The sequence below is a fragment of the Brevibacillus borstelensis genome, assembly GCF_037834415.1.
Taxonomy (GTDB): domain Bacteria; phylum Bacillota; class Bacilli; order Brevibacillales; family Brevibacillaceae; genus Brevibacillus; species Brevibacillus borstelensis_A.
Genome location: NZ_JAUMSJ010000037.1, coordinates 1 through 50,735, shown reverse-complemented (window position 1 = coordinate 50,735; position 50,735 = coordinate 1). Strand labels below are relative to the sequence as shown.

37 protein-coding genes are annotated in these 50,735 nt (G+C 55.6%); 33 read left to right on the top strand and 4 right to left on the bottom strand.

The features are described from left to right. Window positions 1-245 precede the first annotated feature (245 nt). Window positions 246-1,658 carry a helix-turn-helix domain-containing protein gene (locus tag Q3F21_RS21970; protein WP_340257862.1) on the top strand — a complete coding sequence of 471 codons (1,413 nt, stop codon included), beginning with the start codon at window positions 246-248 and terminating at the stop codon, window positions 1,656-1,658. Beyond that, window positions 1,609-1,743 (top strand): hypothetical protein, encoded by a 135-nt coding sequence (locus tag Q3F21_RS21965; protein WP_340257860.1) that lies wholly within the window; start codon window positions 1,609-1,611, stop codon window positions 1,741-1,743. Before Q3F21_RS21970 ends, Q3F21_RS21965 begins: the two co-directional genes overlap by 50 nt. 259 nt (window positions 1,744-2,002) lie before the next feature. Here the strand turns inward: Q3F21_RS21965 and Q3F21_RS21960 are convergent, their stop codons facing one another. Beyond that, window positions 2,003-2,728, bottom strand: coding sequence for an MOSC domain-containing protein (locus Q3F21_RS21960; protein ID WP_340257858.1), 726 nt, complete (start codon window positions 2,726-2,728; stop codon window positions 2,003-2,005). Window positions 2,729-3,089: 361 nt separating this feature from the next. Here Q3F21_RS21960 and Q3F21_RS21955 point away from each other — a divergent pair, with 361 nt between their 5' ends. The 9 genes from Q3F21_RS21955 (at window position 3,090) to Q3F21_RS21915 (ending at window position 16,728) form a co-directional block, all read left to right on the top strand. Continuing rightward, complete coding sequence (locus tag Q3F21_RS21955; RefSeq protein ID WP_340257856.1) at window positions 3,090-5,462, top strand: DUF7408 domain-containing protein; 2,373 nt, start codon at window positions 3,090-3,092, stop codon at window positions 5,460-5,462. Next, window positions 5,459-6,385 carry an ABC transporter ATP-binding protein gene (locus Q3F21_RS21950; RefSeq protein WP_340257854.1) on the top strand — a complete coding sequence of 309 codons (927 nt, stop codon included), beginning with the start codon at window positions 5,459-5,461 and terminating at the stop codon, window positions 6,383-6,385. Before Q3F21_RS21955 ends, Q3F21_RS21950 begins: the two co-directional genes overlap by 4 nt. Further along, entirely contained in the window at window positions 6,382-7,275 is an 894-nt protein-coding gene (locus Q3F21_RS21945; protein ID WP_340257852.1) for an ABC transporter permease, read from the top strand. The genes Q3F21_RS21950 and Q3F21_RS21945 overlap by 4 nt, the downstream gene beginning before the upstream one ends. Beyond that, window positions 7,275-9,080 carry a hypothetical protein gene (locus Q3F21_RS21940; RefSeq protein WP_340257850.1) on the top strand — a complete coding sequence of 602 codons (1,806 nt, stop codon included), beginning with the start codon at window positions 7,275-7,277 and terminating at the stop codon, window positions 9,078-9,080. Before Q3F21_RS21945 ends, Q3F21_RS21940 begins: the two co-directional genes overlap by 1 nt. 14 nt (window positions 9,081-9,094) lie before the next feature. After that, window positions 9,095-10,081, top strand: a complete 987-nt coding sequence (locus Q3F21_RS21935; protein WP_340257848.1) for an AAA family ATPase — start codon at window positions 9,095-9,097, stop codon at window positions 10,079-10,081. Continuing rightward, window positions 10,078-10,959 carry a DUF58 domain-containing protein gene (locus Q3F21_RS21930; RefSeq protein WP_340257846.1) on the top strand — a complete coding sequence of 294 codons (882 nt, stop codon included), beginning with the start codon at window positions 10,078-10,080 and terminating at the stop codon, window positions 10,957-10,959. The genes Q3F21_RS21935 and Q3F21_RS21930 overlap by 4 nt, the downstream gene beginning before the upstream one ends. Window positions 10,960-10,974: 15 nt before the next feature. Beyond that, the gene (locus Q3F21_RS21925; RefSeq protein WP_340257864.1) at window positions 10,975-12,891 is read left to right on the top strand and encodes a VWA domain-containing protein; all 1,917 of its coding nucleotides are present in this window, start codon (window positions 10,975-10,977) and stop codon (window positions 12,889-12,891) included. Next, window positions 12,881-15,892: a VWA domain-containing protein gene (locus tag Q3F21_RS21920; protein ID WP_340257844.1), complete on the top strand. Its 3,012-nt coding sequence runs from the start codon at window positions 12,881-12,883 to the stop codon at window positions 15,890-15,892. Before Q3F21_RS21925 ends, Q3F21_RS21920 begins: the two co-directional genes overlap by 11 nt. A 74-nt stretch (window positions 15,893-15,966) precedes the next feature. Beyond that, complete coding sequence (locus Q3F21_RS21915; RefSeq protein WP_340257842.1) at window positions 15,967-16,728, top strand: class I SAM-dependent methyltransferase; 762 nt, start codon at window positions 15,967-15,969, stop codon at window positions 16,726-16,728. Between the two features lie 185 nt (window positions 16,729-16,913). On the opposite strand, the gene Q3F21_RS21910 is transcribed toward Q3F21_RS21915, so the two are convergent. Beyond that, a complete protein-coding gene (locus Q3F21_RS21910) occupies window positions 16,914-17,912 on the bottom strand; it encodes a quinone oxidoreductase family protein (protein WP_340257840.1) in 999 nt (332 codons plus the stop codon). 158 nt (window positions 17,913-18,070) lie between these two features. Between Q3F21_RS21910 and Q3F21_RS21905 the strand changes: the two genes are divergently transcribed. The 7 genes from Q3F21_RS21905 (at window position 18,071) to Q3F21_RS21875 (ending at window position 24,244) form a co-directional block, all read left to right on the top strand. Further along, window positions 18,071-18,637, top strand: coding sequence for a MarR family transcriptional regulator (locus tag Q3F21_RS21905; RefSeq protein ID WP_340257838.1), 567 nt, complete (start codon window positions 18,071-18,073; stop codon window positions 18,635-18,637). 170 nt (window positions 18,638-18,807) lie between these two features. Next, a complete protein-coding gene (locus Q3F21_RS21900; protein ID WP_340257836.1) occupies window positions 18,808-19,671 on the top strand; it encodes a patatin-like phospholipase family protein in 864 nt (287 codons plus the stop codon). A gap of 168 nt (window positions 19,672-19,839) precedes the next feature. Further along, the gene (locus Q3F21_RS21895) at window positions 19,840-20,244 is read left to right on the top strand and encodes a hypothetical protein (protein WP_340257834.1); all 405 of its coding nucleotides are present in this window, start codon (window positions 19,840-19,842) and stop codon (window positions 20,242-20,244) included. Window positions 20,245-20,357: 113 nt separating this feature from the next. After that, complete coding sequence (locus tag Q3F21_RS21890; RefSeq protein ID WP_340257832.1) at window positions 20,358-21,074, top strand: SurA N-terminal domain-containing protein; 717 nt, start codon at window positions 20,358-20,360, stop codon at window positions 21,072-21,074. Window positions 21,075-21,241: 167 nt separating this feature from the next. After that, entirely contained in the window at window positions 21,242-22,699 is a 1,458-nt protein-coding gene (locus Q3F21_RS21885) for a DHA2 family efflux MFS transporter permease subunit (protein WP_340257830.1), read from the top strand. Window positions 22,700-22,835: 136 nt separating this feature from the next. Then, complete coding sequence (locus Q3F21_RS21880; protein ID WP_340257828.1) at window positions 22,836-23,186, top strand: DUF2512 family protein; 351 nt, start codon at window positions 22,836-22,838, stop codon at window positions 23,184-23,186. Window positions 23,187-23,302: 116 nt separating this feature from the next. Then, window positions 23,303-24,244, top strand: coding sequence for a DMT family transporter (locus Q3F21_RS21875; protein WP_340257825.1), 942 nt, complete (start codon window positions 23,303-23,305; stop codon window positions 24,242-24,244). Here Q3F21_RS21875 and Q3F21_RS21870 read toward each other — a convergent pair. Beyond that, window positions 24,239-25,108 (bottom strand): SDR family oxidoreductase, encoded by an 870-nt coding sequence (locus tag Q3F21_RS21870; protein ID WP_340257823.1) that lies wholly within the window; start codon window positions 25,106-25,108, stop codon window positions 24,239-24,241. The genes Q3F21_RS21875 and Q3F21_RS21870 overlap by 6 nt on opposite strands. 340 nt (window positions 25,109-25,448) lie before the next feature. Between Q3F21_RS21870 and coxB the strand changes: the two genes are divergently transcribed. The 8 genes from coxB (at window position 25,449) to Q3F21_RS21830 (ending at window position 33,333) form a co-directional block, all read left to right on the top strand. After that, the gene (gene coxB, locus Q3F21_RS21865) at window positions 25,449-26,480 is read left to right on the top strand and encodes a cytochrome c oxidase subunit II (RefSeq protein ID WP_340257821.1); all 1,032 of its coding nucleotides are present in this window, start codon (window positions 25,449-25,451) and stop codon (window positions 26,478-26,480) included. Between the two features lie 53 nt (window positions 26,481-26,533). Continuing rightward, complete coding sequence (ctaD, locus tag Q3F21_RS21860; protein WP_340257819.1) at window positions 26,534-28,378, top strand: cytochrome c oxidase subunit I; 1,845 nt, start codon at window positions 26,534-26,536, stop codon at window positions 28,376-28,378. After that, complete coding sequence (locus Q3F21_RS21855) at window positions 28,378-29,004, top strand: cytochrome c oxidase subunit 3 (RefSeq protein ID WP_340257817.1); 627 nt, start codon at window positions 28,378-28,380, stop codon at window positions 29,002-29,004. The genes ctaD and Q3F21_RS21855 overlap by 1 nt, the downstream gene beginning before the upstream one ends. Window positions 29,005-29,008: 4 nt before the next feature. Further along, the gene (locus Q3F21_RS21850) at window positions 29,009-29,323 is read left to right on the top strand and encodes a cytochrome C oxidase subunit IV family protein (RefSeq protein ID WP_340257815.1); all 315 of its coding nucleotides are present in this window, start codon (window positions 29,009-29,011) and stop codon (window positions 29,321-29,323) included. Between the two features lie 429 nt (window positions 29,324-29,752). Then, window positions 29,753-30,652, top strand: coding sequence for a cytochrome c oxidase assembly protein (locus Q3F21_RS21845; protein ID WP_340257813.1), 900 nt, complete (start codon window positions 29,753-29,755; stop codon window positions 30,650-30,652). Between the two features lie 38 nt (window positions 30,653-30,690). Continuing rightward, window positions 30,691-31,149, top strand: coding sequence for a DUF420 domain-containing protein (locus Q3F21_RS21840; protein WP_340257811.1), 459 nt, complete (start codon window positions 30,691-30,693; stop codon window positions 31,147-31,149). Window positions 31,150-31,302: 153 nt separating this feature from the next. Continuing rightward, window positions 31,303-32,244, top strand: coding sequence for a heme o synthase (gene cyoE / locus Q3F21_RS21835; RefSeq protein ID WP_340257809.1), 942 nt, complete (start codon window positions 31,303-31,305; stop codon window positions 32,242-32,244). A 177-nt stretch (window positions 32,245-32,421) separates the two neighbouring features. Continuing rightward, window positions 32,422-33,333 carry a COX15/CtaA family protein gene (locus Q3F21_RS21830; RefSeq protein WP_340257807.1) on the top strand — a complete coding sequence of 304 codons (912 nt, stop codon included), beginning with the start codon at window positions 32,422-32,424 and terminating at the stop codon, window positions 33,331-33,333. Between the two features lie 107 nt (window positions 33,334-33,440). On the opposite strand, the gene Q3F21_RS21825 is transcribed toward Q3F21_RS21830, so the two are convergent. Continuing rightward, window positions 33,441-34,388 carry a hypothetical protein gene (locus Q3F21_RS21825; RefSeq protein ID WP_340257805.1) on the bottom strand — a complete coding sequence of 316 codons (948 nt, stop codon included), beginning with the start codon at window positions 34,386-34,388 and terminating at the stop codon, window positions 33,441-33,443. Window positions 34,389-34,551: 163 nt separating this feature from the next. Between Q3F21_RS21825 and Q3F21_RS21820 the strand changes: the two genes are divergently transcribed. The 7 genes from Q3F21_RS21820 (at window position 34,552) to Q3F21_RS21790 (ending at window position 50,698) form a co-directional block, all read left to right on the top strand. Further along, window positions 34,552-35,799, top strand: coding sequence for an exonuclease SbcCD subunit D (locus Q3F21_RS21820; protein WP_340257803.1), 1,248 nt, complete (start codon window positions 34,552-34,554; stop codon window positions 35,797-35,799). Further along, the gene (locus Q3F21_RS21815; protein WP_340257801.1) at window positions 35,796-39,455 is read left to right on the top strand and encodes an AAA family ATPase; all 3,660 of its coding nucleotides are present in this window, start codon (window positions 35,796-35,798) and stop codon (window positions 39,453-39,455) included. The genes Q3F21_RS21820 and Q3F21_RS21815 overlap by 4 nt, the downstream gene beginning before the upstream one ends. Before the next feature lie 25 nt (window positions 39,456-39,480). Next, a complete protein-coding gene (gene addB / locus Q3F21_RS21810) occupies window positions 39,481-43,008 on the top strand; it encodes a helicase-exonuclease AddAB subunit AddB (protein ID WP_340257799.1) in 3,528 nt (1,175 codons plus the stop codon). Then, entirely contained in the window at window positions 42,971-46,894 is a 3,924-nt protein-coding gene (gene addA / locus Q3F21_RS21805; RefSeq protein ID WP_340257797.1) for a helicase-exonuclease AddAB subunit AddA, read from the top strand. The genes addB and addA overlap by 38 nt, the downstream gene beginning before the upstream one ends. 102 nt (window positions 46,895-46,996) lie before the next feature. Then, a complete protein-coding gene (locus Q3F21_RS21800) occupies window positions 46,997-48,469 on the top strand; it encodes a YcdB/YcdC domain-containing protein (protein WP_340257795.1) in 1,473 nt (490 codons plus the stop codon). A gap of 74 nt (window positions 48,470-48,543) precedes the next feature. After that, window positions 48,544-49,080, top strand: a complete 537-nt coding sequence (locus Q3F21_RS21795) for an RNA polymerase sigma factor (RefSeq protein ID WP_340257793.1) — start codon at window positions 48,544-48,546, stop codon at window positions 49,078-49,080. Continuing rightward, complete coding sequence (locus Q3F21_RS21790; RefSeq protein ID WP_340257791.1) at window positions 49,064-50,698, top strand: YcdB/YcdC domain-containing protein; 1,635 nt, start codon at window positions 49,064-49,066, stop codon at window positions 50,696-50,698. The genes Q3F21_RS21795 and Q3F21_RS21790 overlap by 17 nt, the downstream gene beginning before the upstream one ends. Window positions 50,699-50,735: the final 37 nt, after the last annotated feature.

Here is a 50,735-nt window from a genome sequence, read left to right as displayed (position 1 = left end):
AACGAAGCAGGACCCTTAGTCTTAGACTAGGGGCTCTAGTTTTAAGTGCGCCTCGAGGCACCACAGCTGGGCGCTATTTGTATAATTTTAGCAGCACTCTCTGGGAATATAGAAACGGTAAATTTGCCAAATCTTTACCTTTCCTTTATTTGGGCATCATGGTAAACTAAAGAAATATTTAAGGATATAAAATTTTCTATCAAGAGTGAAACTACTGGGGGAATTGTATTAGAGGAGTGTTTACTATGGGAATACAGGAGATGTTACGGCTGTCATTGCGAACAGAAATCGAAAGAAATCTAAGCCAGAATGGTTATACACTCAGTAAACTCAGTGAATTAACCGGTATTAATTCAGGTACTTTAAGCATGATGCTAAATGGCAATCCTCCCCGGCCCATGACTATATGCCAGTTGGATGCATTGGCGAATGCATTTGGCCACAAACCAGGATGGTTGTATGAATTGTATCCCGAAGAGTGTCTAAATGAAGGGAAATTTTCGCGTCCACGGGTAATCCCGTATCTGATTCGCTGTGCAGAAATCGGTCGGCAGGATTGTATTGCGATGACTGCTTCAAAGCTATTGGACAATCCCAAAAATGTTTCGATACTCTTTTCAGTAGCCGAGCAGCTCTTTGAAAACGGGAAACGAAAGGAGTCGATACCTTTTTATCAGTTTGTAGTTGATAGCGAAAAGGATAGCTACTCCAACCATTTTGTCATGGCTCAGTACCGGTTATTTCGGGCCGCTCTGGGAAAAAATTCCGAAGAAAACTGGAAGGCTGTCATACGTTTTGAACCCTACCGGAAAAGGCTCCCGGAAAATTACCAACTAGATGCGCTGCTTCATTTAGCGAACACATGCTTCGCGTTACACCAGTGGAGAGATGTAGAGAAATATGCCGACGAGTTACGCGAAATGGCCCTGATCATTTATGAGGACGAACTGCGTAAAAAGCAAAACAAAAAGACCTATGAGCCGGTAAACACAGAACGGCACCTCGTTGTATACTATGGACAAGGCTACCTATTAAAATCAGCAGCTTTGGAAAAACAGGGACTGTATGAACAGGCCAAGCAGTATGTTCAGGGGTACGCTGACCTTAGTTGGCTTGAGCTTTTAGATGAAACTGGCTATAGTGAAGTACGGAAGTTTCAGTTATGGGCAAAAGCGAATACGTACACCTTGGAAATCCTGATGGGGAATGTTGGGGTAATGGACGAATATCTCTACTTCCTTACCAAGAATCCCCCCGAAATATTACCAGCCTTGATAACGATTATTGAATCGGCAAACAAGCATGGATTTATGGTCGATCACATTATGGATCGCTTCTCCGAGGAGATAAAACATTTTACTCATTACCGGGATCCGCTCAATATAGATCGTAATTTCCGTTTCAGATACGGATTAGCTATTTACCGATTTCATAATGGTCAATATCTTACTGGAATTACCGAAACGCTTCAGGCTATGATTTTATCCATAGTCAAGAACAGCGAAAAGGATTTCTTGCGCTGTGTCACAACTTTTGAAGCCTATAGAAAGTATGCGACAGACGAGCAGAAGCAGGAGTATCACCAAATATTAGAGGAGGTACGAAATGATGAAAAGAGGATTGTTGCTCTCTCTGGCTCTGATCTTGGGACTGTTTAGTAATGTCATGGTGGGAGATGATCAGGTAGCCAAAATAAAGCCAAAGCCTGGGATCATCCAATACGAGCATGGTGTGGGCGGCTAATAAACGAAAGGGCATTCCCTTGTACGGGGATGCTTTTTTTATGCGATATTTCCCAAACGCCTCTACAGAATATCATATAGTTATAAATACCCAATTCTAGTTGATAACTGTAGATGCGAAAAAAATAAAAAAGGCTCTTCCGCAGCTTTTGAATTTTCAGGCGTGGCCCTGCCCAATTAAGCCAAGAGCGAATTGAAAGCCACGCCATGCCAAATATATTCAATTCCCCATCATGCCCTATACAGGCGGCTTCCAAACATCACCCCAACAAACACGCCACATCCCCAACCTGTACAACCCCTGTTTCAACCACAGCCGCATAAACCCCAAAACAAGCCTGCCGACTCGCCGCAAGCGTCTTCAACAGGGAAGAATCGATCGAGTAATCCCCGGGATCAATATTAACCATAGAACAACGTTTGCACTTTTTGTACACTTCCACAACAACTTCTCCCATCTGAATCCGCCGCCCGATCCAGTCCTCCTCGGCAAACGGGACTGCCTCAGCTTGCTCCAGCACGATATTGGGCCTGAACCGAAGGTAATCCACCGACTTTCCCCACATCTGCTCCAATGCCCGCACGGAAGCGTCCGTCACGATCAGCAGCTGCGCCTGATCGACGCCCATCAACTCGTCCTGCGGCGTAAAGGTAACTGGAGTCAAAGGCCTCCCGCTGAGCTGCTCCATTTCCGTATGCAATTCCTCATCCGTCCACGCATATACCCGCCCGTCCGGCGCAGTCACCCGAACCCCCGGAAAAGACGTCTCGTCTCCTTCACTGATGCACACAGCCTGATACTCAAGCAGTTTGGGGACATGCTTCGCCGTCAGGTGTCTGACAGAGCTTTTTTCGTCCAGAAAAGCGCGGCTGCGGTCGCCGTACAGGCCGAACCGGGACACGGCGGCTTCCTGCAGGCTTTCTCCGCGAAACGACTTGACCGGATAACGATGGATGGCACTGATTTTCCCAAGCGAATGTTCCATGTTGGAATCTCCTTTTCGGTTTCTCGGCATTATCTGTATTCTATCATCAGATCAAAATATACCTCTGACAAGTAACAAGTTACGGGACAGTCTCTCTCGCTTCTTCTCCGCTTACCGAAAGCAAGCAATGCCCTGTATAACAATATTTCCAGTGTTTATTTCCCGATCCAAATGTTAGGATAATTGTAACGGATTGAAACAGTGACATGATTTCTTCCAGGAGAAATGCCACAGATTCTTTTTTCAACCAGCACGCTAATTTTATACATTTATGAAACAACCTGTAGCTTTTCTGCCCTGTAATACGTCATAACAGTAGCACGTTATCTAATCAGACATGTCGTCGGTGGAGGTAGGAAAAATGAATCGAAAGAAGTCCAAGCAATGGCTCTTGGCCTTTTTGACGTGCCTGCTGGTATTGGCCGGAGTGCCGGGCGGATGGACGCCTGCCGTGCAGGCGGAAGTGCCGGTGCAGCTCGGCGTGACAGCCGGGATTGGCGGCGATTACAAAGAAACCGGAATGGTTCCGATCCAGGTGACGGTCAGCAATAGCGGCGCGGATATGGAAGGAAATCTGGTGGTCTCTGTCAGCGACAGAGGAGGGGATTCCTTTTCTGTGGCGTATTACCAGCCCGTTTCCGTCGCCAAGGGTGCGACGAAACAGGTGACTTTGTCCGTACCCGGAAACCAGATCGGCCCCAATACATACGTAGCCTTTATGCAAGGCGACAATATTGTGGCCAAAACCTCTATCGGAGGAAGACGCTACAGCGGAGACGCGCTGTTTGTGGGCGTGCTGGCCGCCAATCCGGATACGGCCAATTTCCTCGGGGCCATGCCGAAAGCTTCGTTTAACAACCAGGTTCGGGTCCTTCCGCTGAAAGCGGAGCAAATGCCCGTGGCAAGCACGGATTTGCAAATGATTGACGTTTTGCTTCTCAACAACTTCGCCCTCGACAGCCTGAACAGCCAGCAGGTGCAAGCGATCCGCGAATGGACGACTGCGGGAGGCATGCTGATGCTGGCAGGCGGGGCTCATTACGGAAAAACCGCAGGCGAGCTGAAGGAGCTCTCGCCTGTTGAAGTGACCGGCGTTACAAGCCTTTCATCCCTGCAAGCATTGACGGTGGAGAAGACCAATTCCCCTGCCCTGGAGCATCCATTTACCGTGAGCACGGGCACGCTCAAAAGCGGAACGGCCCTGTACACCGAGGCGGGCGTGCCGCTTCTTGCCACCCGTACGGTCGGGAACGGGAAGGTCATGTACATCGCCTATGACCTTGCCGAGGAGCCTGTAGCCAGCTGGAGCGGGAACAGCCGGTTGTGGGCCGATGCGCTGAAAAAGGGATTCGGCTCCAACCTGAACCGCGCTTACCGCGACCCGATGGATTCCGTGTGGCCGCTGGACAACGCGGCTGACCGGATTCCCGCGCTGAAAATGCCCGATATGAAATTGCTCGCCCTCTTTTTCGGCGTGTATGCGCTCGTGGCGGGGCCTATCCTGTTCTTCCTGCTCCGCCGCAAGCGGAAGCAAAGCCTGATGTGGGGGGCTGTACCCGTCCTCGCCGTAGTGACGGGTATCGGGATCTTCACGTTTGGGGCGCTGCAGCGGGGGACGACACCGCTGCTTCATCAGGTTGGTTTTGTCGAGATGCTCGGGGATGGAAAGGCGAGCGCAAAGGCGGTGGCAGCCATGTTCGTCCCGCGCAGCAGCGATTATGAAATTGTCGTGAAAGGAAACGGCAGAACGTGGCCGATCCTGCCGTATAGGTCAGGTCAGGAGGAGCCGAAGGCGTGGGTGTCGACCCAGCCGGACCAGGCCCAGGTGCAGTTTAAAGACGTAGAATTCTGGTCGATGCGCAAGATCGGGACGGATCAGTACCTCTCCGATGTCGGAACATTCGAGTCTGATCTGGTCTTTACGGACGGCGCCCTGAAAGGGACCGTCACCAATAAATCGCCCTATTCGCTCAGAAATGTCGTGGTCGCGGCGGATACCCAAACACAGAGCTTCCCGGAGCTGGCTCCAGGCCAATCGATTCAGGTCGATCTGAAATTCGACCCGTCGACGCAGACCGTGTCGGGACGGAACCGGAGCAGCAACCGCCTTTTCCTGCCATCGCCATACCAGGGCAATTACGGTCCGGAGCCGGGCAGGGAAGAGATGATGGTGGATATTCTGGAGGATAGACCGAGATTTCAAAGGAACGCGCCCGTCAGACTGGTCGGCTGGATGGACACTCCGGTCGTGGAAATGGACATGAAAGGCAGCGCGTTCAAGCCGTACAGCATCTCCCTGGTGACGGCGCCTCTTTCCATCAAGCCTTCGCTTGACGGCTACGTCTACTACCCAACTAGCGAGTTTGACGCCGTGAAAACAGGGAGCTCCACAGAGGTGGACGATGTCGGCGACGGCTATATGATGCGCGCCGGAGACATCACGCTTGAATTTGAAACGAAAGCGCACAACAAGAATCTGCAGGTCGAAAAAATCAACCTGTACACCTGGTCGGACGACAACACCCAGTTCGACAAGCAGGTCTACAACTGGAAAACGCAAACGTTCGATTCTTTTGACAAGGCGTTTGAGAAGAACACGATGACCCGGGACAAGACGGCTGTCTACCTCTCTCCGGAGGGAACGCTGCGAATCAAGTTCTCGCACAGCTTTGAAGATCACCGCCATCTCGGCACGCCGGTGATCAGCGTGGAAGGAAAGGTGATCCGTCCGTGATCAAAATCGATAAACTGCGCAAACGATACGGAAAAATGGAAGCGCTGAAAGGACTGTCGCTGGAAATCGACAAGGGAACGGTTTTCGGCTTTGTGGGGCCGAACGGAGCGGGCAAATCGACGTCCATGTCCATTCTCGCCACGTTATTGGAGCCGACCAGCGGCAAAGCGTACGTAGGCGGCTATGAAGTGACCAGCCACCCGCGCGAGGTCCGCAAGCTGATCGGGTACATGCCTGACTTTTTCGGCGTGTACGACAATTTGACCGCGGAGGAATATCTCGACTTTTACGGCGCCAATTACGACATACCTGTCCAGGAGCGGCGGCAGATCATCCCGCAGCTGCTGGAGCTGGTCAACCTGAGCCACAAGCGGGATGCCTACGTCGACTCTCTGTCGCGGGGGATGAAGCAGCGACTCGGTTTGGCCCGCTGCCTGGTGCACAATCCCGAGGTGCTGATTCTCGACGAGCCGGCCTCCGGTCTCGACCCGCGCGCGCGGATCGAGCTGCGCGAGATTTTGAAGGAACTGCGCGATATGGGCAAAACGATCATCATCAGCTCGCACATCCTGCCGGAGCTTGCGGAAATGTGCGATGTGATCGGCGTGATCGAAGAAGGAAACCTGATCGCTTTTGGCAAAGTGGAAGAAATCTACGCCAAAATGCAGGAAAAGCGCGTCCTCCGCATCCGTCTGGTGGATCAGTTCGAAGAAGCGATGACCCACTTGAAGCAGCAGCCGCATGTCTCGCATGTAACGAGAGAAGGAAACTGGGCGGTTGTCGGGTTTGCCGGCGATGACCAGCAGCAGGTCGAGCTGCTGCGCAGCCTCGCTCTGGCGGGACTTCCGGTAGCCGCGTTTAACGAGGCGGAAGGAAATCTGGAAGAAATCTTTTTGGAAATCACCAAGGGGGTGGGCTCATGAACGTCTTGCGGCGATTTCGCAATCCCGTGCTGATGAACGAACTGAAATTGCGCATGCGGACCAAGCGCTCCCCGTGGATCATTACGCTGTATTTGCTGGTGCTTGGCACCGTGGCGCTGACCTTCGTCTTTTTGATGACCGGGGCGGGCAGCTACTACAACCCCAACCAGACCCGGGAGCTGTTCATGATGCTTTCGCTCATGCAGCTGGCGATGATTTGCTTCGTCGTCCCGGGACTGACGGCGGGCGTCATCTCTGGAGAGCGGGAGCGGCAGACGCTCAGCATCCTCTTGACGACCAACGTGAGCGCGACCAAGCTCGTGCTCGGCAAGTGGCTCGCTTCGCTCAGCTTTATGAGCTTTCTCGTGTTTGCCACGATTCCGTTGTACGCCATCATCTTTTTGTACGGAGGCGTCTCTCCGGTCCAACTGCTGCAGGTGTTCGCCTTTTACGTGGTGACCATGCTCGGCCTTGGAAGCGTAGGGGTGCTGTTGTCCACGCTGATCAAGCGGACCGGTATTGCGACTGTCCTCAGCTACGCGCTCGTGTTTGGATACGGAGTCGGGACCAGCGTGCTGGCGGAAGTGATCCGGGAGATTATCCGTTTCCAGCGCAATGCGAACAACATTACCGGGACGCCGTTTCCGGTCTGGCCCGATTTTTTTCACAGCCTGAATCCGCTGTTTGCCATGCTGAGCATTTTTGAAGAAGGGCCATTTCGCGGTCTTCGCCGGATGGTCAGCAATAAGTACGCCGCGCTGGCGCTTGAGCCGTATGTGATCTACTGCCTGTTCTTTGCCGTTGTCACGATCATTTGTCTGGCGCTGTCCATCTATCTGATCAAGCCGGTGAAACCGCGCTGGCGCAGGAAAGCCGCCGCCAAGGAGTGATGAGCGTGTTTGGTCCTGAAAACAAGGATAATCTGCTGACGCTGCTCGCGCCGATCAAAAAGCGCGTTCTATACCGGGAGTGTGCCCGCTGGCTCGTGGCGGGCGCCTTGTGGGGGCTGGGAGGAAGCTTTGCGCTTCTCCTCCTGGCTCGTCTTTTTCCCATTCCTTTCTACAGGTGGCTGGTGTTTGCCGCGGTCCTGGCTGGGGCTGCGGCAGGAGCGGTTCGCCTCTGGAGGGCGCGGCCGACTGAGCGGGATTGCGCAAAGCTGGCGGACAGCCACGGATTGGAGGAGCGGGTCGCGACGGCCTTGGAGTATCGGGAAAACCGCTCGCCGTTTGCCGCGGCGCAGCGGGAGGATGCTGTCAATCGGCTTCGGCAGTCTTTGCCGCATATCCTGGAGAGCGTTGAGGTCTGGCCCGTCATCCGCAAGCAGGTGTACGCGGCCGCAGGGGCGTTGGCCGTCTGTTTGCTGCTTCTGATCTGGCCCAATGCCCAGGACGAGCGCCTGGCTCAAATGGCGGAGCAAAAGCAGGCCCAGGCAGCAGCAGCAGAGACACTGAAAAAGCTCCAGGAGGAAGCGAAAGCCCAGGAAGGCTTGAGCGAAACACAAAAGAAGCAGCTCGAAGAAATGATTGAACAGGCGAAAAAAGCGGTAGCGGAGGCCAAAAATCCGGCGGAGCGGCTGAATGCGCTGAAGGCGGCTGAGAAGCAGCTGGACAAGTGGAAGCAGTCCCAGGAGCGGAAAATGGCCGGGCTGCAAAAGCTTCAGGAGACCATTGGCGGACAGCCAGGGATGCAAAAGGTCGGAGCCGCGATGAACAGCGGGGACCGCCAAGCGATGGTCGATGCCCTGAAGGAGTCGGCGAAAGCCGTCGAAGCGTTGAAGGGCGAAGAGCGGAAGGCGCTCGCCGAAGCGTTGGGCAAGGCGGCCGAGAAACTGGCAAAAGACGGGCAGGCAACAGGTGATCAGGACGCGGCCAAGGCGGCCGAACAGCTTCAGGAAGCGTCGAAACAGCTAGCCCAAGGAAACGTGCAGCAAGCGTTTGCTCCGCTTGAGACCGGGCTTATGCAGGCTATGCAGCAGATGGGAGAGGCGCGCGCGGCGGCGCTTCTGGCAGCCCAGTCGATGGCTGCGATGCAACAGTCCCAGATGATGCTGGCTGGGGCTGGAGCCACGGCTAATGGCTCGGCCCAGGCTGGTGCAGGTGCGGCAGGGGGAGCGGCGGGCAGTCCAGGCGGAGCCGTGCCGGCCTCTGCATCGGCGGGAAATGCTCAGGCCGGCACGGGAGCAGGCTCGCAAACAGCAACGGGCGGAACGGCAGCCGGAGGAGCTGGAACCGACGGCCAGGGAAATGCAAATGGGCAAGGCTCGCCAAACGGAAATGGCTCCGGTAACGGCAACGGTTCCGGCAACGGCAACGGTTCCGGCAATGGCAATGGTTCCGGAAACGGAAACGGCTCCGGAAATGGCAATGGCTCGGGAAACGGCGGCTCAGGAAACGGCAGCGGTTCCGGCAAAGGGGCTGGAGCGGGTCTCGGCCAGGGCAGCCATGAACTGGTGACCGTCCCGTCCGCCCGCATCGGAGGCGAGGGGCCGGTTGACACGGTTGGCGGACCGCTCGGAGCGGGAGCCTCCCAGTCCCGGCAGACCGGAGCGACGCAGGTATCGTCCGGGGGAGCGCTCCCGTACGAGGAAGTGTACGGACAGTACGCGGAGTTTGCCCGGGAGAGTCTGGAGAAAAGCTCCATTCCAAGCGATTATCAGGACGTGGTGAAAGAGTATTTCAGCAATATTGAACCGTAGGGGGAAGTGAGCATATGGCAGAGCAACAAGCATGGGAAGAATGCCTCCAGCGAGTGGAGAGGGTTCGCGAGGAAATCGGAAAGGTTCTGGTTGGTCAGCGCGAAGTGGTCGACCAGCTGCTGTGGGCCGTATTTGCGGGGGGACACGCACTTTTGGAGGGCGTGCCGGGGCTGGGGAAGACCCTGCTCGTCAAGACGCTGTCGCAAGCGTTTGAGCTGTCCTTTCAACGGATTCAGTTTACGCCCGACCTGATGCCGACCGATATTACCGGTACGAACATTTTGAGCGTCGACGAAACGGGACAGCAGTCGTTCCAGTTCCAAAGGGGCCCGATCTTTGCCCACGTCGTCCTGGCGGATGAAATCAATCGGGCTACGCCCAAGACGCAAAGCGCCCTATTGGAGGCGATGCAGGAGCGGACCGTTTCGGCGGGGGGCGTGACTCGCGCGCTGCCCGATCCGTTCTTCGTTCTGGCTACGCAAAACCCGCTGGAGCAGGAAGGGACGTATCCGCTCCCGGAAGCCCAGATGGACCGCTTCCTTTTAAAAATAGAAGTGCCGTTTCCCACGGCGGACGAGTTGAAGGAGATCGTGCTCAGGACGACGGCGGGCCAGGGAGCTTCTGTCGAGAAGGTGGCATCGGCGCGGGAGATTGCCGATATTCAACAAGCGGCCCGGGACATTCTCGTCGCAGACGCGGTACTCAGCTATGCGGTGAAGCTTTTGCTGGCGACCCATCCGGGTGAGCAGGCGATCCACTCCGTCAACCGTTACGTCCGTTCCGGTGCGGGTCCTCGCGGCGTACAGGCGATGGTCGCCCTGGCGAAGGTGAGAGCCCTGCTTTCCGGCAGATTCAATCTTTCCTTTGAGGATATCGACGCGGTCGCATTGCCTGCTTTGCGCCATCGTCTCTGCCTCAACTTTGAAGGGGAGGCAAACGGCATAAAGTCGGACGGCATCATCCGGGAGATTTTGGCCGGATTGGAGAAGGAACGGGCATGAACAAGCATCTTCTGGACCCGGCCTGGCTCAGTCGGTTGGAGCGGATGCAGGTGCTCAGCAGACGGATGGCAAGCGGCACCCAGGTCGGGAAACGCCGCTCCAGACAGACCGGGAGCTCGCTTGAATTTGCCGATTACCGGGCCTACGCGCCCGGAGACGACCTGCGCCAGCTCGACTGGAATGCATATGCAAGGTCCGGCAAGCTGTTCGTCAAAAAGTTTCTGGACGAGCAAGAGTTGCACGTCACGCTTTACATTGACTGCAGCAAATCGATGGGCTACGGGGAGCCGCCCAAGCTTGAGCGTGCCGTGCAAATAGCCGCGGCGCTCGGGTACATCTCCCTGTGCCATCTCGATTACGTTTCGGTATACGCCTTTGACCGGGAGATCGTCGCCTCCTTGCGAAATGTGCAGGGGAAAAACAAGGCGGCACAGCTTTTTCAATTTCTCGCCTCGCTTTCTGTCGGCGGACCCGGCGATCTGGAACAGGCGCTTCGCTCCCCCGGTGCTGTCCACGGAAAGCCGGGCGTCTCCCTCGTCCTGTCCGACTTTTTGTTTGAATCCGGCTACGAGGACGCAGTCGCCTATCTGCAGGCGACCCGGCAGGATGTCACGCTGGTGCAGCTATTGTCCCGGGAAGAGCGCGAACCGGCGTACCAGGGGGAGCTGCGCCTGATCGACAGCGAGACGGGGACGGGCAAGGAAATTTCCGTTACCCACGGCTTGATGGACGAGTATCGGAAAACGGTCCGGGATTACCAGGCTGCGCTCGCCCAATTTGCTTACCGCCGGGGCATTTCCTCCGTCGATGTCAAAACGGAGACGTCCCTGGAGGATATTGTCTTTCAAGTATTCCGGCAAGCGGGAATGATTCGCTAGGGAGGAGGAGTGTTGATGCAGTGGTTGGCTTTAGGCAATCTCGGTTTTTTGTTGATCGTGCCGGCGATCGCGGCTCTCTATCTCCTGAAGCGAAAGGTGGAGGATGTGGAGGTGCCCAGCACGCTGCTCTGGCAGCGGACGCTGCAGAGCTGGGAGGCTGTCCGGCCCTGGGAGAAGCTGCAGCGGAACCTGCTCTTGCTGCTTCAACTGTTGGCGGCCCTCTTGCTGGTGCTTGCCTTGATTCGCCCGGCAGTGCCGGTGACGGGAGCGATTGCCGAGCACACCATTCTGGTTGTAGATACATCGGGAAGCATGCTGGCCAAGGAAGGCGGGCAAACCCGCTTTCAAAAAGCCGTGGCGGAAGCGCAAAACGCCGTGGAAAATCTGGGCAGCGGGCAGGCCGTGACCTTGATCGAGGCAGGCCGCGAGCCAAAGGTATGGCTGTCCAAAAGTACGGAGAAAGAGAATATTTTGCAGGCGCTTCATTCACTCGTCCCAAGACCCGGAGAGGCTGACCAGCGGGCTGCCCTTTCCTTGGCGGGGGCCATCGCTTCGACGGAGGAAGGGAGCGGCGTGATGTGGTTTGGCGACGGTGGGGGAGAGGAGCTGCAGGAGCCGGGGCAGAGTGCTTCTGTGGAGGTTTCCATCCCGGGGCCGTTTCGGTTTTATTCTGCCGGCCGCTCCAAGGAAAACGTGGCTGTCGGCGCGTTCGTGACGCAGACCGGAAGCGAAGGCACGGAAGGCTTGCTGCGCATCGACAATCACGGCTCGCAGCCGAAAAAAGGCAATATCTCGATCTTCGGGCTCGAACAAAATCTGCTCGATGTCGGCAAGTTCTCCGTCGAGGCGGGAGCCACCCAGACGGTTGCCTTTGAACGATTGCCCGCCATGCCTGCATACCGGGCGGTAATCGAAGTCGAGGCGGACGGTCTGGCCGAAGACAACGAGGCCTGGAGCGTCCCCTATGGCTCGGGCAAAGGGCGGGCCGTATTGGTGAGTCCAGGGGGGAACCGCTTTCTCCATCAGGCCTTGCAAACCGTAGGAAATGTAGAGATTGAGACCGAGACGGCACTGCCAAGCGGGAAAAGCGGCGCATCCGATCTGTGGATTTTTGACGGGGTGGTCCCGGACAAGCTGCCGGAGGGCAATATTTTGCTCATCGCTCCCGATAAAAAAACGGATTGGCTTCCGTATCAGGGAGTGGCGGATGTGACCGGCAATCTCGAATCCGTGCAAGCCGATGACCCGCTGATGAAGCACGTGGACTGGCGGGAGGTGCACGTATCAAAAAGCTCTGTCTGGGGAGCGGTTCCCGGCTTGCGGACACTCGTTCGGGCGGGAGAGACCGAATTGATTGCAGCCGGTACGCTGGAGGGCAAAAAAGTCGTCGTCATCGGCTTCGACCTGCACGACTCCGACTTGCCGCTGCGGCCCGCTTTCCCGATTTTCATGCAAAATGCCGTCTCCTGGCTCTCTTCGGTGCAAAGCGTTCCGATTGGTCCCGCATTGCCAGGCGAAGCGCTTGCCGTCTCCTTGACGCCAGGTGCGACCAAGCGGGTGCTGACGCTGCCTGACGGCACATCGCAGCCGCTCGATGTCCAGGGAACGACTTGGCTGTTCCAGGTTCCCGAGCAGGTCGGGCTGTACCGGCTGACAGAGGAAACAGGAGGCGGGACGGCGCCTGTAGAACGCTACTTCGCCGTCCACATGAGCGAGGCGGAGTCCGATATCGCGCCTCGGATGCTGCGCGTCTCCGCAGGGAAAGCTGCCGGCAGCGAGAACGCGGAGGACAGCAAAGAGAGCGGCGCTCGGGGACAGAGCCTGACCGGGAGCGAACAGGCGACCGGGGCAAGAGAGCTTACGTATTGGATAGCTGCGCTGGCGCTTTTGATTGTGTTTGTGGAATGGAGGGTGTATCGCCGTGGGTATTGACGTACAGCAACCGTGGTTTCTGCTGCTCCTTCTCCCGGCGATATACGCGGTGGTTCACTGGTGGCGCGGGCAGCAGCAGATGCCCAGCAGCCGCAAAAGCGTTATCGCCGCGATCCGGACAGCTGTCTTTTGTCTTCTCATCCTGGCCTTGGCCGGTATCCAGCTGCTCTACCCGGTACGGGCCGAGACCGTTGTTTTCGTATGGGACAGCTCGGCTTCGATCAAGGACGATCAGCAGCTGAAGCGTTTCCTCAAAGAAGCGGTGGAAAGCAAACGGGCGGAGGATCAATACGCCACCGTGGCGACGGGTGCGAATGCTGCGGTGGACCAGCCGCTGACGACGAGCAGCCAGGTCCAGCCTGTCTCCGTGGAAGTAAACCGTCACGCTACCAATCTGGCGGAGGGAATCCGGCTCGCTCAAGCGATGATTCCTACCAGCGCCCGCGGCAAGATTGTGGTCATCACTGACGGGATGGACACGCACGGGGACACGGCGCGTGAAGTCAAGCTGGCCAAAGAGCGGGGGATTGCCGTAGAAAGCGTCCTTTTCGAGCAGCCGCAGGGCGATGAGGTCGTGCTGTCCTCCGTCCAGGTCCCGGATCGGCTGTACGCGGGAGAGGAATACGCGATTAAGGTTGATGTGGAAAGCACCGTCGGGACCAAAGCGGTCCTGCGTCTCTACGAGGGAAACCGCGAGGCGGGGACACAGGTCGTCCGGGTGGAAAAAGGGAAAAACCGCTTTCTCTTTTCCCAAAAGGCGATGAATGAGGGCTTTCACCGCTACCGGGTGGAAATCGAGCCGGAGCGCGATACGGTGCAGGCCAACAATCAGGCATTTGCCTATACGCAGGTGACGGGAACGCCGTCGGTTTTAGTCTTGGAAGGACATCCTGGTGCCGCCGGCAACCTCGTCCAGGCTCTTCAGGCAGGCAATATCAAGGTCGAGACGAAAGATTTGGCACTTCTGCCGAAAGAGCTGGAGGGCTACAAGCAGTACGCTTCCATCGTCTTGGCCGACCTGGCTGCGACTCAGGTCAGCGACGCCGATATGGAACGAATCAGAACGGCTGTCCGTGATCTGGGAGTCGGCTTGATCATGACGGGCGGCTCCGACGGATTCGGCATGGGGGGCTGGTTCCAGACGCCGATCGAAGAAGCGCTTCCCGTGCACATGGATTTGCGCGGCAAGGAAGAACAGCCTACGCTGGGACTGATGCTGGTCATCGACAAATCGGGCAGCATGTCCTCGGACGCGTATGGCGTCGATAAAATGGAGCTGGCGAAAGAAGCCGCCATTCGGGCAACGACCATGCTCAACCGGCAGGACGAGATCGGCGTGATCGCGTTTGACGGCAGCCCGTGGGAAGTGGTGGCCCCTCAAAACGTCTCCGATCTGGAGGCGATCCAGGGGCAGATCGGGAGCATATACGCGGATGGAGGCACCGATATTTTCCCGGCGCTGCAGATGGCCTACGACCGGATCAAAACGATGAAGACGAAGCGCAAGCACGTCATCCTCCTCACAGACGGACAATCCGGCCGCGAAGACAATTACCAGGGCATGCTCGAGCAGATGATCGGGGAAAACATCACGGTTTCAACCGTTGCGGTCGGGGATGATTCCGACACGGGGCTCTTGCAGGACATCGCCGATTGGGGAAAAGGGCGCTACTACTTTGCGAGTGACGCGACCTCGATTCCGAAGATTTTCAGCAAGGAAACGGCGCTCGCCAGCCGGACGTTTATCGTCGAGAAGCCGCAATACCCCGAGCGAACGGGGGCAGGCGACTGGGGGACTCTCCGGCAGCCGCTCCCGCTGCTTCGCGCTTATGTGGCGACGACGCTCAAGCAGACGGCAGAACCGGTCTTGATGAGCCAGGACGCCGACCCGATTCTCAGCCGCTGGCAGTACGGATTGGGCAGAGCCGTCGCCTGGACGAGCGACCTGGAAGGAAAATGGGGGCCGGATTGGGTCTCATGGCCGGGCAACAGCCGTCTCTGGACGGAAATCGTCGGCTGGACGCTGCCCCAGATCGAAACCGGACGTTGGCAGGTAGAGACGCAGCTTGACGGATCCAGAGGAAGAGTGACGGTTTCCTTGCCAAAAGGCGAAAGGATGCCGCAGGAGCTGGAGGCAGTCGTCGTCAACAGAGAGATGAAGCGGGAAGTGGTCCGGTTGAAGCCAGTGGCTCCAGGGACGCTGGAGGGAAGCTTCAACGCCGCTGAGCCGGGCAGCTACCTCGTTCAAGTGACCGAAAAAGCGGATGGAAAGGTGACGGCCGGGCAGACAGCGGGGCTAAGCGTATCGTATTCTCCCGAGTTCGGCCTGCAGCAGGACGGCGAAAAACGCATGCAGGAGTGGCTGTTGGCAGGCGGAGGCACGAGAATTTCCGATCCGGCAGAAGTGTTTTCCGGGAAGCTCCCGGCCAAATGGGAAACCCAGCCGATCGGCGACTGGCTGCTGATACTGGCCGCCCTTCTGTGGCCGCTCGATGTCGCGGCCAGGCGCTTGCAGCTGCCTGAGCACTGGTGGGCAAGGATGACCGGATGGCTTCGGAAGCGCAAAAAAGCGGAAGCGGAGGAGGCGACGGAAAGCGCCGCCGTGTTCGCTCGCCTCGGGGAAAAACGGGGACAGCGTTTTCGAAGCAGCGAGGGCAGCCAAGACAGTCAGAACAGCCCAAACAGCCAAGCCAACCGGGGCAATCAGGCTGGGGGAGAACCGGATATTGGCACCGCCGCACCCAATGCCTCCGCAGGCTTGGAGGCTCGGGACCAGGGAACATCCGCCGGTTCGCTGTTTGACAGACTGGACAGGGCCAAGACCGGGACCGGAAAGAAAGCGACTGGCACGCCTGGAAGTGGGACCGGGCAGTCTGCTGATTCCTCGCGAGCAGCCACGGCAGCCCAGACAGAGAAATCTGGGCAAGAAAGCAAGGAAACGGAGCAAACGGGCGAAACGTTCAACAGGCTGCTTGCCGCCAAAAAGAGAAAGCAAAAGTAGTGCCGTTTGATTGAAGGGAGCATTCCGCTCTGTGCTTTTTCAGGAGTTTTCCCGGAGAAAAGGGGGAGAAAACATTGGACCGACAAAAATGGTTTGACTGGCTGTGCGAGGAAGCGGCCGTTCCGTTTGAAGGCTGGGACTTTTCCTACGTGGGAAAAACGGGACGCTTGCAGGAAGCGCCGCTCTCCTGGAACTATACCAGCCTCGTCATGCGCAAACTGCCGGGGATCGGCAGCCTGCTCGATATGGGCACAGGGGGAGGCGAGTTTCTCTCCATGCTGAGGCCGCTTCCCTCTCAAACATACGCTACGGAGGGGTACAAGCCCAATGTGGCGATTGCCAGAGGCAGGCTGGAGCCTCTGGGCATTACCGTGGTCGAAGCGGATGGGGAGGACGCCCTGCCATTTGCCGACGGATTCTTTGATCTGATCATCAATCGGCACGAAGCTTTTGGTGCCGCGGAGGTATTCCGCATAGCCAAAAAGGGGGCATCCTTTGTGACACAGCAGGTCGGGGGAGAAAACGATCTGGTGCTCAACCGGCTCCTCGGGGCTCCCATTCCAGAGGATTACTTGCACTGGAATGCCGATTTTGCCGTCGAGCAAATCAAAGCGGCGGGCTTTGTCATCGAGGACCGCCGCGAGGAAATGGTCCCAACCCGGTTTTATGACGTAGGGGCGATCGTCTACTACCTGCGAGCGGTTCCCTGGCAGATCCCCGACTTTTCGCCGGAGAAATACGCGGACGGCTTATGGGAGATGCACTGCCGGATTGAAAAAGAGGGGTATGTCGACATACCCAGTCACCGCTTTTTGGTCGCAGCTGTCCGCGAGTAATCGCGTAAATAATGAAAGCATGTGCAAAGACAAATGCAGGCACCGACTCAATGCGAGCGGTGCCTGCTTCACACGAATACTCCCATACTTCAAATCGGCTAGCTCGCAACTCGCCAGTTACAGCTCAAAAGGTGTGCGAATCATGTCAAAAGCGATAGTAGAGCTGAATTCCGACCTTAACCTTTTCAAGGAACAAGCAGTAATCTATCTATGCTTCTACGCTGTTCAAAGCGTATGTGGGCTTGGGCGGCCTCTTCTAGTGGATACTTTTTATCAATAGGAACAACTAATTTACCTTCCTTTAACCAAATTTTTAATAACTGGATGAACTCGGGCCAATCTTTTCTATATGGAAGTCCGTTCGTCCGAGTAATGAACAAAGAACCTTTCTCCTGTAGGGTCATCAGATCAATTGGAGGGATAAAACCGCTGGCTTGTCCATAGATAACCAAAAAACCACCAAGTCCAAGACTATCGAGATTGGCCTCGAATGTATCTTTTCCGACTCCGTCGTAAACGACATGGACACCACGACCTGCAGTAATCCTCCTTGCTTCTTTTGCAATGTCTGATTTTGACGAAATGATAATTTCGTCTGCTCCGTAATGTCGGGCTACTTTCCCCTTCTCTTCCGTTGAGGTTACCCCGATAACACGTCCACCTCGTAGCTTTACCATCTGAATCAACAGAAGCCCCAGGCCGCCGGCAGCCGCTTGAATAAGACACCAATCTCCCTGTTTTACGGAATAGGCTTTGTGAGTAAAAGCATACGCGAGGAATCCTTGCGTGAGCCCCGCAGCCGCTTGATCAAAGTTGAGCTCGTTTGGAATTGGCATTAAACGGTCCGCGCTAGTTACCGTATGCGTCGCATATGTGCCGGTCCCTCCGAAACACATTACCCGGTCTCCAATTTTAAGATGGGGAGGACAATCTGGACCAACTTCTTCAATTTCACCTACGCCTTGACTTCCAATTGTAAACGGAAGATGTGTTACAAGTCCGCCTTGGTCTTTATAAAAATCATGATTAACCAGTTCGCCTCGTCGATGTTGGACATCAAGAAAGTTGACAGAAGCAGCATGAATACGGACAAGCACTTCCCCTAATCCGGGAGCCAAAGGAGCGATGTCTTCTAACCGCATGACATCGGGTCCCCCATAGGAGTAAATCCGAACCGCTTTCATATTGCACTCACTCTCCTCTTCGATGATAATATTGTTTCCTGGAAACAATATTATCATCGAAGAGGGCATTGATCAATATTGTTTCCGGGAAACTTTATTTAGAGTCGGGAAGCTGTTATACTTATGTGAAAATGTTTATCTGGTAAAGGTGAGCTTCCGTGAATTCGAAAAACAAGAACCATATTGCCAAAGAATCTGCAGATAAGTTGCCATTGATTGCAGAAGTTATCAGTCTTTTCGAAAAAATAGGCCAGCGCATGCAAGAAGAGGATGACGAAGAAAGGCACTGGCTTCTTGAACATTGCAAAAATCCGGTTCTTGAAGCGCTGCTGAAAGACATGACTGTAATGGAATTGCATGTTTTGGACGCGATTGGTCAATTGGAGCCGGTAAACGGTATCACCATCTCCAAACAATTTAAGATTCCAAGAGGCAGCGTATCGAAAATAACACGAAGGCTTATCAAAAGAGGACTGGTTCGAACCGAATTTCTTCCGAAAAACAAAAAAGAAATTTTGTTTTGTACCACCCCCCTCGGCAAGGATCTGTTCAAACTTCACCAAGCCTTGCACCGTCAGATTGAAAAAGGGGTCACTCAGTTTCTGCAAAAATACACCTATGATGAGCTTAATGTCATTGTACGGATGCTTAAAGACTCTTTGGAAACATCATGGGTCAATTTTAGTCCTAAATGTTCATTGGAGAATTCAAAACAGGACAAATAAGAACAACCCTCTGTTATAGCCAACCTGGTGACCCCCACTCCTGTCAAAAAGCATGCTTTATGACAAGATGAGGGCACTAAGTGATGTTGATCGGTGCATGACCTTCCTGTTCCCACAGATACTATATTCGTACATGTTCATGCGAGGCTCGTTTTACAGGAGGGAAAAACATGGACCGATTCGGTTTGGTTCTGCAGGGAGGAGGCATGCGCGGAATTTATACATCGGGCGTTCTCGACTGCTTCCTGGAGCATGGGTTGATTGCCCCGTACGTCATCGCCGTTTCCGCGGGAGCTTGCAATGCGCTTGCCTACCTTGCCAGGGAAAAGGGATTGGGAAAATACATGTTTACCGAGCACCTGAGCGACATCCGGTACTATTCGCTGCGGAATCTGTATCACCACGGTTGTTTGCTCGGTATGGATTTTATCTTTCAGGAAATTCCCCGGCGGATTCGCCCCTACTCCTTTCAGGCGCTTGCACAGTCACCGGAAAAGTTGATTGTCGCAGCAACCGATTTTGAAACGGGCGAAAGCATTTACTTTTCCAAGGACGAGCACGATCAAGAGCTGTTTCTCCTTGCCGTTCGCGCCTCGTGCAGCATCCCCCTGTTTTCCGGAACGGTGCATGTACAGGGCGCAAAGTTGCTGGATGGCGGTTTGGCGGACCCGATACCGATCGGCAAGGCGATCGAGGATGGAAACGAGCGGAACATCATCGTGCGAACGGGCGCAGAAGAAGTCATACGGCAGCCGGTCAACCTTGCCTGGGTAACAGAACGTTTGTTTCCCCGGTACAAGCGTCTGATCCGGGTCATTTTCGATCACCATCGGCGCTACAATGATACACTCGCCCGGATTCGCGCCCTTCGCGAGGAACGACGGGCGTTTGTCATAGCGCCGAGCAAACCGTTGAATATCCGGCGCGTGGAGAGGAACCGGAATCGCTTGATGGAGCTGTACAAGCTCGGCTACGAGGATGCGAAGAGGTCATTGCCGCCCCTTTATCGGTGGCTGGAGAAAGTCCGCACATAGCGGGCTTTTTTGTTGCCGCTCCGGCTTCCTGCCGGACGATTCACCATCGCTTTCTGCCCGGTGAAATTTGCGTATTTGGCTGCAAAAACGCGACATTCTGGTCAGCGGTACAAGCAAGGGGAGCATGTCAGCATATACAAGTAGTATGAGACGGAGGAGGTGGGGACCTTGACGCCAAAGCAACCGGATACACAGCAGGAAAATATACAGCGGATTTCTCAGCGGCTGGACAAATTCGAAGAACGGATCGACAAGCTGGAAGTGCAGATGACAGTAGCAACCAAGTGGCTGGAGAGGATCGAGCAGCGACTCGGGAAAATGGAAGAATCTCGTTCAGAGCTTTTGCAGGCGATCACGAAATTGCAGACGGAGCTGGAGCTGAAACGGGGATCGAAAGAGAAAGAAATCATTATGCAAATGCTGGATAACGACAAGAGCGACATGGAAAAGCTGACGCAGCTTATCGAAGGGGACAAAAAGAGAAAACAGGAAAGATTTCTGCGGGTATGGGCCGTCCTGGGACCGGCAATCGCCTCCATTCTCTCGTCTTTTCTTACCAAGTTCTTTTTGTAATCCTTGCTCGTTTGCATTGTGGAAAGCTTGTGGAAAAATATTTCCATCTTTCTTCCGCACTCTAAGTCTATTATAATGACACAAGGGATGAGAGAAGAAAGAGAGGACCAATGATGAAGAAGTTCGATTTATCCATGCTTTCGATAGCTATTCTCGTACTGGCTCTGGCGATCGTCGGAGTAGCGCTGAAGCCGCCGGAAGACCCGGTCATTGCAACTGTTGGCAAATCGCAAATTACGCAAGGGCAGATTTATGGGCAAATGAAAGAACTCTATGGAAAAAAGGTGCTGAGTCTTTTAGTTAGCCGCAACCTTGTGGTGGAAGAAGCGAAAGCGCTTGGTGTGTCTGTTCCGGAGGAGGAAGTCAATCAGCACATCAAGAATGTCAGGGAGCAGGTCGGCTCCGAGGAAGTTTTTCAACAAATGCTGAAAAGCCAAGGCTACACAGAGGAAAGCTTCCGCTCAACCCTGCGTACGTTGATGTTAAGAGACAAGGTGTTCGAAAAGTACTACCCGGTAACGGATCAGGAAGTTCAAGATTTTTACAACAAGTATAAGAATAAGTTCGAAAGTCAGGGTCTGGACTTGGAGCAGGCGCGGACTGAGATTGTAGATGAACTGACTGCGGCCAAGCGCGATGAGTATCTGGATAAATGGCTGGACGATTTGGAGAAGAAGTTTGGCGTGCAGTATCTCGATCAGTCGCTTTCTTTGAAAAAGAAAGAGCCGAAAGCGGAGGAGCAAAAACCGGAAGAGTCGAAAAAAGAAGAACCGAAGACGGAAGCTCCAAAAACGGAAGCTCCAAAAACGGAAACCCCGAAAAGCAAATAACCTGTTTGGGAATGGTAAACCTGTGCCAAGTGCAATTGGCGCAGGTTTTTTGGTTGACTTTTTTTTCTAGTGCCCGTACCATAAAGCAATTCAAGCAACAACTACGACCTATGCAACATCTTTGTTCGAAAATGTTGTCGGGCTTATGCGGAGGGAAGAAGAGACAGATGAAACCTGTAACGAATAAGCGAAATGTTACGATTGCGGTAATGATCGCGACCTTTTTAGCCGCTATTGAAGGGACGATCGTCAGCACGGCGATGCCGACCATTGTCAGCGACCTTGGCGGCTTTCACCTGATCAGCTGGGTCGTTTCGATCTACTTGCTCACCTCGGCGGTAACGACGCCGATCTACGGCAAGCTTGCCGACTTGTTTGGACGCAAGCCTGTGTTCAACATCGGGGCGGTCCTGTTTTTGCTCGGATCAGCGCTGTCCGGCCTGTCCCAGACGATGGAGCAGCTCATCTGGTTCCGGGCTTTCCAGGGATTGGGTGCGGGCGCCATTATTACGATTACGTACACGATTGTCGGCGACATCTATCCTTTTGAAGAACGGGGAAAAGTGCAAGGGTGGATGAGCGGCATCTGGGGAATATCCGGTATTTTGGGTCCGTTGACCGGAGGCCTTTTGGTCGATTACGTTTCCTGGCACTGGATTTTCTATATGAATATCCCGTTTGGCATCGTCTCGATCGCTCTCATCTGGCTGTACCTGCATGAAAATATCGAGAAGGTCCGCAAGCACATCGACTACGCTGGAGCAGCTGTGTTTACGATCAGCGTTTCCGCGCTGCTGTACGCCCTGTTGAGCGGTGGCACCGAGCATCCCTGGAGTTCGCCGCTGATCATCGGTTTGCTTCTGTTTGCCGGTGTGGGTCTCCTGCTGTTTGTTTATCTGGAAAAAAGATCGCCGGAGCCGATGCTTCCCTTGCAGCTGTTTGCCATTCGGAAGATGAGCATCGTGAACTTCGCCGGATTTCTTCTGGCGGCAGTGCTGGTGGCCGTCTCGTTTTACCTCCCGTTGTGGATTCAGGGGGTTTACGGATTGGGGGCGACAGGCTCCGGCCTGACCCTGATTCCGATGTCCGTTGGCTGGCCGATCGGTGCCGCGTTGAGCGGGCGTCTGCTGGCCAAGATCGGGATTCGGCCGACGTCGCTGTTTGGAGTATGCGTCTTGATCGCTGCTACCGTTTGGCTGTCCTTGATTCAACCGACGACGCCCCATGTCATGCTGTACGGGATTACATTCCTGTTCGGCCTCGGCTTTGGCTTCGCCTTTACTTCCTTTACCGGCGCTGTGCTGAGTGTGTCCTGGAATTTGCGCGGGGTTGCCGTCTCAACGAACTCCTTCATCCGCACGTTGGGACAAACGCTCGGAATTGCGATGTTTGGGACCTTGCTAAACACTTATGTACAGCAAGCGCCCGGTGCGGAAAACATTGATGTCAACAAGATTTTGAATCCGCATGAGGCAAGCCGGCTGCCGCAGGACCTGTTGGAGACAGTGAGAGAGCTGGTTGCGGGGGGACTTCACCAAATTTTCGTCATTTTGCTCGCTTTGGCAGCGATCAGTCTGATCGTAACTCTGGCTTATCCGAGAGAAAAGGAACAGGAAGCCGCTTAGGAAGAATGGTGACGGCCATACAGCGAGCGGGGAAAGCCGCAGACATAACGAAGAGGAAGAAGCCGGCTGTTGCTTGGAGTAAGTGATTTCGTAAACGGGCATACTGTGGAAACCTGAAAAAGGAGGAAGCATGCCTGTGTACGGATTGCTTGTCAAGCTGATTGCCGCTCCGCTCGTGGTCGTCCTGGCCGATGCGCTGTTTCCCGAGGTAGACTACGCCTCTCTCTACCAGTCTGTCGGCGTAGGCCTGGTGCTTGCCGCAGCCGGACATTTGCTGGAGCTGATGCTGCTGCGCCGAGGGACGCTGTGGATGAGTACGGCAGCCGATATGGTGCTGGCGTTCCTGGTCGTTTGGCTGAGCAGCACCCTTTTCCCGGGAGCAAGAATCACACCGATCGGCGCGGGATTTACTGCAATCCTGTTCGGTGTGGCTGAATACGTCCAGCATGTCTCGCTGATCAAAAGCGGTCGAACGGAAAAGGGCTAGAGCACGTCTCAAAGAGATGTGTTCTATTTTTTGCGCATTTTGACAGGGAAGCGATCGAGATATATGCTACAAGTAAGAATCTTCAGAGAGTGGAACGGGAAAGAGGGAATCATACAGTGAAAGCTATTGTTCTCGGTATTGTCGCTTCGTTTTTCTTCGCTTTTACATTTGTATTGAACAGAGCGATGGAGCTTGAGGGAGGCAGCTGGATATGGAGTGCTTCCCTGCGCTATATATTTATGGTGCCGTTTTTGCTGCTGATCGTCGCCTTTCGGGGCAGCCTGGGACCGCTGTGGCAGGAGATGCGGGCCCACCCGTGGCAGTGGCTGCTCTGGAGTTTTGTCGGATTTGGCTTGTTTTATGCTCCGCTCAGCTTTGCCGCGGCATCCGGCCCCGGCTGGCTGATCGCCGGAACCTGGCAAATCACGATTATTGCCGGGTCGCTGCTCGTTCCCCTTTTCGGCCACAAAATTCCGTACAGGGGGCTCGCCATGTCTGTCCTGATTTTGGCGGGAGTAGCCATTATGCAGCTGCATGAAGCGAGGCAGCTAGGGGCGTCTGAAGTTATGTACGGCATCCTACCGGTCGTGATCGCGGCGTTTGCCTATCCGCTCGGCAACCGGAAAATGATGGACTTGACCTGTGGGCGGATCGACGCCTACCAGCGCGTGCTCGGAATGACGCTCGCCAGTTTGCCGTTTTGGCTGGCGCTTGCAGGTTTTGGCATGGCAACGGCGGGAATGCCGAGCGCAAGCCAGATGGCGCAGTCGCTCTTGGTCGCGGTCACCTCGGGCATCATTGCGACAGTGTTGTTCTTTCAGGCTACGGATCTGGCCAAGGGCAACCCTGTTCAGCTGGCCGCGGTAGAAGCGACCCAGTCTGCCGAGGTGGTCTTCGCCGTCTTTTTGGAAATCGCGATTCTCTCGTCTCCGCTGCCTTCGCTGTGGTCCGCTACAGGGATGCTCATCGTCATGGCGGGAATGGTCCTGCACAGCTATGTCTCTCATCTCCAAAAGGAGTCATCCGCTCCGGCGGAGTCGCCCTCAGCCGCCTCATGATCGGGGCGGCCGCATGCGCCTTGCCGCGATGGCTTCAAACCAGCGCCAGGGAAGCCACTGCTTGGCGAGGATAGAGAGCCGGACGCCGCTTCCGACAGGGTAGCGAAAGGAAGGCCGCGGGGCAAGAGCGGCCCGGATGATCACGTCTACCACTTCATCCGGTGCGGGGGCACGCTCAGCGATTTTGGCAACCATTTCTGTCAGGGACTCCATCTGCCTGCTGTAGGGAGAAGAGGGGCGAAAGGGAGCATTTCCGAGTCCTTTTTCCCAGATCCCTGTCTTGTACGAGCCCGGCTCGACCAGCACGACATGGACGCCATGCGGGAGCAGCTCCAGACGAAGCGACTCGCTGAAGCCCTCCACCGCATGCTTGGAGGCGGCATAAGCAGCCAGACCCGGAAAGCCAATCCTCCCGCTGATGCTGCTTATATTGATGATGGTGCCGGATTGGCGCTCTCGCATATGGGGCAAAACGGCCTGTGTCACGCATACCAGGCCGAACAGATTGACTTCAAATTGTTCCCGCCACGCGGAAAGCCCGATTTCTTCGGCAAAGCCGCCGCAGGCGAAGCCCGCATTGTTCACGAGCAAATCGATTTGTCCATGACGCGCAAGCACGCCAGAGACTGCCGCCGCCACCTCCTCTGGCCGCGTCACGTCCATTTGCACGACCTCCAGACAGTCGGTTGCATGATTCAATTCGGCCAGCTTGTCAAGCTCTCCCCGCCTGGAGGTGTCCCGCATGGTGGCGATAACGAAGAAGCCCGCTTTGGCGAGAGCGACAGAGGTGTGCAGCCCAAAGCCGCTGGAACTTCCTGTCAGGAAAGCGATTCGTTTGGATGTTTTTATAGCCAAATCTATCACATTTCTCCCTTCTAATTACTAAATTCCCGTTCACTGGAAGTAAACTTTACGAAAATGTTCATAAATTTGTTAACAGAATTATAACAAATGTATTCCGATATTCAGATAAATTTATGTATACTGAAAGAGTTAATCGCAAAGGTAGTATTTTACTGCGGCCCTTACTCCTTCTTTACATGTCTTTAAACCGGTGTTGCTATTCCTTTTCGCTATTGGTTATCATAGTGGAGGAAAGTAGCAGCTCCGACTATTTATTGGCAGCGGAGGAGTACGAAATATACGCTCCCGCCGTACATACGAAAGGGCGTAATCAACACGAAAGAAAGAGGGGTTCATTGGTATGAAGAGTTGGCAACAATCATGGCGTCAGCTTTTCCTGTTTGGGTTGCTGGCGCTGACGCTTTCCGGTTGCGGCATGAAAGAGCTCTCCGCACTTCAGCCGCAGGGGCCAGTTGCAGCCATGCAATTCGACTTGATGAAGCTGTCGGCTTCCATCATGATCGGGGTCTTTATCGTTGTTATGCTGATCCTCACCTACGTACTTATTCGTTACCGCAAGCGTCCGGGACAGGAAGGCATTCCCAAACAGGTGGAAGGCAGCCATACCCTGGAGATCATTTGGACGGTCATTCCGTTCCTGCTGCTCATCGTGATGGCAGTACCAACTGTTACTACAGGATTTACTCTTGGCAAAGAATACAACAAAGATGAAGCGCTTCAAGTGCGGGTAACCGCTCACCAGTTCTGGTGGGAATTCGAGTATCCGGACCTCGGCGTCGCTACAGCGCAGGATCTCGTTTTGCCTGTCAATCAAAAAATTCAGTTCACCTTGACATCTGCTGACGTTATGCACGCATTCTGGATTCCTGCACTCGGCGGAAAGATCGACACCAACCCGGGACTGGACAACAAAATGTGGCTGCAAGCTGACAGAACCGGTGTCTTCTACGGAAAATGCGCCGAGCTCTGTGGAGCGTCCCACGCATTGATGGACTTCAAGGTTGACGTACTGGAGCAGGACGAATTTGCTGCCTGGGCAGAAAAAATGAAGGGCGTGCAATCTGCAGAACCTGCAGCGCCAGCTACTGCAAACGCTGTCCAAGGACAACAAATCTTCGAAAAGAGCTGCTTGGGCTGTCACGCTGTCGCAGGCAAAGGCGGAAAAATGGGGCCGAACCTGACAAACTTCGCCGATCGCCAACGCGTAGCCGGTATCATGCCTAACGATGCTGAACACTTGGCCAAATGGCTGAGAGATCCGCAAAAAGAAAAGCCGGGCAACAACATGCCAAATCTAAACCTGAGCGAAGATCAAATCAATTCGCTGGTTGAGTACATGTCTACGCTCAAAGTACAGGAAATAAAAAGATAAAGATAACGAATGGAATCGTCATGAGGCAGTGACGCTAAAAAGGAGGTAAAACCGTGTCTGCACATGCTTCTCATGCACCCAAGCGGTCGGGAATCGCTGATTGGCTCACAACCGTGGACCATAAGAAAATCGGCATTCTGTATCTGATCGCCGGTGGGATCTTCTTCTTGGCCGGCGGTCTTGAAGCCCTGCTGATTCGCTTGCAATTAATGTATCCAGAGCTCCAAGTGATCGGCGCGAAGACGTTTAACGAACTGATCACGATGCACGGAACCACAATGATCTTCCTGGCAGCGATGCCGGTGATCTTTGCACTGATGAACGCGATCGTTCCGCTTCAGATCGGTGCGCGGGACGTTGCGTTCCCGTTTGTCAACGCGCTCGGTTTCTGGCTCTTCTTCTTCGGGGGCGTACTGATCAACACAAGCTGGTTCCTCGGCGGCGCGCCGGATGCCGGCTGGACATCCTATGCTACTCTCGCCTTGAATCAATACAGCGGATTCGGGATCGACTTCTACGTGCTCGGTCTGCAGATCGCAGGTCTGGGTACGCTGATCGGTGGTATCAACTTCCTGGTTACCATCATCAACATGCGCGCACCGGGCATGACCTTCATGCGCATGCCGCTGTTCACCTGGGCGTCCTTCGTGACATCCGGATTGATCCTGTTCGCTTTTCCGGCGATTACTGTCGGTCTCGTGCTTTTGATGTTCGACCGCCTGTTCGGGGCAGCGTTCTTCAACCCTGACGCCGGTGGTAACGTTGTCATCTGGCAACATCTGTTCTGGATCTTCGGTCACCCCGAAGTGTACATTCTGATTTTGCCTGCCTTCGGTATCATTTCCGAGGTAGTGAGTACCTTCTCCAAAAAGCGCCTGTTTGGTTACAGCTCCATGGTATTTGCGACTGCGCTGATTGGATTTTTGGGCTTCATGGTGTGGGCTCACCACATGTTTACAACGGGTATGGGTCCTATCGCCAACACCCTGTTCGGTCTGGCCACGATGCTGATTGCCGTTCCGACTGGTATTAAAATCTTCAACTGGCTCTTGACGATGTGGGGCGGCCAAATCCGCTTCCCTACCGCAAACCTGTTTGCCGTTGGCTTTATCCCGACCTTTACGATCGGTGGTATGACAGGGGTTATGCTGGCGGTACCGCCTGCTGACTACCAGTACCATGACAGCTACTTCGTAGTTGCTCACTTCCATTACGTAATCGTTGGCGGTCTCGTATTCGGTCTGTTCGCCGGTCTTTACTACTGGTGGCCGAAAATGTTCGGGAAAATGCTGAATGAAACAATCGGGAAATGGAACTTCTGGACCTTCTTTATCGGGTTCCACCTGACCTTCTTCCCGCAGCACTTCCTCGGACTGATGGGTATGCCTCGCCGCGTGTTTACGTACCTGGCTGGCCAAGGTCTGGAGCTTGGCAACTTTATCAGTACGATCGGGGTCTTCGGAATGACGATCGGTACGATTCTCTTCCTTGTCAATGCATACGTAGCAGCGAAAAGCTCCAAGCGTGCGCCTGCGGATCCGTGGGATGGCCGCACGCTGGAATGGTCGATTCCTTCTCCGCCGCCGGAGTACAACTTTGCGCAAACTCCGCTTGTTCGCGGTCTGGACGCCCTGTGGGTAGAAAAAATGGCCGGCAACAAAGGCATGACCTATGCGGAACCGCTTGGTTCGATTCATATGCCGAACGGCTCCTTCCTGCCGTTCATCATGTCTCTGGGTCTGTTCATCGCAGGCTACGGTTTCATGTACCACAATTACGTTGTAGTCGGAATCGGTATGGTCATTACGTTTGGATGCATGCTGATGCGTTCCTTGAAAGACGATCCTGGCTACCATATCGAGCCGGATGAAATCGATGAAAAGGGGGTTAAGGCGTAATGGCGACCCATCACGTAAATGCGGTTCTGCCTGATGAACCGGAAAAAGCCACCCTTGAAGGCAAGAACAAGATTCTCGGCTTCTGGCTCTTCCTTGGTGGAGAGACCGTCCTGTTCGGTTCGCTGTTTGCGACGTTTATCGCGCTGCGCGACCAGACGAATGGCGGGCCAACCTCCCAGCAGCTGTTTGAGATGCCGCTTGTAGCGCTTGCTACCTTGCTCCTTTTGACCAGTTCGCTTACCAGCGTGTTTGCGGTTCTGGCTTTGCACAAGAAAGACCTGAAAAAAATGCAAGCCTGGATGACTGTTACGGTTATCCTCGGCCTTGGCTTCCTGGCTTTGGAGATTTACGAGTTCATGCACTACATCCACATGGGGCATAAAATGACTTCAGGTGCATTTGGATCTGCCTTCTACACGCTGGTCGGATTCCACGGAGCCCACGTGGCGTTCGGGATTCTCTGGATCTTGACGGTTCAGCTGCAGACCGTGAAAAAAGGTCTGACTGTCGTAACAGCTCCGAAGTTCTACGTTGCCAGCCTGTACTGGCACTTCATTGACGTCGTGTGGGTATTCATCTTTACCGTGGTATATCTCATGGGTATGATCGGTGGAAAGGTGGGATAAGACGATGGGAGCACATGTACATGATGAACCACGCAAGCCCAAGGTAAAGCACGATGGTGCGAAAAAGCATGTCATTGCGTTTATTGCATCTCTCGTCTTAACCGCACTGGCATTTGCCGCTGTAGCTTTTGAAGTGATTCCGGCCGGATTTACGGTTCCGTTTATCGTCGGTCTCGCGTTTGTTCAGGCGCTGTTCCAGTTGTTCTTCTGGATGCACATGGACCAAAAGGGACACGAGTTTGCACGAATCTCGATTTTCGCTGGATTGACCTTTATCTTGATCGCGATTATCGTGTTCGTATTCTGGGTTTGGTGGTAAAAAAGGAAGAGGCAGACGATTTTTCGTCTGCTTCTTTTTTGTTAAAAGCGGTTGGAAAGAGGCAGTGGGGTGAGAAGCATATTTCCAGTCTGCGCTCCGGTCTTCGTCCTGCGGGGAAGTGGGGATTGTCCGCTCCGCAATGATTCGCGGGGGAGCGTAAAAGTGGCAGCCGCTTCGAAGGTTATTCAGGGTTACGCTCCTTTTTCCCGCGAATCATTGCGGAGCTGAGCGGGACTTCGCTAGTCGCTCCGACTGGAAATATGCTTCTCTGTTGCAGCGGCTGCTTTCTTTTGGGCATCCCCCCGCCCGCATATTCGTTTGTCAACATATTGTTCATTTTTAGGAGAGGAAGTCGGGCTGAATTAACGGTATAATGAAGATTGTATGGAGGGCACCCTTTCTAATATGAAAGGAGGATTGAAACATCCGATGCATGATCATCACCAGCATGGAACCCCCGTTGATGGCGGGATTGGTTCGTTTTCCGATATGTGGAGCCCGACTGTCATTTTGATTGCCATTTTGCTGACGATCCTCTACTTTGCGCTTACAGGGCCGCTGCGTCACCGTTTTGCGGATTCGAGTCCGGCGACAGGGAGACAGAAGGTGCTGTTTGTTTTGGCAATGCTGTTTTTTTATGCGGGTGCGGGGAGTCCGATTAACTACATTGGACACCATTACCTGTTCAGCATGCATATGCTTCAGATGTCCCTCTTGTTCTTTGTACTGCCTCCGCTGCTGATGGTAGGAATTCCGGGGTGGCTGTGGACGGTGATTTTCAGCAACAAGAGAGTGTACGCGCTACTGCGTTTCTTCACAAAACCGATCGTGGCGGCTGTCGTTTTCAACGCCCTGCTGTCCTTCTATCACGTTCCGTTCATTCTCGATACGGCTTCGCTCAATCACGATGCGATGAACGCCTTCCACGCTTTCCTGTTCTGCGCGGCTTTCTGTATGTGGTGGCCGATCGTAAATCCGCTGCCGGGCCAACCGGAGCAGCTTGCCGGCTTGAAAAAGATGGCGTATTTGTTTGCAAACGGGATTTTGATCACACCGGCCTGCGCGCTGATCATCTTTGCCGGAGAGCCGATTTACCAGCATTACATGAATGCGCCCCAGTTGTTTGAAGGGTATACGGCATTCATTGACCAGCGGACTGGCGGAATCATCATGAAATTGATTCAGGAAATGGTTTACAGCTCTATTTTGGCCTATATTTTTTACAAATGGCGCACGGACGAGAAGCAGGATGACTTGCCGATGGACCAGCAGCCTGCAAGCCCACATATCGGTGTGCTGAAGCCTGCGACCGATCAGGGCCAGGCGTAGTTTGATAGAAAGAGAAAGTTGCGATACGAGGTGTAGATATGCACATATTACTGCCTACGATAAGTACGTCCTTCATTGCCATAAGCGGGATTCTCGTAGCTTTTGGCTGGTATTTCATTCGCAGCCGTCAGATGGAAAGGCACATCAAGACGATGAAGTGGGCGGCGATTTGTGCGACGATCTTCTTTATTACGTATGTATCCCGTACCGCGCTGGTGGGGAATACTTTGTTCGGCGGTCCGGAAAGCGTTCGGGTTTTCTATCAGATTTTCCTTATCTTCCATATCATTTTGGCAACGATAGGGGGAGTGATGGGACTGGTGACGCTCTATTACGCATATAAAAGAAGGTACGACAAGCATAAGAAAATCGGCCCGTGGACGTCTGTTATCTGGTTTGCTTCGGCGATCACCGGCGTAACTGTCTACACGCTTCTCTATTTGATCTATCCGGGCGGCGAGACGACAGGAGTTCTGGATGTTATTTTCGGCTGGTAGTCGAAAAGCCGCCGCGATCTTGCAGTTCCAAGATTTTTTGGTGCGTTGAAGTCTTTCAAAGCTTTGGGAATAGATCACGTGTTCAAGCTGCCACTTCCTTGTGAAGTGGTGGTCTGATGTGTAAGGGATTTTTAGCAGACAGGAGGTACAAACGTGGACCAGCAAGTGACGATGCGGGAATCGATCGACACCGATACGGCGGCTCAGCCCCAACCGGCTAGAAGGGCCACCTTTCAAGATTACGTGCAGTTGACAAAGCCGGGAATCACGATGTCCAACCTGATGACAGCATTTGCGGGTCTGTGGCTTGCATCGTATGGGTACCCGAACTGGGTACTGGCGATCTGGACGATGGTCGGGACGGCACTGGTGATCATGTCCGGGGCTACCCTCAATAACTACTACGATCGCGATCTGGACAAAAAGATGAAGCGTACCCAAGACAGGGCGATCGCTTCCGGCCGCATCTCTCCGCTGAAGGCTTTATTGCTCGGCATTGGCCTATTGCTTCTTGGACTTGTTGTTCTCGCTTATTTCGTCAATCCATTGGCTGCGGTTTGGGCATTGATCGGCCATATTTTCTACGTGCTCGTTTATACGCCGCTCAAGCGGGTAACCACGCTGAATACGGTGATCGGCGGCATTTCCGGCGCTGTTCCGCCAGTGATCGGCTGGGTGGCGGTGACCAACAATATGGACCCGGCTGCATGGCTCCTGTTTTTGATCCTGTTCCTGTGGCAGCCGCCGCACTTTCTGGCGTTGGCCATGCTGAAAACGGAGGAATATCGCGCAGGGGGCATTCCGATGCTGCCCGTCGTCAAAGGATTTGCCGAAACGAAGCGCCAGATGTTTATCTGGGGAGCCGTGCTCTTCCCCGCGTCGCTGCTGCTCTTTTTCTACAGCAGCATCGGGTATTTGTATCTCGGTGTCATGGCTGTCATGGGCCTCGTCTATTTGGTGCTTCTGTTCAAAGGCTTCCATCTTGAAGCCGAAGACGAACTGCCCTGGGCTCGAAAGCTGTTCGGCTATTCGATTCTCTACCTCACTGTTTTTTGCGCAGCGATTGTTGTGAGCACGATGCTGGGCAACTTTTGACACGCAACGATCACAAAATGGAACTGAACATCCCTTGCACGGCAGGGGATGTTTTATTATCGTGATAGTGGGGATACCGAGCGCAGGTTACTTTGTACGATAAAATATGGAGGTTGTTCAAAAAGCTGCAAACCTCTCTTTTTGAACAGTTCTCTCTCGAAGTCAGGTGTAACAATTATGGATAAATGGCTGAAACGGTTTGCCATTGCCTCCACCATGATTACCTTTATGGTCATGATCGGTGGCTCACTGGTGACCAAGACCGATTCGGGTTTGGGCTGTGGCAATGACTGGCCTCTCTGCAACGGAAGATGGGTACCCGAATACACGTTGGAATCGATGATCGAGTATATGCACCGATTCGTCACGGGAATGACCGGTATCATCGTCGGGATTTTCTCCATCCTGGCATGGCGTCGATACCCGCGGAATCGGGAAGTTCGCGGACTTGTGATGTTCAGCATGTTTTTCCTGATTCTGGAGTCCTTTTTGGGGGCATCCGCGGTGATTTGGCCGCAGTCCTCTGCCGTGATGGCCTTGCACTTTGGATTTTCGCTCTTGGCATTTAGCGGGGTTCTGCTCTTGAGCATTTTCGTTCTGCAGCGGGACAAGGTGGAAAAGCTGGTCCGGGGAACGGTGTCCAAGGGCTTCCAATTGGCGATATGGATCGTGACCGTTTACGCATATGGCGTCGTTTATTTGGGAGCGTACGTGCGCCACACCGGATCGAATCTGGGATGCAGCGATTGGCCGCTTTGTCAGGGCAAGCTCATACCCGAGTTGTCCGGGCAGACAGGCATTCATTTCATGCACCGTGTGGCGGCGATCGTGTTGGCGATCGTGTTGGCCACTGTGCTCGTCTATGTTTTGCGTCACTTCAAAGAGACGCGGCGCGATTTGTACGGTGCGGGCATCTTGTCTTTTGTGCTCGTCATCATTCAGGTGCTGAGCGGCGGCTGGGTCGTATTGTCCCGCCTGACGCTGTACTCCACGATCTTCCACTCCGCCGTGATTACATGTCTCTTCGGAACGATGTGCTACATGTGCCTGCAGTCGCTGAAGGCGCCGGAGAAAAGGACAAAAAGATAGCGTAAAGTCGAGCAAGCGCAAAGCCGCCTTCCCGGGATCGCCGGAAAGGCGGCTTTTTTCGTTTGCCCGTTATGCCAGTGAGCAGAAAAGAAGAACCGTATCTCCGTTTATTTCACAGCAGGGGCAGGCTTGAAGCTCCCGTTTTCAAACGGAAAGATGTGAACTTCTGTCTGCACAGAGGAGGAAGAAAGGGGTTTTCTGCTTTCAGGGTCCAGCTCACGCATCGTTTTCCAGTAATACAGCAAAGGAACCGGGCCTGTTTGCACAATTTGATATTGACCAATCGTCTGGAATAACGGGCCTCCGGGTTCAGAGGCCGTTTCAAGCATTGTTCCTTCCCACGCCTCTACAAACTTTCCGTTCTCGATATACCACAGATGGGCGTAGAAGACGCTTGTACCCGTGCCCCCGGATTTGTCAAGCGTTTCAAACAGCCGTTTTCCCCCTACCTCGCCTGTTGCTTCCGGAGGGACGGTAGACCAATTCGGATTGTCAAAACGATTGTAGTCCCAACGCTCCAGGTCCAAATGCGGGACATTCCACCGCTGCTCGGTCAAGAGCGCATAGGTGCCGTTGGGACGGCGGTCGAGTACATAGAATTGGCCTAGTCGCACACTGTCATTTATTTTTGCCACAAGCTCCAGCTCCGGGTCGTCATCCAACTGAATCCAGCGATAGCTGAAGTCCTTCAGTCGATCGTCTGGTATTTTTTTCTTCGCCTCGGCATTGATCCATGCCTGAACCTGCCGGATTTCATCCTTTGCAGTATTGGCCGCTTTTACCGCCGGAGCTTTTTTAGGCGAAGCCTTGGCTGGAATTGCTTTCGCGGGAGCTTTTACCGGAGCAGCTATAGCGGGAGCTTTGGCCGGAACAGCTTCGGCTGGAGCTTCAGTAGGAGCAGCTTTAGCCGGAACTACCCCAGAAGCTGTATAAACCAAAGCTGCTGTGCCGGCTTGACTTTTGCCGGTCGGAGATGACGCAGCATCGGCAGAGACAGAAATCGAACACGCCAGCAAGAGGGCAGGGACAGCGACAAGCAAGTTGGCAGGTTTCACGCGTTTCGTAAACCCCTCTCATCTTTTCTACAGGGAAGGACGGTTCCGGAGCAGAAAAAGTTACATCGAATGGCGATTATTGTGAACTATCCAATGGCGCGGCAAATGCCGGGTTTTCTGTGATACAATGAACGCAAACACATGATCGGGAGAAGGTGGAAGCATGCGTATTTTACATACGGCAGACTGGCACTTCGGTCGTCAGCTGGAGGGACGCGACAGGCGGGGGGAACAAGCTGAATTTGTGGACGAGCTTTGCCGGATAGCGGAGGAAAAAGAGGTTCAACTCGTTCTGGTCTCAGGAGATGTATACGATTCGGTCAATCCGCCTGCCTGGGCGGAAGAGCTGTTTTACACGGCGCTGGAGCGCTTGTCGGATGGGGGGCGGCGCGCGGTTGTCGTCATTGCGGGAAACCACGATCAGCCGGAGCGGGTTCGGGCGGCGGCACCGATCGCATCCAAGCAGGGAATCGTCCTTTTGGGGTTGCCGAAAGAAACGCCAATCTTATCGGCAAGCGATGCCCCAACGAATAAGGTCCGGGTGCTGGACGGAGGCCCGTCGTGGATGGAGCTGGCGGTTCCCGGCGTGGATCACCACGCGGTCATTCTCGCCTTGCCGTATCCATCGGAGGCCCGCCTCAAGGAGCTGTTAAGCGACACGTTTACCCAGGAGCAGATGCAGCTCGCTTTTTCCGAGCGGATTCAGACGCTGCTTGCGGACCTGTCGGTACATTTCCGGGAAGATACGGTCAATCTGGTGACCAGCCATCTGTTTGTCATGGGCGGCCGGGAAAGCGACAGCGAGCGGCCTATCCAGATCGGCGGAGCCTTGACCGTCTCTCCGTCAGCTTTCCCGAAAAAAGCGGATTACGTGGCGCTCGGCCACCTGCACCGTTTGCAAAAGCTGGGAGAGAAGCCGCTCATTCGCTACAGCGGCTCGCCGCTCGGGTACTCTTTTTCGGAAGCGGGACAGAGCAAGGCTGTCGTGATCGTGGATGTCGTTCCCGGCGAAGAGGTGCGGGAGGAGATCGTCTACCTGGCAAGCGGCAGGCCGCTGGCGCGCTGGAAGGCGACAGAAGGGATCGCCCAGGTGGAAAAATGGCTGGAGGAAGGCAGGGACGCCGGAGCCTGGATCGATCTGGAACTGCATGTATCGGATGTGATCGACCCGGCCGAATTCCAGCGGCTGCGCAAGATGAGCGACGATTTTATCAAGATCCAGCGGGTTGTGGTGCGCGAGGAAGCAGCGGGCTCGGCGGGCGAGCAGCGGACGGAGCTGAGCGAGCTGTTGCCTGATCAGCTGTTTCGCCGCTTTTACGAGCGGAAGCGCGGGGCGGAGCCGGACGAGAAGCTGGTCGCCCTGTTTCAGCGGCTGCTGAGCCAAACCGGTGAGGAGGAGAGGTCGAAATGAAGCCGATACGTCTGAAGCTGGCTGGTCTACATAGCTATCGGGAGATGCAGGAGATCGATTTTGAAAAACTGTGCGAAGCGGGTCTCTTTGGAATCTTTGGCCCTACGGGGAGCGGGAAATCGACGATACTGGACGCGATCACGCTCGCGCTTTACGGGCAAGTAGTCAGGCTGGGCGGCGGGAGCCACCCCAAGGATGTGCTCAACCAGCTGGAGCAGCGCGTATTTGTCTCGTTCACCTTTGAACTGGGCTCAGGGGCTGATCGAAAGCGGTATACCATCGAACGGGAATTTGGCCTGAATAAAAACGGCAACTGGCGACAGCCGGAAGTACGCCTGATCCAGTGCGGAACAGATGAAAACACGCCGGATGTCGTGCTGGAATCAAAGGCGACCATGGCAACGGCCGCTGTCGAGTCTTTGATCGGCCTCACCCTGCAGGACTTTACCCGCGCTGTCGTGCTGCCGCAGGGACAGTTTTCGCGGTTTCTCACGCTCAAGGGCAGCGACCGCAATGAGATGCTGCAGCGGATGTTCCATTTACATATATATGGAGAAAAGCTGAGCGAGCGCGTCCGGGCGGGCCTGGAAGCGACCCGGGAGCGGCTTCACCAGATCGAGCTTGAGAAGGCGTCTCTCGGAGATGCGGGACCGGAAGCGCTGGAACAGGCACGGAAAGAGTGGGAGGAGGCAGCGCGGCAGGAGCGGGTCTATGCGGAGCAGCGGGAAAGCCTGGCGGGTATGATCAAGGAAATGGAGCAGGTATACCGCTGGCAGGAGGAGCTGGAGCGCGTCCGCGAGCGTCTCGGTGAGCAGCTGGCCAGAACGGAGGAGGCGGCTGAGTGGGAACGGCTTCAGAAGCAGCTGGAAGCCAGTGTCAGGCTGTGGCCGCAGGTTCAGCAGTTTGAACGCCTCGACAAGGAATGGCAGGAGACAGCGGACTGTCTGGAGGGCGCCCGGCAAAAGCAGGAGGCGATCCAGCGAACGCATAAGCAGGCGGAGGATGCCTATGGAAAAAGCTACGCCGAGCTGCAGCGGGAGGAACCGCTTCTGATCGAACGGAAAAGCAGGCTGATCCAGGCTGCCGAGTGGGAAGAAGAACTAGCCGCCCTGCGCGCGGAATGGACCGCGCTGGAACAGGAATGGCAAAAGGTGACCCAGGAGCTGTCGGTGTTGGAACAGCAGCTGGCGCATGACAAGGATCATTTGAACCGCTTGGAAAGCGAGCGGGCCGAGCTGGGCAGATCGTTGGAAGCGGTGCAGGTAAAGCCGGAATGGCGCGATCTGATTGGCGCGCTACGGGAGGCCAAGCAGAACTGGGAGAGGGAAGAACAGAAACGCAAAGAGCTGGCGCTGGAGCTAGCGAGTGTCAAGGCGGAGCAGAGTGCTGCCTCCTCGGAGTTGGAGACGGCGCGGAAGGCTTGGGAGGAAAGCGCCTCGCATTTGGCGGAAGCCAGAGCGCAGCTGGCCTCGCTTGAGGCAAGTCCGCCGTCTTCCGAAGCCGAGTGGGCGAAAAAACTCGACGTGCTGTCCCAGATCAAGCAGTGGGGCAGGCATTGGCGCGAGCAGGAACAGGCACTCGCCTCCTGGGAGGAGAAGCGGCGGACAGCCCTGCGTGAACAAGAACAGCTGACAGCCCGCCTGCATGCATGCGAGGCGACGGTCAAGGCAGAAGAGGAAGCCCAGGAAAGGCGGAGAAGCGACCTCGAGCGTTTCCGTGCAAAATGGGAGCAGTGGCGGGAAGCGAATATGGCCCGGATGCTGCGTGAGCGCTTGAAGGAGGGGGAAGCGTGCCCGGTCTGCGGCTCCTCCCACCACCCTTGCCTGGATGAGAAGAGGGAGGATGGGTCTGGACAAGACGCGGAGCAAGCCGCAGGCGAGAGCATTCGCAGGCAAATCTGGGAGACGGAGGAAGCGATTCGTCTCGCGGAGCAGCAGATCAGGACGGCGTTCGAGGCCTTGCAGACGGCAAAGGGCGAATGGAAGCTGGCGGAGCAGCGGATGAGCTCGCTTGGCGAAGAGCGTGCGGCAGTGGGGGACCGAATCGAAGCGATCCGCCGGGAGTGCGCGGCCCTTGGCGAAAAGTGGGCGGTTGGCGACATCGCAGAGCTGCTGCAGATGTACAGGCAGGAAGAGGCGGCGCTGAAGAGCGAAGCCGAAGCCAGAGAGGCATACAGGGCAGAACGGGAACGCTTGCAAAAATGGGCGGATGAGCTGCGCGACCGGGAAGCGGAGAAAAAGAGCTTGTATGAGCGAAGCACCGTTCTGTGCGAACAGCTTTTGAAAAAAGAAGCGGATGCAACAGCTCGTCTGGAAGCAGCGGTCAGCCAAGCGGAGGATGCCGAACGGCGCCTGACTGACAGGCTGGGAGACGTGACCGTCGAAGAAATAGACAAACACTGGGAGTCGATCGGAAAAAGGGATCGGGAAGCGGCGGCTCTGCAGCAAGAGAAGGCAGAAAAGGAGTCGCTGTACCAATCGCTTCTCGCCGGCTACCAGGAAGCGTCCGCACGCCAGACCGGAATGCAGTCGCAAAAGACGCTGCTCGGCGAGCGGCTGGAGGAAAAGAAGCGGCTGTGGGAGCAAAAGCATAGGATGTGGCTGGAGCGGACAGGCGGACATCCCGCTCACGAACGGCTGCAGGACGTGGAGCAATCCCTGCAGCTGCTGCGCACCGCTTTTGCCGAGGCGGAAAAAAGGCGTAAAGAGACTGGAGAAGCCCGGGAAACGGTGCAAAATGCCGTTGTCAAGCTGTCGGAGAGCTATGCGGTTTTGGCCCGGCAGCGAACGGAAGCGGCAGAGCAGATGCACCACTCGCTGTCAGAGAGCGGCCTTGGCACGGCGGAGAGGGTCGGCGAGCTGTACCGCGAGCGTGAGCGGCTTGCCTCCTTGCAGGAACAGCTTTCCGCGTACCAGACGGAGCTCGCCCGCCTGCGGTACGATGAGGAGCGGCTGCTGCGGACTTTGGACGGAAGAACAGTAACAAAAGAGGAATGGGAGGAGGCCAGGCTGGCCTGGGAAGAGGCGGAATCGGGCCATCAGACGGCCAAGGAACAGGTTGCCGTCACCCGGCAGGCGTTTGCCCAGGTAGAGCAGAATCACGAAAAATGGCTTTCGATCGAAAAGCGTCTGGAAGAGGAGACGGATGAGCAAAGCCGTTTGGAGGAGCTGAAAAAGCTGCTGGAAGGAAAGGCGTTCGTGCAGTTTATCGCCGAGGAAAAGCTAGCTTCGATCGCCAGGGACGCTTCCTACCACCTGATGCGGATGACGAAAAACCGGTATGCGCTAGAAATCGGCGACGAAGGCGAATTCGTTTTAAGGGACGAGGGCGCCGGGGGCATGCGCCGTCCGATCGGCACCCTGTCTGGGGGAGAGACCTTCCTGACGTCCTTGTCGCTGGCGCTGGCCTTGTCCATGGAAATCCAGATGCGCGGCGGCCGGTTGGAGTTCTTTTTCCTCGATGAAGGCTTCGGCACGCTTGATCCGGAGCTTCTGGAGGTCGTCATGGACGCGCTGGAGCGATTGCGTATGGACGACTTTACCATCGGCGTGATCAGCCATGTTCCGGATATACGTGTACGGATGCCGCGAAGGCTGATCATCACGCCGGCGGAGCCGATGGGCGAAGGCAGCACGATCAGGATGGAGACGGATTAATCAACAACGACGAGGAGGAGTGCTCATGGCGGTACAATTTGTCTTGGGCCGTGCCGGAACAGGAAAGACGCAAACCATCCTGGATCAAATGGAAACGCGGCTCAAGCAGGCGGCGCTGGGGTCGCCGATGATTCTGCTCGTTCCGGAGCAGGCCAGCTTTCAAGCGGAGTACGCTCTCGCTTCCATCCCGGGACTGCATGGTGTCATCGGCACGCAGGTGATCAGCTTCGGACGGTTGGCACACCGGCTGCTGCAGGAGCTGGGCGATGTGACGCTTGTGCCTGTCGACGATTTGGGCAAGCAGATGGTGCTTCGCCTGCTCTTGGAGCGCTGCAAGGAAGAGCTTCAGGTATTCAGGCGGGCGGCCCTGCAGCCAGGATTTACGTCACAGCTGGGCCGTCTGATCAGCGAGTGCAAATCATATGGCGTCAGCTTTACCCATACGGAAAACGTAGACTGGGGGAGCGGAACGCTGAATCAAAAAATACACGATCTTAGGCTGATCATGAACGCTTACGAGGCCTATCTCGCTCAGGGGTACTGGGACGCGGACGATATGCTGAACCGCGTGGCTGTGATGATCAAAGACTCGGCCTACATCGCCCGGTCAGAGATTTTCATCGATGGATTCAGCGGATTTACGAATCAGGAGCTGCGGGTGATCGAGCAATTGATGGTCTGCGCCAAACAGGTCACCATTGCCCTCTGCCTCGATCCGGCGGAGCGGGATGCTTCCCCGGATGAGCTCGGGCTGTTTCACCCGACGCTGCGCACCTACCAAACATTGCAGAAGATGGCCAGAGAAGCGGGCGTTGCGGTCGGAAGCCCGATCCTGTTTGCGGAGCAAAAGAGATTTGCGAACAGTCCCTGGCTTCGTCAGCTGGAGGATCGTTACTTTGCGTGGCAAGACCCGGGCAGTCCTCCTTCGCCAGCGAGACCGGATGAGGTCAGCCTGCTGTCTGCCGCCAATCGGCGGGCCGAGGTGGAAGCGGTCGGCTTGCAGATTCTCGAACTGGCTCGAGCGGAAGGGTATCGCTGGCGAGACATGGCAATCCTATTGCGCGAGATCGGCACCTATGCGGACGAGCTGGCGACCGTGTTTACCGATTACGGAATACCGTTCTTCCTGGATCAGAAGCGCACGGTCATGCATCATCCGCTGATGGAATTGGTCCGTTCCGCGCTCGAGGTGGTCGCGGGAAGATGGCGGTATGAAGCGGTATTCCGCTGCCTCAAGACAGATTTGATCAACCCGGAGGGCCGCGTTGCCGAAGACGGCGAGGCCATTTCTTTGGCCGCTGTCCGGCGGGAAGTAGACTTGCTGGAAAATTACGTCCTGGCGCACGGCGTATACGGCTCGCACTGGGCCGACGAGGCTCCGTGGCGCTTTAGCGGAGAGCATCGGGCTGCCGAAGATCAGGGGGCGGACGAATTGCGGAGACAGTATGCAGCGCCCTTGCGCCGGTTCGAACAGGAGCTGAAGCAGGCGGAAAAGAAAGATGTCCGCGCGATGGCTGCGGCTCTGTATCGCTTTTTGGTCAGCCTCGGTGTGCCTGGGGTGCTGGAGAAGTGGCAGCAGGTGGCAGAGCGGTCGGGAGAGCTGGACGACGCCCAGATGCACGGGCAGGTTTGGAACGGGCTGATGGGCCTTCTCGACCAGATCGTCGAAGTGATGGGCGAGGAGCAGATGGACATCGTCACGTTCGCCAGCGTATTGGAGAGCGGACTGGAAAGCATTGAGCTGGGACTGGTGCCGCCTGCTCTCGATCAGGTGTTGGTCGGGTCGATGGAACGTTCCCGCCAGCCTGATGTGCGAGCCCTTTTTCTCCTGGGGGTCAATGAAGGAGTCATTCCCCTCAAGCCGAAGGAAGACGGCGTACTGGACGAGGCAGAGCGGGAAAGGCTTGCGGAAATGGGAATGGAGCTGGCGCCGACAGCCAAGCAGCGGTTGATGGCAGAGCCGTACCTGCTTTACCAGGCGATGACCCGACCGTCTGAACGGCTGTATTTGAGCTGTGCGCTGGCAGATGAGGAGGGCAAGGCGCTTTTGCCTTCTTCGGTTTTTGCCCGTGTCCGGGAAGTCCTCCCGGATGTGCCTTACCGGTTTTTCTACAATGAACCGACCGGAGATCCGGAAGCGGACGCTTTTCTCTTGGGATCGCCCCGCCGCGTGTTCAGCCATTTGCTCACACTCGTCCGGGAGATGAAAGAGAGCGGCCGCCTGCCCGTTTTCTGGTGGGAGGTATACGACTGGTTTCTGCGGCATTCGCCTGACGCCGGCAGGGAAAAGTGGCTTTTGTCCGGCTTGCGCTACACCAACCGGGCGCTGCCGCTGGACAGACAGACGAGCCAGTCGCTTTACGGAGAGCGCCTGAAAATGAGCGTCTCCCGACTGGAGCGTTTCCAAACCTGTCCGTTTTCCCATTACTCCTCGCACGGCATTCGCCTGAGCGAGCGGCAGCTCTACAAGCTGGAGCGTTTTGACGTGGGCGAGCTCTTCCATGCCTCGCTCAAGCGCGCGGTCGAAAAGATGAACGAGGAGCGTCTGGAGTGGAGCCGGCTAACCGAGGCGAACAGCATGCAGCTGGCCGATGAGGTAGTGGACGAGCTGGTGCCTTCGACGCGCAGCAGCATTCTCACGCGGACAGCGCGGTACCGGTACCTGTCAGGCAAGCTGAAACGAGCCGTGGGAAGAGCGATCTACGTTCTGAGCGAGCATGCCAAACGCAGCCGTTTTGCTCCCGTAGGTTTGGAGGTCGCATTTGGCCCTGGAGGCGAGCTGCCCGGACTCGAGCTGAGTCTCGCCAACGGCACCTCTATCCAGCTGATCGGGCGTATTGACCGTGTCGACCAGTCCCTCGACAGCGAGGTACCGTATTTGCGGGTGATTGACTACAAGTCCAGCCCCAAGCAGCTCTTACTCTCCGATGTCATGAACGGCTTGAATCTGCAATTGCTGGTCTACCTCGATGTGGTCGTGACGAATGCGGAGGAATGGCTTGGCAAAAAAGCGGAAATGGCGGGTGTCTTTTACTACCAGGTAGCGGACCCGTTCGTCACCGCGAAGCGACTTTTGACCAGCGAAGAGGCGGCCAAGGAGCGGGCGAAGAGACTGCGGATGAAAGGCTTGATGCTGGCCGACGCGGAATTGGCACGGATGATGGACGAGCGGGTAGAGCAGGGGGCTTCCGAGCTGTTGCCGTTTGAACTGAAAAAGGACGGCACTTTGTCGGCTCGTTCTTCTGTGGCTACGGCAGAGCAGTTTCAAGCGCTTCAGCAGTTCGTCCGCGCCACGGTAAAGGAGCTCAGCACGAGGATGACAGACGGCGACATCCAGATTGCCCCCTATGTCAACGGGACGTTGACGGCTTGCGATCGCTGCTCGTACAAGCCGGTCTGCCAATACGATCCGGAGGGAGACGCCAATCAGCCGCGCCAGCTCCCCAAATGGAACAACAAAGACGTATGGGAAATGCTGCAAAGCCAGCAACCAACGGATGCGGAGGTGAGAAGCGATGGTGCAGCAGTCGAATCGACAGCAGGCCAAGCCTGAGCAATGGACAGATGAGCAGTGGCAGGCGATTACAAGCAGGGGGAGCAATCTGCTGGTAGCGGCAGCGGCTGGCTCCGGGAAAACCTCCGTGCTCGTCGAACGGATCATCCGGCGGATTATGGACGAAAGCGATCCTGTCGGGGTCGATGAGCTGCTAGTCGTCACCTTCACCAATGCGGCAGCGGCGGAGATGCGGCACCGGATCAGCGAAGCCTTGCGAAAAGCGCTCAAGGAAAAGCCGCAATCCGCTCACTTGCGAAAACAGCTGGCTCTGCTGCAGCGGGCCTCCATTACAACGCTGCACTCCTTTTGTCTGGGGCTTTTGCGCCAGTATTACTACCTTGTCGAGCTAGACCCCGACTTCCGGATTGCCGACCAGATGGAAGGGGAGCTGCTTCGCCAGGACAATCTGGAGGAAATGCTGGAGGAGTGGTACGGACGTGACCCCGACTTTCAGAAACTGGCCGATTTGATGCTGGACGGACAGGATGACCAGCTGCTTGTGGGGCTGCTGCTGCGGCTGTACGAGTTTTCGCGCAGCAATCCGGACCCGAAGGGATGGCTGGAGGAAGCGGCCGGGATGTTCGCGACTGCATCTGCGAAAAGCATGGACGGCCTCAAATGGACGAAAAGCATCCTGCAGTCGCTCAAATGGGAACTGAACGGTCTGGAAGGAAAGCTGAGGCGTGCAGCTCTCATCGCCTCTTCTCCGGAAGGACCGGGAGCTTACCTGCCGCTATTGGAAGCCGAGGCGGCGGGCCTCGCTCAGGCAGCGGCAGCGTGCCGCCAGGGATGGGCGGCGGCGGAGCAGGCGGTCCGAAGCATTTCCTTTGGACGGCTGCCTTCTGTCAAGGATGCGGACCCCGATCTCAAGGAGCAGGTGCAGGGCCTGCGCAATGAGGTGAAGAAAGCGCTGGGGGAGCTCATCGAACAATACTTTTCGATGCCGGCGGAGCAATATTTGGCGGACCTTGCGAAGCTGGCTCCGTTCATGCAAACGCTGGCCCGTCTGGTCACAGAGTTTGACGCCGCTTTTGCACAGGAAAAACGGGTGCGGGCGCTCGTCGATTTTGGCGACCTGGAGCATCTGGCGCTGCGGCTTTTGACGAGAGCCGACGCCGAGACAGAAGCTGAAGACGGCAGAAGAGAAGGCGGGAAGCTGCCTTCCGCGCTCGCCCTTCAGCTGCGGGATCAGTTTGCGGAGGTGCTCGTCGACGAGTATCAGGACATCAACCTCGTTCAGGAGACGATTCTCCGGATGGTATCCCGTGAACCGGATACACACGAGACAGCCAACCGTTTTATGGTCGGCGATGTCAAGCAAAGCATCTACCGGTTCCGGCTGGCAGAGCCGAATCTGTTCCTGGAGAAATACCTCAGCTATGAAACCGGATGGGAGCAAGGCCGGATGGAGGGGCTCGTAGCGGGGGCAGCAGACCGGCAGGACGCATCCCGCACCAGCAAGGCACCGGGACAGCGGATCGATCTGGCCGCCAACTTCCGCAGCCGCCGCGAAGTCGTAGACGCGGTCAACTTCCTGTTCAGGCAGATCATGTCGCCTGGCGTGGGGGAAATCGACTATGACCGCTCGGCTGAGCTCATCTGCCGCGCTTCCTACCCGGACGCGGAGCCAGGCCGCTTGCAAGTGGAACTGCATCTGATCGATCGAACTGCACACGAAGAGACGGAGGAGCAGGCCGGTTTTCAGGCGGAGGGCGGGGATACCGCGGCAGACGGGGAAGGCACTGATCTGGGAGAAGCGCTGGAAGAAGCGAGCGTGGCCCAGATGGAGGCGAGGCTGATCGCGCAGCGCATCCGCCGCTGGATGGAGCCGGGGAGAGGCGAAGCGCCGCTTATGGTCTTCGATAAAAAGGCGGGAGGGCTGCGTCCGCTCGCCTACCGCGACATCGTCATCCTGCTCAGAGCCACCTCGGCGTGGGGAGAACCGATGATGGAGGAGCTTCGGGCAGCGGGAATTCCCGTCTATGCGGAGCAGAACCAGGGGTATTTCAGTACGACGGAAGTGGAGGTCATGCTCTCTCTTTTGCGGGTAATTGACAATCCCTTCCAGGACATCCCGCTCGCATCCGTCCTGCGCTCGCCGATTGTAAACATATCCGAGCCGCAATTGGCGCAAATTCGCATCAGCTATCCGTCCGTCCCTTTCTATCAAGCGGTCCACCGGTATGTCGAGGAGCAGAGGGTAGAAGCGGATTGGGAGAGGCGTCTGCGCAGCTTTTTCGGCAAGCTGGACAAATGGAGAACCCAGGCCAGAAGGGATTCTCTGGCCGAGCTGATTGCGACGCTCTATCGCGAGACAGGCTATCTTGATTACGTCGCCGCGCTTTCGGGCGGTCAGCAGCGTCAGGCCAATCTGTGCGTCCTGTACGATCGCGCCCGGCAGTACGAAGCGGGCTCGTACCGGGGGCTGTTCCGCTTTCTGCGCTTCGTCGACCGGCTCCGGGACGCGGGCAGCGATCTGGGAGAGGCCCGCACGATCGGCGAAAACGAGGATGTCGTCCGGATCATGACCATTCACAAAAGCAAAGGGCTGGAGTTTCCGGTTGTCTTCGTCGCGGGCATGGGCAAGCAGTTCAACACGATGGATATGAAAAATCACTTTCTGCTGCACAAGGACCTTGGGTTTGGCCCGATGGCGGTGGAAACGGAGCTGCAGGTGCGGTACCCCAGCCTTGCCGCATTGGGCATCCGTCAGCAGCTGCGCCGCGAAATGCTGGCCGAGGAGATGCGGGTCCTGTACGTCGCGCTCACCCGGGCCAGGGAAAAGCTCGTCCTGCTGGGCACGGCCAAGGATGTAAGCAAGAGCGTTGTCTCCTGGGGACGCCAGGGTGACGGGGAGCGGCTGCATGACGAAGACCTCCTGCAGGCAAAGGGCTATCTGGATTGGGTCGGAAGAGCGCTGCTGCGGCATCCGCTTGCAGGTTCCCTCCGGTCTTACCCGCGCGATCGCGGCAGCGGCGAGGAAGTGACTGTTCGGATGATTCCGGACGAGTCGATGTGGTCGTTTTCCTTTTACCGGGCTGACGAGCTGAAGGCAGGGGCGGACCACCAGTCCGGCGAGCAGTCTGAATGGGAGCGAATCACCAAGCGGGAAGCGGTTCCGGAAAGGCCTGTCGACGCAGAAATCGGGAAGCTGGTCGAGCGTCGGTTGGGCTGGAGCTATCCGCATCAGGCGGGCTCCCGGGTGATGACCAAATGGACCGTCAGCGAACTGAAGCGAAGGGAACAGGCTGTTTCCAGGGGATACCCGCTTCATGTGCCGACCATTGTGGAGAAACCGCGTTTTCTGATGGAGGAAGGGGCGCACACGCTCACAGCAGCCGAGCGGGGTACTGTGACCCACTTGATTTTGCAGAACCTCGACCTCGCTCGTCCGCTGGATGAGGCGGATGTCCGGGAGCAGATCGCTTCGCTTCTGGCCCGCCGTTTTTTGACAGAGGAGCAGGTACAGGCTATCGACGCGACGCAGATCGGTCGTTTCTTCGCGTCATCGCTGGGCGAAAGGATGAAGCGGGCAAGAGCGGTACACCGCGAATTGCCGTTTACGCTGGCGAAGCCGGCTTCTCTGGTAGCGCCGGAGTTAAGCGGTTCGACAGATGAGCAAATTATCGTGCAGGGCGTCATCGACTGTTTGCTGGAGGAAGACGACGGCCGGCTCGTTCTGCTTGATTTCAAGACGGACAGAGTAGCTTCGGAGCGGTCCGAAGCGGTGAAAATAAACATGATCAATCGGTACGGTGAGCAAATTCGCCTCTATCGACAGGCTGTCGAACAGATTGTCGGCAGGAGGGTGGCGGAGAGCTATTTGTACCTTCTCGCTGGCGGTTACGCCCTCTCGTTTGATGACGAGGTCCGGTTCCTTTAAGGGGACCGGATTTTTTTTGAGCAAAATTGAAACAAATTCCAGATTGACCCGAATATTGGATTGAAAGCAAGTATGATGGAGATGAAAGAGGAGGAAATGATTATGAAACCGAAAAAATTCGCGATGTTAGCCCTGATGGCAAGCCTTGCAGCTACAGTCCCATTGCAGGTGTCGGCAAGCCAGCCATTGCTTGCGGCTGGACAGTCCAATAAGGGGCAGGTAGCGGCTCTTATGAATCAGGCGGACAAAGCGCTGGAGCAGGCGAAAAAAATGCTCCCGTATCTTGAGCAATACTCCCATAAGGTAGTGGAGCCTGGAGAGGATGGCCAACTGGTTGTCGTCTTGCAGCAATCCAAAGATAAGCCATTTCCCCGAATTTTGTTGTTTGTGGACGGCAGCACAGGAGAATGGAAGGGATTTCGCCGGATGACCGGAGGGACGACTCCTCCCACCACATACTCGCAGGAAAAGGCCATCGAAAAGGCGACGGATTTTATGAAGAAGTGGTATGGGGACCATATGGGCGATTATCAGTACAATCCGACCTTGACCATTTCTGCGGACTCGATCATCTTTTCCCGGGCTGTGAACGGGGTTCCCTTCCAAAATGAAAGCATCATGATTGATGTGGACAACAGCGGTGAAATTGTCGGCAAGTCAGCCATGGGTTCTCCGGCGCTCTCCCATGACAAATACGCATTTCCGAAGCCTGAGGGCGTGCTGTCGAAGGAGCAGGCGGAAAAAGAGCTTTCCCAATACCTGCACCTGCAGTATGAAACGAGGGATGGAAACGCCGTCCTCCGCTATGCCTTCGCTTTTTCCGGAGAGCTGGATGCCAAGACGGGAAAGGACGCTGGAGAGGGCAGCTATCGTCAGATCATTAAGGTCCAACCCAGGGGCGAGGTGCCTGTCGTGAAAAATGCAGCGGAAGGTGCCGCTTTCCTGGCGAAGCAGGGGATCAAGACGGAAGGAGCAACCGTGAAAGAGGATATCATGGAAAAGCTCAACAAAAAGTCCATGGAATGGACCAAAGACGACAAGCCGGTTGCAACTGTAGTTGTCGATACCAAGACCGACAGCGTTCTTTCCTTCGAAAATCGTGCACTTGTCACCGCAGGAGGAAGCAAAGAGAAAAAGTTGACGGCGGAGCAAGCTCTGCAAACGGCAATCAAGGAAATTGAAAAATATTTGCCCAAAACCGAAAAGGAAGTCATGCTGTTCGAAACCCCGCGCTACATGAAACACGGCAACACTTACCGGGCTGAGTTTGCCCTGCTGCACGAAGGAATACCGGTAAGGGAATGGCGATACGAAGTGAGCGTCGATGCGGAAACAGGCGAGGTCGTCAAAACTTCGCTCAGTGGCCGGAAACAGGTGAATTTCCCGAAAGCCGATCAAGCGATCTCTCCGGCGGAAGCCGCTGCAAAATACGTGAAAGAGTTTCCGCTGACGCTTGTGTACACGCTCGGCAGTGAAACAGAACAGCAAGCAAGACTGGTCTACAAGGCAACAGACGTTGTCCACGGACAGAGAATTGACGCAGCCTCGGGCGCAGTAATCTCCTGGAAAGAATAAGCCTGACAAAAAAGCAAGGCAACAGCTGAGGGCGCGAGTAAAAAGCGGATGCCCCCAAGGAAGGAGGGGAAGGGGTGACGGATGATCTTGAGCAGCGAATCCGGACGATCTACCAGACTTATTACGAGGATGTCTATACCTTCCTGTATTATTTCACCGGACGCCGGGAAGACGCCGAAGATATGGCGCAAGAGGTGTTTACGCGCCTCTTGAAAGCTTTGCCCCGCTATGACGGCCGCGTTTCGATGAAAACCTGGCTCTTTTCCATCGCAAGGTATGCCGCCATAGACCAATACAGGAAGCAAAAGTGGTTCAACCTTTTTTCCACCAACCAGTTTGATGACATGAGGTCTCGGGACGGGCTTCCTGAAGAAGAGCTGGAGACAAAGGAAGAAATGCGGATGGTCAAAGAAGCGCTGCAAAAGCTGAAGCCGCACTACCGGATGATCGTGATCGTCAGGGGAATCAAGGACTACTCGATCAAAGAAACAGCCGAGCTTTTGAACATCTCGGAAGCGAAGGTGAGGCTCGATTATCACAGGGCGCTGAAGATGCTGCAAAAATATCTGGGGGAAGAAGAAGGAGGTGTGATCAGTGAGTTTGCCAGATGAAGAAACAATCGAAGCATACCTTCGCCGTTATCGGGAAACAGTGCCGGCTCCGCGGGCAGAGTGGGTCCGATACGGGGAGGAAACGCTGGCCCGGCAGGCAAGAAAAATGAAGCGGACAGAGAAGATCAACAGAGTGATGACATACACGCTCAGTACGTCTGCCGCCGTTTTAATCGGTGTGTGGGTCCAGGGGATCGTGGTGGAAAAAGCGAACGTCCAACCCGCAGCAGATCACGGGCAAAGGGAGAGTGCTGCGGCAGCTTCTGACGCTCATTTGCTCCCAGGCATTTTCCACTCTCCTGACGCGCCCTCGCATTCGGCAGCAAACAGAGGGCTTGCCCCTTATGCCGAGAGGGGCCTGGTCTTGCCGCAGACGGCCAATGAGCCGGAAACAGGCATGCAAAAGCCCGCTGCGGGCAATGTAGGAAAATCGCCTGAAAGAACCGCCTATACCGAAGAACTGCCATCCTCTGGTACGGGAGGCGGAATGCTGGCTGCCGCGCAAAAGCCGGAAGAGAAACGCGGACTGGAAAAGCAAGCAGAGAAGTATTTGCAGGAAAAGCTCGGTGAAGAAAGCAAACAATACCGCTTCAATCCCGCCCGCTCCCGGCTTGCAGAGGGAATCGTCTCCTTCAGCCGGGTCGTGGACGGAATACCCGTAGACGAAAACAGCTTGGTCGTCAAAATCAATCAATCGTCCGAAGTGGTCGGAATGGAAATTTACCCGATCGCACAAAAGGCGTTTTCTGCCGCATCCGTACAGCGGTCATTGATCGATCAGGAGGAAGCGGCACAAAAGCTGGCGACCACTCTGCGGCTTGTCTACACTGCAGGGGAAGAGCCCGTCTTGCGGTATCAGCCGCTGCAGGCCGGTTATGTAGATGCGCTTACCGGAAAATTAGCGGCAAACGCAGATCAGGGAAGCAGCCTGATTCCCATACAGTCAGAGGGGAAACGGCTCCGGGCAACAGATGCCGGTTCCGCTGCCGATCTGCTGCGAGCTGAGTTCGGTGTGAAAATCAGCGCCGGAATTGAGCCTGTCAGAATGATCAATGATTCTAGCTTCGAATACCTCTGGGAGTGGGACGGAGGAAAATCCGCGAGAATCCGGATGGACAAAGCGGGAAATATCCTTTCGTTCGCGTCCAGAAACGCTGTTCAGAAAGCCGGCAACAAGCAGCTCGGCATGAAAGAGGCGCAGCAAACGGCGATAGAGAAGCTGTCCCGTTATCTGCCTGCCGGCGTAGAAGAGGTGGAAATGATCGGCCAAACGGAGGAAGGGCAGCAAACGCTGTTCCGGTTCTGCTGGGTGCATCAGGGCATTCCGGTGATTACACACAGCTACGACGTATATGTAGACAGAACCAGTGGCACAGTCACCGGGATGGCTGGTCCGTTCGGAGCGGAACTTCCTCGGCTGCCCAAAGCGCAGGATGTCATTTCTCCCGAAGAAGCCATGAAGATTTTCGCGCAGCAAGCGCAGCCGGAGCCGGTTTACCGCGCTTTGAGCGGACAGCGTAAATCGGACGCGGAGGTGCAGCTGGTCTATCCTTATCCAGTGCGGAATGAACAGCCGCTTGCCGTAGACGCAAAAACAGGGACTCTCGTGCAGCCATAAGGAAGGTACGATCTCAACCGGTCAGAAATTGGCCGGT

What these genes read in the sequence shown, in the direction of transcription:
- Q3F21_RS21840 (WP_340257811.1), top strand. Translation starts at nt 30,691, where the DNA reads ATGCACATATTACTGCCTACGATAAGTACGTCCTTCATTGCCATAAGC.
- Q3F21_RS21970 (WP_340257862.1), top strand. Translation starts at nt 246, where the DNA reads ATGGGAATACAGGAGATGTTACGGCTGTCATTGCGAACAGAAATCGAA.
- Q3F21_RS21830 (WP_340257807.1), top strand. Translation starts at nt 32,422, where the DNA reads ATGGATAAATGGCTGAAACGGTTTGCCATTGCCTCCACCATGATTACC.
- coxB (WP_340257821.1), top strand. Translation starts at nt 25,449, where the DNA reads ATGAAGAGTTGGCAACAATCATGGCGTCAGCTTTTCCTGTTTGGGTTG.
- Q3F21_RS21885 (WP_340257830.1), top strand. Translation starts at nt 21,242, where the DNA reads ATGAAACCTGTAACGAATAAGCGAAATGTTACGATTGCGGTAATGATC.
- Q3F21_RS21815 (WP_340257801.1), top strand. Translation starts at nt 35,796, where the DNA reads ATGAAGCCGATACGTCTGAAGCTGGCTGGTCTACATAGCTATCGGGAG.
- Q3F21_RS21940 (WP_340257850.1), top strand. Translation starts at nt 7,275, where the DNA reads ATGAGCGTGTTTGGTCCTGAAAACAAGGATAATCTGCTGACGCTGCTC.
- Q3F21_RS21945 (WP_340257852.1), top strand. Translation starts at nt 6,382, where the DNA reads ATGAACGTCTTGCGGCGATTTCGCAATCCCGTGCTGATGAACGAACTG.
- Q3F21_RS21925 (WP_340257864.1), top strand. Translation starts at nt 10,975, where the DNA reads ATGCAGTGGTTGGCTTTAGGCAATCTCGGTTTTTTGTTGATCGTGCCG.
- Q3F21_RS21850 (WP_340257815.1), top strand. Translation starts at nt 29,009, where the DNA reads ATGGGAGCACATGTACATGATGAACCACGCAAGCCCAAGGTAAAGCAC.
- Q3F21_RS21845 (WP_340257813.1), top strand. Translation starts at nt 29,753, where the DNA reads ATGCATGATCATCACCAGCATGGAACCCCCGTTGATGGCGGGATTGGT.
- Q3F21_RS21935 (WP_340257848.1), top strand. Translation starts at nt 9,095, where the DNA reads ATGGCAGAGCAACAAGCATGGGAAGAATGCCTCCAGCGAGTGGAGAGG.
- Q3F21_RS21955 (WP_340257856.1), top strand. Translation starts at nt 3,090, where the DNA reads ATGAATCGAAAGAAGTCCAAGCAATGGCTCTTGGCCTTTTTGACGTGC.
- Q3F21_RS21910 (WP_340257840.1), bottom strand. Translation starts at nt 17,912, where the DNA reads ATGAAAGCGGTTCGGATTTACTCCTATGGGGGACCCGATGTCATGCGG.
- addB (WP_340257799.1), top strand. Translation starts at nt 39,481, where the DNA reads ATGGCGGTACAATTTGTCTTGGGCCGTGCCGGAACAGGAAAGACGCAA.
- Q3F21_RS21965 (WP_340257860.1), top strand. Translation starts at nt 1,609, where the DNA reads ATGAAAAGAGGATTGTTGCTCTCTCTGGCTCTGATCTTGGGACTGTTT.
- Q3F21_RS21930 (WP_340257846.1), top strand. Translation starts at nt 10,078, where the DNA reads ATGAACAAGCATCTTCTGGACCCGGCCTGGCTCAGTCGGTTGGAGCGG.
- Q3F21_RS21800 (WP_340257795.1), top strand. Translation starts at nt 46,997, where the DNA reads ATGAAACCGAAAAAATTCGCGATGTTAGCCCTGATGGCAAGCCTTGCA.
- addA (WP_340257797.1), top strand. Translation starts at nt 42,971, where the DNA reads ATGGTGCAGCAGTCGAATCGACAGCAGGCCAAGCCTGAGCAATGGACA.
- Q3F21_RS21900 (WP_340257836.1), top strand. Translation starts at nt 18,808, where the DNA reads ATGGACCGATTCGGTTTGGTTCTGCAGGGAGGAGGCATGCGCGGAATT.
- Q3F21_RS21855 (WP_340257817.1), top strand. Translation starts at nt 28,378, where the DNA reads ATGGCGACCCATCACGTAAATGCGGTTCTGCCTGATGAACCGGAAAAA.
- Q3F21_RS21890 (WP_340257832.1), top strand. Translation starts at nt 20,358, where the DNA reads ATGAAGAAGTTCGATTTATCCATGCTTTCGATAGCTATTCTCGTACTG.
- Q3F21_RS21820 (WP_340257803.1), top strand. Translation starts at nt 34,552, where the DNA reads ATGCGTATTTTACATACGGCAGACTGGCACTTCGGTCGTCAGCTGGAG.
- Q3F21_RS21960 (WP_340257858.1), bottom strand. Translation starts at nt 2,728, where the DNA reads ATGGAACATTCGCTTGGGAAAATCAGTGCCATCCATCGTTATCCGGTC.